At 45.1% G+C, this 57,671-nt stretch carries 49 protein-coding genes (1 of these 49 only partly in view); 16 read left to right on the top strand and 33 right to left on the bottom strand.

What is annotated here, in order from left to right; all coding sequences use genetic code 11:
* Nucleotides 1-954: the 3' portion of a hypothetical protein gene (locus tag JGK22_RS11225; protein WP_293196276.1), read on the top strand. The gene continues 189 nt to the left of window position 1, outside the view; 954 of the gene's 1,143 nt are visible here — the last part of the coding sequence; its start codon lies beyond the left edge, outside the window; it ends in the stop codon at nt 952-954.
* Between the two features lie 258 nt (nt 955-1,212).
* Here the strand turns inward: JGK22_RS11225 and JGK22_RS11230 are convergent, their stop codons facing one another.
* A complete protein-coding gene (locus tag JGK22_RS11230) occupies nt 1,213-2,394 on the bottom strand; it encodes an aspartate aminotransferase (protein WP_293183762.1) in 1,182 nt (393 codons plus the stop codon).
* Between the two features lie 233 nt (nt 2,395-2,627).
* On the bottom strand, nt 2,628-3,773 hold the full coding sequence (locus JGK22_RS11235; protein ID WP_293196278.1) for an iron-containing alcohol dehydrogenase family protein: 1,146 nt from the start codon (nt 3,771-3,773) through the stop codon (nt 2,628-2,630).
* Nucleotides 3,774-3,965: 192 nt separating this feature from the next.
* Here JGK22_RS11235 and JGK22_RS11240 point away from each other — a divergent pair, with 192 nt between their 5' ends.
* The 4 genes from JGK22_RS11240 to JGK22_RS11255 all read left to right on the top strand — a co-directional run bounded on the left by JGK22_RS11240 (nt 3,966) and on the right by JGK22_RS11255 (nt 6,700).
* On the top strand, nt 3,966-4,301 hold the full coding sequence (locus JGK22_RS11240) for a DUF4437 domain-containing protein (protein WP_293183678.1): 336 nt from the start codon (nt 3,966-3,968) through the stop codon (nt 4,299-4,301).
* A gap of 99 nt (nt 4,302-4,400) precedes the next feature.
* Nucleotides 4,401-5,168 (top strand): SGNH/GDSL hydrolase family protein, encoded by a 768-nt coding sequence (locus tag JGK22_RS11245; RefSeq protein ID WP_293312879.1) that lies wholly within the window; start codon nt 4,401-4,403, stop codon nt 5,166-5,168.
* Between the two features lie 64 nt (nt 5,169-5,232).
* On the top strand, nt 5,233-5,841 hold the full coding sequence (locus JGK22_RS11250) for a hypothetical protein (protein ID WP_293183682.1): 609 nt from the start codon (nt 5,233-5,235) through the stop codon (nt 5,839-5,841).
* 142 nt (nt 5,842-5,983) lie between these two features.
* Nucleotides 5,984-6,700 carry a hypothetical protein gene (locus JGK22_RS11255; protein WP_293223975.1) on the top strand — a complete coding sequence of 239 codons (717 nt, stop codon included), beginning with the start codon at nt 5,984-5,986 and terminating at the stop codon, nt 6,698-6,700.
* A gap of 281 nt (nt 6,701-6,981) precedes the next feature.
* Here the strand turns inward: JGK22_RS11255 and JGK22_RS11260 are convergent, their stop codons facing one another.
* The 8 genes from JGK22_RS11260 to JGK22_RS11295 form a co-directional block, all read right to left on the bottom strand.
* On the bottom strand, nt 6,982-7,311 hold the full coding sequence (locus JGK22_RS11260) for a type II toxin-antitoxin system PemK/MazF family toxin (protein WP_293183686.1): 330 nt from the start codon (nt 7,309-7,311) through the stop codon (nt 6,982-6,984).
* Nucleotides 7,298-7,705, bottom strand: coding sequence for a DUF2281 domain-containing protein (locus tag JGK22_RS11265; protein WP_293183688.1), 408 nt, complete (start codon nt 7,703-7,705; stop codon nt 7,298-7,300). The genes JGK22_RS11260 and JGK22_RS11265 overlap by 14 nt, the downstream gene beginning before the upstream one ends.
* Nucleotides 7,706-7,887: 182 nt before the next feature.
* Nucleotides 7,888-8,172, bottom strand: coding sequence for a type II toxin-antitoxin system mRNA interferase toxin, RelE/StbE family (locus JGK22_RS11270; RefSeq protein WP_293183690.1), 285 nt, complete (start codon nt 8,170-8,172; stop codon nt 7,888-7,890).
* On the bottom strand, nt 8,169-8,393 hold the full coding sequence (locus JGK22_RS11275; protein ID WP_293183692.1) for a hypothetical protein: 225 nt from the start codon (nt 8,391-8,393) through the stop codon (nt 8,169-8,171). Before JGK22_RS11275 ends, JGK22_RS11270 begins: the two co-directional genes overlap by 4 nt.
* Before the next feature lie 133 nt (nt 8,394-8,526).
* The gene (locus JGK22_RS11280) at nt 8,527-10,215 is read right to left on the bottom strand and encodes a DNA repair helicase XPB (RefSeq protein ID WP_293223977.1); all 1,689 of its coding nucleotides are present in this window, start codon (nt 10,213-10,215) and stop codon (nt 8,527-8,529) included.
* Between the two features lie 437 nt (nt 10,216-10,652).
* On the bottom strand, nt 10,653-12,533 hold the full coding sequence (locus JGK22_RS11285; protein ID WP_293312881.1) for a hypothetical protein: 1,881 nt from the start codon (nt 12,531-12,533) through the stop codon (nt 10,653-10,655).
* Nucleotides 12,534-13,302: 769 nt separating this feature from the next.
* The gene (locus JGK22_RS11290; protein ID WP_293183698.1) at nt 13,303-13,752 is read right to left on the bottom strand and encodes a hypothetical protein; all 450 of its coding nucleotides are present in this window, start codon (nt 13,750-13,752) and stop codon (nt 13,303-13,305) included.
* A 6-nt stretch (nt 13,753-13,758) separates the two neighbouring features.
* Nucleotides 13,759-13,956 carry a hypothetical protein gene (locus tag JGK22_RS11295; RefSeq protein WP_293183700.1) on the bottom strand — a complete coding sequence of 66 codons (198 nt, stop codon included), beginning with the start codon at nt 13,954-13,956 and terminating at the stop codon, nt 13,759-13,761.
* A gap of 187 nt (nt 13,957-14,143) precedes the next feature.
* Between JGK22_RS11295 and JGK22_RS11300 the strand changes: the two genes are divergently transcribed.
* On the top strand, nt 14,144-15,595 hold the full coding sequence (locus JGK22_RS11300; RefSeq protein ID WP_293312883.1) for an aspartate ammonia-lyase: 1,452 nt from the start codon (nt 14,144-14,146) through the stop codon (nt 15,593-15,595).
* A gap of 176 nt (nt 15,596-15,771) precedes the next feature.
* Nucleotides 15,772-16,098, top strand: coding sequence for a hypothetical protein (locus tag JGK22_RS11305; RefSeq protein ID WP_293206940.1), 327 nt, complete (start codon nt 15,772-15,774; stop codon nt 16,096-16,098).
* On the opposite strand, the gene JGK22_RS11310 is transcribed toward JGK22_RS11305, so the two are convergent.
* Nucleotides 16,091-16,261, bottom strand: a complete 171-nt coding sequence (locus JGK22_RS11310) for a hypothetical protein (RefSeq protein WP_293206942.1) — start codon at nt 16,259-16,261, stop codon at nt 16,091-16,093. The genes JGK22_RS11305 and JGK22_RS11310 overlap by 8 nt on opposite strands.
* Nucleotides 16,262-16,399: 138 nt before the next feature.
* Here JGK22_RS11310 and JGK22_RS11315 point away from each other — a divergent pair, with 138 nt between their 5' ends.
* Nucleotides 16,400-17,368: a DUF362 domain-containing protein gene (locus JGK22_RS11315; RefSeq protein WP_293217067.1), complete on the top strand. Its 969-nt coding sequence runs from the start codon at nt 16,400-16,402 to the stop codon at nt 17,366-17,368.
* A 394-nt stretch (nt 17,369-17,762) separates the two neighbouring features.
* The gene (locus JGK22_RS11320) at nt 17,763-18,701 is read left to right on the top strand and encodes a class I SAM-dependent methyltransferase (protein WP_293191965.1); all 939 of its coding nucleotides are present in this window, start codon (nt 17,763-17,765) and stop codon (nt 18,699-18,701) included.
* A 603-nt stretch (nt 18,702-19,304) separates the two neighbouring features.
* On the opposite strand, the gene JGK22_RS11325 is transcribed toward JGK22_RS11320, so the two are convergent.
* Nucleotides 19,305-20,771, bottom strand: a complete 1,467-nt coding sequence (locus JGK22_RS11325; protein WP_293223983.1) for an Ig-like domain-containing protein — start codon at nt 20,769-20,771, stop codon at nt 19,305-19,307.
* A gap of 142 nt (nt 20,772-20,913) precedes the next feature.
* On the opposite strand from JGK22_RS11325, the gene JGK22_RS11330 reads away from it, so the two are divergent.
* Complete coding sequence (locus tag JGK22_RS11330) at nt 20,914-21,189, top strand: hypothetical protein (protein ID WP_293183709.1); 276 nt, start codon at nt 20,914-20,916, stop codon at nt 21,187-21,189.
* Nucleotides 21,190-21,389: 200 nt separating this feature from the next.
* On the opposite strand, the gene JGK22_RS11335 is transcribed toward JGK22_RS11330, so the two are convergent.
* From JGK22_RS11335 to JGK22_RS11345, 3 genes are all read right to left on the bottom strand, one after another.
* Complete coding sequence (locus JGK22_RS11335) at nt 21,390-22,196, bottom strand: WecB/TagA/CpsF family glycosyltransferase (protein WP_293183711.1); 807 nt, start codon at nt 22,194-22,196, stop codon at nt 21,390-21,392.
* A gap of 110 nt (nt 22,197-22,306) precedes the next feature.
* On the bottom strand, nt 22,307-23,389 hold the full coding sequence (locus JGK22_RS11340; protein WP_293183713.1) for an NAD-dependent epimerase/dehydratase family protein: 1,083 nt from the start codon (nt 23,387-23,389) through the stop codon (nt 22,307-22,309).
* A 58-nt stretch (nt 23,390-23,447) separates the two neighbouring features.
* Nucleotides 23,448-24,689, bottom strand: a complete 1,242-nt coding sequence (locus JGK22_RS11345; protein ID WP_293312885.1) for a glycosyltransferase — start codon at nt 24,687-24,689, stop codon at nt 23,448-23,450.
* Between the two features lie 48 nt (nt 24,690-24,737).
* Here JGK22_RS11345 and JGK22_RS11350 point away from each other — a divergent pair, with 48 nt between their 5' ends.
* Nucleotides 24,738-24,875 carry a hypothetical protein gene (locus tag JGK22_RS11350; protein ID WP_293293067.1) on the top strand — a complete coding sequence of 46 codons (138 nt, stop codon included), beginning with the start codon at nt 24,738-24,740 and terminating at the stop codon, nt 24,873-24,875.
* A gap of 73 nt (nt 24,876-24,948) precedes the next feature.
* Here the strand turns inward: JGK22_RS11350 and JGK22_RS11355 are convergent, their stop codons facing one another.
* The 8 genes from JGK22_RS11355 to JGK22_RS11390 all read right to left on the bottom strand — a co-directional run bounded on the left by JGK22_RS11355 (nt 24,949) and on the right by JGK22_RS11390 (nt 34,846).
* Nucleotides 24,949-26,115 carry a glycosyltransferase family 4 protein gene (locus JGK22_RS11355; protein ID WP_293223985.1) on the bottom strand — a complete coding sequence of 389 codons (1,167 nt, stop codon included), beginning with the start codon at nt 26,113-26,115 and terminating at the stop codon, nt 24,949-24,951.
* Between the two features lies 1 nt (nt 26,116).
* Nucleotides 26,117-26,998, bottom strand: coding sequence for a glycosyltransferase family 2 protein (locus tag JGK22_RS11360; protein WP_325315236.1), 882 nt, complete (start codon nt 26,996-26,998; stop codon nt 26,117-26,119).
* A 315-nt stretch (nt 26,999-27,313) separates the two neighbouring features.
* The gene (locus tag JGK22_RS11365) at nt 27,314-28,564 is read right to left on the bottom strand and encodes a glycosyltransferase family 4 protein (RefSeq protein WP_293211959.1); all 1,251 of its coding nucleotides are present in this window, start codon (nt 28,562-28,564) and stop codon (nt 27,314-27,316) included.
* A gap of 150 nt (nt 28,565-28,714) precedes the next feature.
* Nucleotides 28,715-29,641, bottom strand: a complete 927-nt coding sequence (locus JGK22_RS11370) for a glycosyltransferase family 2 protein (RefSeq protein WP_293191971.1) — start codon at nt 29,639-29,641, stop codon at nt 28,715-28,717.
* Nucleotides 29,642-29,659: 18 nt separating this feature from the next.
* Entirely contained in the window at nt 29,660-30,721 is a 1,062-nt protein-coding gene (locus JGK22_RS11375) for a hypothetical protein (protein ID WP_293183721.1), read from the bottom strand.
* Nucleotides 30,722-30,759: 38 nt separating this feature from the next.
* Nucleotides 30,760-31,977 (bottom strand): hypothetical protein, encoded by a 1,218-nt coding sequence (locus JGK22_RS11380; RefSeq protein ID WP_293191973.1) that lies wholly within the window; start codon nt 31,975-31,977, stop codon nt 30,760-30,762.
* On the bottom strand, nt 31,974-33,308 hold the full coding sequence (locus tag JGK22_RS11385) for a flippase (RefSeq protein WP_293183723.1): 1,335 nt from the start codon (nt 33,306-33,308) through the stop codon (nt 31,974-31,976). Before JGK22_RS11385 ends, JGK22_RS11380 begins: the two co-directional genes overlap by 4 nt.
* A 140-nt stretch (nt 33,309-33,448) precedes the next feature.
* Nucleotides 33,449-34,846 (bottom strand): O-antigen ligase family protein, encoded by a 1,398-nt coding sequence (locus tag JGK22_RS11390; protein ID WP_293183726.1) that lies wholly within the window; start codon nt 34,844-34,846, stop codon nt 33,449-33,451.
* Nucleotides 34,847-35,158: 312 nt separating this feature from the next.
* Here JGK22_RS11390 and JGK22_RS11395 point away from each other — a divergent pair, with 312 nt between their 5' ends.
* From JGK22_RS11395 to JGK22_RS11405, 3 genes are all read left to right on the top strand, one after another.
* Nucleotides 35,159-36,637 carry a polysaccharide biosynthesis/export family protein gene (locus JGK22_RS11395; protein ID WP_293191975.1) on the top strand — a complete coding sequence of 493 codons (1,479 nt, stop codon included), beginning with the start codon at nt 35,159-35,161 and terminating at the stop codon, nt 36,635-36,637.
* Between the two features lie 136 nt (nt 36,638-36,773).
* Nucleotides 36,774-39,119, top strand: coding sequence for a tyrosine-protein kinase family protein (locus tag JGK22_RS11400; protein ID WP_293183731.1), 2,346 nt, complete (start codon nt 36,774-36,776; stop codon nt 39,117-39,119).
* Between the two features lie 320 nt (nt 39,120-39,439).
* Complete coding sequence (locus JGK22_RS11405) at nt 39,440-39,805, top strand: response regulator (protein WP_039886668.1); 366 nt, start codon at nt 39,440-39,442, stop codon at nt 39,803-39,805.
* 63 nt (nt 39,806-39,868) lie between these two features.
* Here JGK22_RS11405 and JGK22_RS11410 read toward each other — a convergent pair whose 3' ends face one another.
* On the bottom strand, nt 39,869-40,366 hold the full coding sequence (locus tag JGK22_RS11410) for a hypothetical protein (protein ID WP_293183733.1): 498 nt from the start codon (nt 40,364-40,366) through the stop codon (nt 39,869-39,871).
* A gap of 193 nt (nt 40,367-40,559) precedes the next feature.
* Here JGK22_RS11410 and JGK22_RS11415 point away from each other — a divergent pair, with 193 nt between their 5' ends.
* Nucleotides 40,560-40,721: a hypothetical protein gene (locus tag JGK22_RS11415; protein ID WP_293312887.1), complete on the top strand. Its 162-nt coding sequence runs from the start codon at nt 40,560-40,562 to the stop codon at nt 40,719-40,721.
* Here JGK22_RS11415 and JGK22_RS11420 read toward each other — a convergent pair.
* From JGK22_RS11420 to purE, 9 genes are all read right to left on the bottom strand, one after another.
* Nucleotides 40,696-43,611 carry a PAS domain-containing protein gene (locus tag JGK22_RS11420; RefSeq protein ID WP_293312889.1) on the bottom strand — a complete coding sequence of 972 codons (2,916 nt, stop codon included), beginning with the start codon at nt 43,609-43,611 and terminating at the stop codon, nt 40,696-40,698. The two genes, JGK22_RS11415 and JGK22_RS11420, sit on opposite strands and share 26 nt — an antisense overlap.
* A gap of 742 nt (nt 43,612-44,353) precedes the next feature.
* Complete coding sequence (locus tag JGK22_RS11425; protein ID WP_293183740.1) at nt 44,354-44,815, bottom strand: response regulator; 462 nt, start codon at nt 44,813-44,815, stop codon at nt 44,354-44,356.
* Nucleotides 44,812-46,758 (bottom strand): CHASE3 domain-containing protein, encoded by a 1,947-nt coding sequence (locus JGK22_RS11430; protein ID WP_293191981.1) that lies wholly within the window; start codon nt 46,756-46,758, stop codon nt 44,812-44,814. Before JGK22_RS11430 ends, JGK22_RS11425 begins: the two co-directional genes overlap by 4 nt.
* A 225-nt stretch (nt 46,759-46,983) precedes the next feature.
* Nucleotides 46,984-48,060, bottom strand: coding sequence for an RNA-guided endonuclease TnpB family protein (locus JGK22_RS11435; RefSeq protein WP_293312891.1), 1,077 nt, complete (start codon nt 48,058-48,060; stop codon nt 46,984-46,986).
* Between the two features lie 791 nt (nt 48,061-48,851).
* The gene (locus JGK22_RS11440; RefSeq protein WP_293312893.1) at nt 48,852-50,057 is read right to left on the bottom strand and encodes a 4-hydroxy-3-methylbut-2-enyl diphosphate reductase; all 1,206 of its coding nucleotides are present in this window, start codon (nt 50,055-50,057) and stop codon (nt 48,852-48,854) included.
* Nucleotides 50,058-50,472: 415 nt separating this feature from the next.
* Nucleotides 50,473-51,918: an ammonium transporter gene (locus JGK22_RS11445; RefSeq protein ID WP_293206959.1), complete on the bottom strand. Its 1,446-nt coding sequence runs from the start codon at nt 51,916-51,918 to the stop codon at nt 50,473-50,475.
* A gap of 427 nt (nt 51,919-52,345) precedes the next feature.
* Entirely contained in the window at nt 52,346-53,266 is a 921-nt protein-coding gene (locus JGK22_RS11450) for an SGNH/GDSL hydrolase family protein (protein WP_293183752.1), read from the bottom strand.
* 526 nt (nt 53,267-53,792) lie between these two features.
* Nucleotides 53,793-55,406 carry an ammonium transporter gene (locus JGK22_RS11455; RefSeq protein ID WP_293206961.1) on the bottom strand — a complete coding sequence of 538 codons (1,614 nt, stop codon included), beginning with the start codon at nt 55,404-55,406 and terminating at the stop codon, nt 53,793-53,795.
* A gap of 74 nt (nt 55,407-55,480) precedes the next feature.
* Nucleotides 55,481-56,002 carry a 5-(carboxyamino)imidazole ribonucleotide mutase gene (gene purE, locus JGK22_RS11460; RefSeq protein ID WP_293144866.1) on the bottom strand — a complete coding sequence of 174 codons (522 nt, stop codon included), beginning with the start codon at nt 56,000-56,002 and terminating at the stop codon, nt 55,481-55,483.
* Nucleotides 56,003-56,359: 357 nt separating this feature from the next.
* Between purE and nagA the strand changes: the two genes are divergently transcribed.
* Nucleotides 56,360-57,589 carry an N-acetylglucosamine-6-phosphate deacetylase gene (nagA, locus tag JGK22_RS11465; protein ID WP_293206962.1) on the top strand — a complete coding sequence of 410 codons (1,230 nt, stop codon included), beginning with the start codon at nt 56,360-56,362 and terminating at the stop codon, nt 57,587-57,589.
* Nucleotides 57,590-57,671: the final 82 nt, after the last annotated feature.

Here is a 57,671-nt window from a genome sequence, read left to right on the forward strand (position 1 = left end):
GAGGAAACTGCCGTCCAGTGGTCGCTGGATCACTTGTTTCTCGACCAAAATGCAGTTCCTACTTTGGTGGATGTCAGGCGCACTCCTAATGCTGCACTCCGGCAAAAAGTTTTAGGTCAGTCGATCGACTATGCTGCTAATGCGTTGGTTTACTGGCCAATAGATTCAATTATTGCTCTGTTTGAAGCCAATTGTCGCGATCGGGGTCGCGATCCCGAACAGATTTTTGAAGAGTTTCTCGGTGCGGATGCTAATGAAGACCTATTTTGGCAGAAAGTTAAAACTAATTTGCAAGCCGGTAAAATTCGCTTAGTATTTGTAGCAGACGAGATTTCCGCTGAAATGCGCCGAGTTGTGGAATTTCTCAACGAACAAATGGACCCGCTTGAAGTTTTGGCCCTGGAAATTAAGCAATATGTAAGTGAAGATGGTTTGAAAACCTTGGTTCCCAGAGTTATCGGTCAGACAGCCGAAGCACAGCATAAAAAATCCAACGCAATGCGCGAAAGAAGGCGCTGGGATGAATCGTCATTTTTTGCGGAAATCAAAGCTAGACAAGGCGCGGACGAGGCGCAAATGGCAAGAGCTATCTACCTTTGGGCAAAAAGTCAAGAACCCGAAATTCAAATCCATTGGGGAACGGGGGACACCTACGGCGGTTTCGCCGCCGGGTTGCATCACAGAGGCAGAAAACCATATCAGTTATTCACTGTAGATATTGCTGGCAGAATGGAGATTTCTGCTGACAATTACGGTTCCCAACCGCCATTTAATGCAGAAAAAAATTGGCTGGAATTGAGAAATAAGCTAAGTTCGATCGGTCTTTCGCTACCTACAGAACCGGGCGAGAGAAGGTCGCCGAGTCTGGCTTTATCTACTTTGGAAGACGAATTTGCCCTCCAGCAAGTTATGGAAACGTTCAACTGGGCGATCGAGCAAATTAAAACGTTATAGTCATTGGGAATTGGGAATTGGGAATTGGGAATTGGGCATTGGGAATTGGGAATTGGGCATTTAAATTAGACATCTCCAATAATTCTTGTGGAACAAGCATCCTGCCTGTTCAAAACTGGCTTTTCTGGAGATGTCTATTGCATATTCAGGGCAGGCGGGACACCCCACAAGATTTTGAGTCTTTTTTGATATACAATTTAAATGCAGAGCAGCTTATCACCAACAACTAACCAATAACCAATAACCAGTAACCAGTAATTAATAGCGAATGTTTGCTTGTTTCAAACGGCGCAAAGCTTCTCCCAGTCGATCGCAATCTGCAATCAAACTAACCCTCACATATCCTTCACCACCAGGCCCAAAAGCATTACCAGGAGTCACAACAACACCCGTTTGCTGCAAAACATTCAGGGCAAAATCTGTCGAACTCATGCCCTGAGTGCAAGGAACCCAAAGATACATTGCAGCCAGAGGTTTAGGAATATTCCACCCCAATTCTGCCAATCCTGCAACCATAAAATCGCGGCGAGTGCGGTAGCGTTCCTGCACTTCGTGCAAGTAACTATCTGGTAATTGCAACGCTGTTTCTGCTGCTGCTTGCAAGGCAGAAAATATGCCGTAATCTAAGTTAGTTTTTAAAGTTCGCAAACCTTGAATGATCCGGCTGTTTCCAACTACAAAACCGACTCGCCAGCCGGCCATATTGTAGGTTTTTGACATGGTGTGAAATTCAACTCCGATTTCTTTGCCGCCGGGAATTTCTAATAAACTTGTCGGTTGATAGCCGTCAAAGGCTAATTCCGCATAACACAAATCGTGAACCAACAAAATTTGATGTTTGTGTGCGAAAGCAACAATATCTTTATAAAATTCGCGGGGGGCCGTTGCTCCGGTCGGATTGCTGGGATAATTAAAGTAGAGTATTTTGGCTTGTTCGGCTACGCTGTCGGGAATGGAACCTAAGTCAATTACCCAGTCATTCTCTGGTTTGAGGATGATGTTGTGAACTTTGGCACCGGCGATGATTGGGCCGCGAAATAATACGGGATAAGCGGGACTCGGTACTAATACTAAGTCGCCGGGATTGATATAGGCGATCGCAAAATGCGCTAAACCTTCTTTAGAACCCAATAAAGGTAATGCTTCCCCTTCTGGATCGAGTTCAACATTGTAGCGGCGGCTGTACCATTTGGTAATTGTACGGCGAAAACTGGCAGTTCCTTCAAAGGGCGGATAGCCGTGATTTGCAGGATTTTGGATAGCTGCGATGGCGGCTTCTACTACCGGTTGCGGAGTCGCACCGTCGGGGTTTCCCATTCCTAAGTCTATTAAATCTAGTCCTTGTTCGCGGGCGCGGGCTTTGAGTTCGTCGAGACGGGCAAATACGTAGGGCGGTAGTTTTTGCAACCTGTCAGCAGGGCTAATCCAATCCAAAGTCATTTTTTGTGTATCAGTTATTAGTTGTTTTTCGGGTTCGTAGTAAGGACTGAAGTCCTTTCTCACACAGTTTTTTAAGGACTAAAGTCCTTACTCCAAACTGTTTTAATTATTAATTTTTAATTGTCTCACAAGTTGTGCGGTAGAAAACATCGGATTTTGCCTGGTTAGTAGTAAGGATTTCAGTGCTTTCTAGGGCAACCTTTCAAGGACTAAAGTCCTTACTACAAACTTTTTTAATTCTTGATTTTCAATTCTCCCACAGGTGCGGTGGTAGAAACCATCGCTGCCATTAATTGTTCGGGAACAACTTTAAATGGCAGTCTGTGGATGTCCGAATTGGGATGGCAGGCTATTTCGGCGGCGCGCTGCAATTGTGTGAGGCTAACGTCTCCGAGTCCTAAGTTGTCTAAAGTTTGAGGCAATCCAATCTCGGCGTAGAATTTTAGCAGTTGCTGTCTGGCGGTTGCTGCTAGTTGATTGTTTTGCAGAATTTCTTCTAGCCGCAGTTGCACTAATATGCCGTAGGCAACTTTTTCGCCGTGCAATGTGCCGTGACTTGCTAATAGATGAGTTAGGCCGTTGTGGACGGCGTGGGCGGCGACGGTGCGACACCCGGCCCCGCCAATTCCGCCGATTACTCCTGCTAGCAATACGGTGGCGTCTGTGACTTCTTGCCAGGTTTCGCTACCTGGTTCTTTGAGGGCGGCGGCTGCTTTTTGGAACAGGATATCGCGCAGGATTCTAGCTTGTTGGACGGCAGAAATTATCAGAGTTTGTTCTGAGTGTCCGCTGCTGACTGATGCTTCGTACCATTTGGCGATCGCATCTCCAATTCCTGCTACTAATGTCCGCTGCGGTGCAGTTTGAATTAAGCCGTAGTCGAGGACTAGCAAATCGGGACATCTGGCTAATGTGACATCGTATTGGAACGCACCTTGTTCGGAATAAATGTTAGAAAGTGCTGTCCAAGCGGCGCAGGTGGCTGCTGATGTGGGGATGGTGACGATCGCCATTTGGCACTGATGGGCGAGAAGTTTGGCTGCATCCAAGGCTTTGCCGCCGCCGACGCCGATGATGAAGTCGGCTTTGTGGGTTTGGACGGCTGCGCGGAGGGTTTCGAGGCTGGTTTCGCTGCAATCCTTGCCGTAGGCTGTTTGCGCGGATTGTAGCTGTTGTTGTTCGAGGATTGGTTGCAGGTAGGGTTGGGCGGCGGCGAGGGAGTTGCTACCGCCGACTATTAGGGGCCGCTTTCCGAAACGGGCGATCGCATTTCCGGCTTGTGATAGAGCGTTTTGACCGCGCAATACACAGGCGGGAGCAATTGTCAAGGAATAAATTGCAGTAGGGGTGGCGGTTTTGGTGCTTTGGGTTTGAGTCATCGAACCAGTGGATGAGTGACGGGAAGGTAGACGCTTTGCAGGATTGCTGGATTTTATAGGATAACTCTAACTCGTGTTGGGCAACATGGTAACTTTTGTAAAGTTTTTATTAAGTATTGTGGTTGGGCATGGGCTGGAGGGTTGTAAGGGCGATCGGTATAATGAATGTACAGCACGGCGAGAATAAAACCTATGACTCAAAGTTTTCAAGACTTATCCACACAACAATTCGCTGATTTATCGGTGTTTCCTGGGACAAGTTGGGTGGTATTAGCTGAGCCTGTGCCGCAAGGATCGATTCATCGCTTGAAGATGAAGCAAGGTACAATTATTCCAGTTCATACTCATCCGGCTGATGAGTATGTATTCGTCGTTTCGGGTAGTCTTAAAACGGGCGATCGGGTGTGTGAAGCGGGATGCTTTTGGACAACCCCAAAAGGAACAAGACAAGGAGCGCATGAAGCGTTAACCGATGTAGAGTTAATCACTATTCGGCTGGGAGCAATGGGAGAATTTGAAGGAACATAACTTAGGATGAATGGATAGCTATGCAGCTAAATATCGCTAGTATATCGATATTGAGTTCTCCTAAGATATGACATTAAATTGCAGCGCAATTCCAAAAACATGGCAGTGAGCAAACCTACTATTCTGTCGATCGCTCTTTTATTAGTGCTAGGAAGTTCAATTTTCCTAAATATTCTGCTTTTGGGTCGAGCCAAACAGTATTATCGCGAACTCAATCAAACTCGCTTAGATCCTCTGGGATTGACCAACCATCCTATCAATGCCCAGCCAGTTACTAATACCAAGCAAACCCGTGTGGTTTTCTTTGGTGACTCCAGGGCCGCCAGTTGGACATCGCCCAATCTCGGTGAATATGAGTTTATTAACCGGGGAATTGCTTCTCAAACCTCTGTTCAGGCGATCGAGAGATTTGCCTATCATGTGAGTTCCTTAAAACCCAAAATCGTAATTATCCAAGTTGGTGTCAACGATCTGAAAACCATTCCCTTGTTTCCTGAAAGCAGAAATGCGATCGTTGCCAATTGTCAAGCAAATATTAAACGAATTGTCGAAGAATCTAAGAATCTAGGTGCAGTAGTAATCGTGACTACTATTTTCCCAGTCGGAGAAGTGCCACTAGAACGCAAGCCTTTTTGGTCTGATGATATAAGTCGGGCAATTAAAGAAGTCAATACTTACATCGCTACATTAGCTGGAGATAAAATTATAGTGTTTGATACATTCCCTATTATTGGCGATAGTCAGGGCATGATATTGCCGAAATATAGAAGCGATGAACTACACTTGAACGCAGAGGGATATGAAATTCTCAATCAGAATCTTTCGCAACTGCTCAACACAATGGAACAGAAGAAAGTACAGAAATAGAAAACGTATAAAATTTTATTTTTGACACATAAACAATATATTAGTTAATGAGAGCCACAAAAATATGCCATACAGTCAATTCACAACCATCAGCAAGGTTAAAGAAGCCTTCAATTTAACCACAGTAGAAGGAATCAGATTTCTCCCTAAAATTGCCCCCATCCAACCCAGTATTAGTCTGGCGGCAACTCTGGAAGAAACCTTGCCACTTGCTGTAGCTACAGGCAGCGAAAAAGCCAGATCGGAGCTAATTATTAGCCCTGTGCTTGTAGAGGTTCGCCGCATTGTCAACCGTCAAATTAGTCTGTTCTCTGGGGAAGATTTCAACGTAGACGAATCTCTGGGATTGAATGGACGCTGCGACTTTTTGATCAGTTGTTCCACAGAACAATTAGCAATTGAAGCACCCGCCATTATTATTGTAGAGGCAAAACAGGCAGATTTAAAAACAGGAATTGGTCAGTGTGTTGCAGAAATGGTGGCGGCACAGAAATTTAATGAAGCTAAACAAAAACCTTTACCTACCCTCTATGGTTGTGTTACTAATGGTCTCCAATGGCAATTTCTTCAGCTTATTGGAAACGAAGTAACCATCGACCTGAATATTTACTCCTTACCGCCAGTAGAGCAAATTTTGGGTTTTTTAGTTTGGATGGTAAGGTTTGAGAATTGAGATTTTTGACGGATAAATCAAATAGAGTTTTCAACTTGTGCAGAACTTTTTGCGAATCCTGCCAAAAAACAGTAAATACTGTTTACGAATTGCTCAATTATTTTGACTTAGGCTATTAGTTGCATTTAAACTTATTATCAAAATGGGAAAGAAGAAATCTCTTAATGCGAAACGGCTCAAAAGAAATCAGGTTCAGGAATTAATAGAATCTGAGGGAAGACTGCATGAGGAGTTTACAAAATTCTTTGAGGAGACATATAGCACTGGATACAAGAATCAGCCTCAAATTTATGAGTTATCAAATGATAGATTTCTATTTGTTTTCGATCCAAAAGGATTTTTAAATCCTGGTACAGGATATATTTACTCTAAAGAAGATTTTCTGCGAATGATGCGATGGACACAGAAGGTGAGGGATGACTATGCTAATAATCGTGGTAATTCTGTAAGTCATTGGATATATTTTTCAAAAAACAAAGCACAGCTCGTTAACAAGGTTGATGAATTGATTAATGAGTTAACAATTTATTTAGATATTTTGGATGAGGAGTTGGATTATTCATACAAAAGTTTAGACATTGTATCTAGCAAGGCTGAAAGTTATGGATTTGAAAAACTTCAAGCTGATTTATACGATAATCTAGTTGCCTATGTAGGAGAGGTTATACGACGCAGAGTAAAAGGTGATTGGGTTATTAGAGAAGATTATCCAGGTTGTGAATACCCTACTATTCAAGTGAATAATGGCGTACTCATGCCTATTAATGTGGTGTGGCAAGAGCTAGGTAGGCTTGAATCAATAAATCTACGGCAAGAAGCTGCTAATGAAATAAGACGATTTTCACTCAGATATCGGTAGATGTCAAATTTTACTAGATTTAGATATGTTGCGCTGCTTAACATTTATTTGATGTCTTTTGCGGCGCTGTTTTAATTAAGCCGTAGTCGAGTATCAATAAATCGGGACATCTGGCTAATGTGACATCGTAAGTGACTGGAAGGTTGACGCTTTGCAGGATTGCTGGATTTTAGAGGATAACTCTAACTCGTGTTGGGCAACATGGTAACTTTTGTAAAGTTTTTATTAAGTATTGTGGTTGGGCCTGGGTTGAGGGAGTTGTAAGGGCGATCGCTTTATCATTAAAATTGAGGCTTAACATACAAATCCCAAACTCGTTTCACTACTTCTGCATCTGCTTGAGAAATTTGTCCGATTTTCGCCAGCAACAAAGACTTTTCCAAACAATCTAATCTAGATAAACGCACTGTTGAAGCAATACGCAAACCGCTGGCTTGCCAATCATTAAGAAATACATCAGTTTGGCTGCGGGGTTTTGCAGAGGTGACGGCTGCTGCTACCACATCCTCGCCATCCAACCACAATAAAAGTATGGGACGTTTTTTAGAGCCTGCGCCACCTGTAAAGGGAATATTTGCTACCCAAAAATCACCCGATTCAATAGTCATCATAAAGTCCTTCGTCTTCGGGTGCGTAGCTGTTCAAAAAAGCCTCGTGGCTGCGAGTAATAGCTGAGTCAATTAAAGATTCTTCGCCATCAAGTACCGAAAACTCCGTTAATTCAGGATAAGTCAAAAAATCTTCGGCTGTAGCTGCTATATATGGTGCTAGTATTTTATGGCGTTCTGCGATCGGCAACCTAGCAATTTCTGTAAGTGAGAGCTTGAGAGTAGGTGCGGTTGTTGGCGAATTGTTAGACTCAGAACTTTCGCTGGATAACTGCTTTTTCTGTGACGCTTTTTGCACGAGGAATTGTACAAAGTCGAGGACTTCTTCTTGTTTCTCAGTTGGCAACTGTCGCAGATTCTCTAACACGGCTTGCTCAAAATTGATTGTTTCTGACATTTCAATTACCTTCCTTAAGCGTTGATCGGTTTATTTATCACGCAGCCAAGTTTTGTAGTTCCATGTTTGCAAATCACGCCGATCACAATTTCGATCGCTAAAATCCTATCCCATCAGCAGTTATATACAGTCATCCAGCATTTCATAATCATCCAAGCAATTAGAGGCTGTATTCATAAAACTTAGTAAACATCATCATGAGAGCCAAGAGTCAGCAGTAAAATCTCTGCTTCATCTGTATCTGAATTATGAACAAATTTAAACACAATTCGATTGCTATAGTCAATGGAACAAGACCATCTATCCGATAAATCTCCTTTGAGTTTATGAGTCCGTAAAGTAGGAGCAAATGGCTCTTCAGCAAGTTGTTGTAATGTTTGCTCAACTAAAGAGCGCAATTGCGGATTTTGGCGAACTAAACGCTTGAGCGCACGAGTAAAGGCTGAACTCCAAATTAAAGTTTTCACTCATCTAACTCCGCCATCAAGTCGGCAACTGTACCTCGACGCACATTGCCTATTTCATAATCTTTTTCTGACTCGGCAACTGCTTTCAATAGTTCATCGCGATGCTGTTGCTTAAGACGGTTTTGAATGATATCGATCAGCATATTCTGCTCTTCAGGCGAGAGAGCTTCTACGGTATCTATTGCTTTTTGAAAAATAGAAGTCTTTTCAGCTTGAGTCATGTTTAGGTTAAGGTTGCAATCAGTCTATTATAGCTTAACTTAATCGATGGGTGCATCTCAATTTGGGAAGGGCTTCGCCCCTACGAGTATATTTGCAAAAATGAGATGCACCCGGTCTATCCTGCCAAGCCAACTAACCATCGCCTTGAACCTCAATAGTATAACTGTAGCCCTGTTCAGTCAGAAACAGTTGGCGGTGTCGCGCAAAATCTTCCTCGCAAGTTTGTAGCGACACTAATGTATAAAAACTCGCAGTATGTCCGTCAGATTTAGGCCGGAGAATCCGTCCGAGGCGCTGCGCTTCTTCTTGGCGAGAACCATATTTACCTGATACTTGAATTAACACATCGGCATCGGGTAAATCGACGGCAAAATTGCCCACGCGAGATAGAATTAATCCGGGAATCTCTTTGTGACGGAATGCTTCGTATAACCGATCGCGCTCAACCTGTTTTGTCTTCCCCGTAATCAGCGGCAAATCGGTAACTCGGGCGATCGCATCCAACTGTTCGAGATACTCACCAATAATTAAAATACGGTGTCCCGCTTCCTTTTGCAACAAATTTTGCACCACATCCAACTTACCCGGATTTTCCGCAGCAATCCGAAACTGACTGCGGCGCGGCGCTAGGGCATATTCCATTTTTTCGACCTCATTTTGGGCGACGCGGATTTCGGTACAATTAGCTGTAGCAATAAATCCCTGTCCTTCCAATTCCCGCCAAGGTACGTCATAGCGCTTCGGGCCAATTAGCGTGAAAACATCGCCTTCTTTCCCGTCTTCGCGAATCAATGTCGCAGTCAAACCTAAGCGGCGTCGCGCTTGTAAGTCGGCGGTAATCCGAAATATCGGTGCGGGTAATAGATGAACTTCATCATAGATAATCAGTCCCCAGGATTGCGCGTTAAATAACTCGAAGTGGGGGAATTCATCATCTTTAGTCGATCGATAACTGAGCATTTGGTAAGTCGAGAGAGTTACAGAAGCCGTTTTTTTGCTGTTGCTGCTGTACTCGGCGATCGCATCTTCAGTTAAACTCGTCTTGTCCAATATTTCCCTGCGCCACTGGTGCACCGAAGTCAAACTGCTGGTGAGAATCAGTGTCTTTTGCTGCACCAAACTCATCGCAATCATCCCCACAATCGTCTTACCAGCCCCGCATGGTAGGACGATCGTCCCACTGCCACCTCTAACCTCTCCGCCTTGATAGAATGCCTCTACGGCTTCCTTTTGATAGGCGCGCAAATTGAAGGGTAAGTCGCCTCCTAAAGTGCGATCGCGCAACGCAATCGCCAACTCGGCACCCTCGATATATCCAGCCAAATCTTCCGCCGGATAACCTACTGCTAGCAAAGCTTGTTTGAGTACACCCCGATTCCCCGCATCGACTTGAAAGCAAAGATCCGAAATCCGCTTACCTAACAGCGGTTTTACGCGATCGTCCCGCACTAACAACTCCGTCAGCGGGCGATCGACAATCCGCAGTTGTAAATTGGGATTTTCCGCATCAATCCTTTCAATTACCGTCAATCCGTAGCGCGTACCGAGTAGTTCAATTTCCTGCGCTACCGATTCGGGAATATCATATTTAGCATACTTTCGCAGCGCTGCGATCATCAATTCAACTAACATTCCCGCCGCCCTGGCATTCCACACACTCAAGGGCGTGATCCGATAGGTGTGGATGTGTTCGGGACTTTTGATTAATTCGGCAAAAGGTGCGATCGCTTCTCGTGCTAATTTCGCTGTAGGGGCGTGAACTTCTAGTAAAATTGAGCGATCGCTCTGCACGATTAAAGCATTCTCAGCAACATAACTCATAATTCACAGTTGACAGTTGATAGTTGACAGTTGACAGTTGGCAGTTGGCAGTTGACAGTTGGCAGTTGACAGTTGGCAGTTGACAGTTGATAGTTGATAGTTGACAGTTGGCAGTTGACAGTTGATAGTTGATAGTTGATAGAAGGAAAAAATCCCTTCGAGTTCGATCAGGGTAAAAAGAGGGGAGAAGGAAGAAGGAAGAGAAATGTTTGGTTGATTTGTTCCAGTCTATGTCAAAGGTGCGTCGCGATCGAGATTGTATATCTTTTTTAGGGATTTATCGCCAGCGACGCACCCTACAAATACTCTTGTGGGGGAGACAGGATGCTTCTCAAAGTCCCCCTTTTTAAGGGGGATTTAGGGGGATCTTGCCTCGGCTATAAACGAAAGATACAAAGGTTTTCGCGCGATTGTTGATACTCATAATATCAGGTGTATTATTTATCCGACTGGGGTAAGACATAACCCATTTGTCGCAGGGCGGTGCGAAATTTCGTTTCCTGGCCCAATGGAACCGCTACAGTGCGATCGCCCGCCAACTGACAGAACTTTTTAGTACGGGAATCATTGGCAATCAGCAATGCTATATGGGCGGTAGTACATTCGATCAACCTGACACTACCTATATCTTGCACGCTATTCGATCGCTCTGTAACATCCGTCAGAAATTGTTGCACAGTTTGCGGCAGCGGTTCAATACTCCGGGCGTCCAAAAACTCTGTAAACTCGGCTAATGGATATCCGTTTTCAATGGCTACAAAGATTTTTGGGCGATCGAGACGCCACACCACATCCGAAACTTTCTTAGTATAGATATCCAGGACGATCGCATCAGATGTCTCGACACCATCTCCCGCCGCAATAATTTCTAGATTCGGCAATACCCGCAGCGTTTGACGAACCTCAATTGCTGGCGGAATATACTTATCCGTCAAATCCAAACAATAAGCCCCCAAAGCCGTCAAGCGAAAATATACTAAGCCATCATAACGACTGAGAAATTCCAGATTGTCCGTTCCCCAAAGATAGTCATAATCGGATGGTATGAGTAACGGATCGACATATGCAACATCAATGATTCCCAAAGTAGCAGCATACTCAAACAAAAAACAGCGCATATATCGTTCTTCCAGAATCGGCCAACTGTCGCCACCCAATTCTGATAAGTTTCCATACCCAGCTTCACCAATATACAGATAGTACGGTTCCTCCGTCACCTCAAATCTATGGCCCGTTGCGACTAGATATCTACTAAAATCATGAAACATAATCCACTTACCCACAGGACATTCTACGAGCACAGAGACGATCGCATCTCTCCGCCAAGTGACATCCGTAATGCCACCTGCACCCCTCCCAGTTTGTCCTTTGATCGCATCAATGCGGCGAAATTCATCAAAGACTTTTGTCTTTAACCAGCGTTTCCATGCTGTCTGTAAACCTTTGGCGGGTGATTCTTGTAAAGCTTTCTGTCCCGCTTTTGTCAAAACTAGCTTTTTGCCCGATCGTTCCGCGAACTTGCTCCCTTGCGCTATCATTATCCAAGCAAAGGGCTTGATGCTACCGATTTCAGCGAATACTTCATCATCGTAGTCGCTATCCTTGGCTAGGCTAATTTGACGCTGTTCCTCATTATAAAAATCACCGCCTTGCAATATAGAGGCGATCGCCTTTACACTTCCAGCAGTAGGTAAAGCAGTTTTCTCGCTAACCGCAACTTTACCCGACTGAATCAGACGCAAAACGGCTGCAAAATCCTTTGTAGCTGCCAACTGTGTTTCACAAGAAGCCAAGGGAATATCGTATTCTTCTGTCTCCTTTTCTCCTGTACTATAGTTATATCTTTGAACGCTGAGTTTAACCTGATTTTGTAATGTTTCACCAACATTATCTAACGTGGCTTCTTTGGGTTCTGGAACAAATTTCAGCAATTCTTCTTCTAAATCGTAGGGTATCTGCCTGCCATAAATAAACAAGCATAGCAGTGATGGTTCTCTGTTAGTTCCATAGCGATCGCTTGTTCCAAAATTTGCTGGTTCTCCGTATTTTGCGCTAAATATCTCAGGAAAATAAATACCATCCTCCCCATGTATAACTTCAGCTACAGCCGCTTTTTGAAGGTCGTCTAATTTCGCCCACACCTTCCGAAGGTTCTCTCCCAGCAATTGCGATCTAATGCCATCAACCAGATCTGCTTTACGGGTTAATTTACGAGGATCTGGTAATAATGCTTTGAGCTTTTTTAAATCGTCAACAATTATTCCTTCGAGTGCCTGTTGGAGGCTAACAAGGTTATTTATGGTTTGGTAACGCGACATAATATTTGACAATGCGCCCGCTTCAAAATTGTTTTTGCAACCCAAATATAACAACTTTACGGGATGCAAAGCTTGAACTTTTGTTACAAAATCCAGAAATTTGGTTAAACAGTTACGGTACGATGAACCGGAACGGTGTATAGATTATTTGTTTTAAATTTTAATGGAATATTTACCACCCTAAAATTACCCGGTTCAACAGTAGTCGGGTGCGTCGCCATTAACAATCCCTCAAAAAAAATGGACAATCTCAAAGCGACGCACCTTAGACTTCTTGCAAAAGTCCTTTTAATCAAATTTTCGGACGGACTCTGGGCACCATCCCACAAGTCAATCGATTTTAGATTTTAGATTTTAGATTTTAGAGGCGACCCCACGGATAAATTTGGGGGAAGAGAGGATTTTAGATTTTCGATTTGGGATTGATTCCACGGATAAATCACGTGGCGGGTACCATCAAGAAATTCGCTTGTCAGGATTTAATACCAATTTTCAGGCATTTATACAACATTAGCTGTAGGGTGCGTCGCCATTAACAATCCCTCAAAAAAATGGACAATCTCAAAGCGACGCACCTTATAAACTGAGCCTCTTATCAGCAAAACGAACAATTATATTGTATGGTTTGTTTCGTCCACCCAATGTGTAACGTGCGTCGCCATGAGATATGGCGTGAAATTTAGGGATTGTTCTCGTGCGACACACCCTACGACTAACTGAAACCATTGCCGACAAAGGAGTTTTTATGTAATTAATTTTGTGTGGTTACTTACTCGATCGAAACTGACATACTGTAACTTGCACCTCCTCTTTCTGTGCCGATAGCTATTTGATAGTCTCCTGTTTGGCTCAATTCTCCAGACCAGTTTTTTGATTCTTTAACTATTGTCTTTGTATTTGGGTCTATGATGTTAAAAACAGCATTTTTTTCAAGGGATTGGATCTCGATCTTCATCTTTTGCCCTTTTTTAGCTTTAATCAAATAAGTATTAACAGTGCCGCGCGCTACTCCTCCTTTGATTTCCGCTGAATTAGTACCTTTTTTGAACTGGATTCGCTGCTGAACCTTAGCCATTAAAACGGCAGGTTTTTCGGAAGTTGCTGGGGAGGAAACCATGCTGGATATGGCTTTTACTGAAGCTGGAAAAATCAGGGATGCACTTAAGCCGATCGTCAAAATATTGAGCGGGAATTTGAAACTTTTTGCTGGTGTTCTCATGGGAGTTTAACAGTAAGAGTGAAATTTGTTTACTTGTAGGATTATAGCTGACTGGGGCTGTGTGCGTGCGATCGCCCTTACCGCCAACTTGATTGGAGAGGGAACCCCGAGATGTGAGATAATTCTAGGCGATCGCAACTTACCAGAAAGAATTGGTTGAAAGTCGTAACCCCGATCGGGAGAAATAAAAATCAGACTATTCATTACTCCAATCCTCTTCCTTCTAGGTAGAGGTCGCTCTCAAACTGTCAACTGTCAACTGTCAACTGTCAACTGTCAACTGTTGAAGCATTACTGCACAGTCGCCAGCGGGTGCGGTACAGTAAAAACACCCGCAGCGTGGTGTTACCCAAAAAATTGTACACTTCCTAATTATCACAAACCAGACGATATGACTCAACAGCCAACCATCACCTACCGCACCGAAAGCGACTCGATGGGAGACAAACAAATCCCATCTACTGTTTACTACGGCATCCAAACTCTGCGCGCCGTTGAAAATTTTCCAATTAGCGGTATCAAGCCTTTATCAACTTACGTCGATGCTTGCGTTTTAATTAAAAAAGCTGCCGCCATAGCTAACGGTAAACTAGGCTGCATTCCTGAAGATATCAGCACAGCACTGATTAAAGCTGCTGATGAAGTTTTAGCAGGAAATTTGCGCGATCAATTTGTCGTTGATGTCTACCAAGCAGGCGCCGGAACTTCTCACCACATGAATGTCAATGAAGTTCTTTCCAATCGCGCTTTGGAAATTATGGGCGATGAAAAAGGTAACTACAAGCGCGTTAGTCCCAACGATCACGTAAACTACGGTCAATCAACCAATGATGTGATTCCAACTGCAATTCGGATTGGCGGATTGTTGGCTTTGGAAAAAACTTTGTTCCCGGCTTTGTCGCAGGCGATCGCATCCCTGGACAAAAAAGCCGTAGAATTCCACAATATCGTCAAATCCGGCCGCACTCACCTGCAAGATGCCGTCCCGGTGCGACTCGGCGAAACCTTCGCCGCTTGGGCACAGATTCTTAGAGAGCACAGTGCCAGAATTGCCACTGCTTCCGGAGATTTAACATCCTTGGGATTGGGCGGAAGCGCCGCGGGAACTGGCTTAAATACTCACCCAGAATACTGCGAAAAAGTCGCTCAAATTCTTTCGGAGTTAATCGGAAAACCTCTGAAACCAGCACCACATTTAATGGCAGCAATGCAGAGTATGGCGCCGTTTGTCAATGTCTCCGGCGCCATCCGAAATCTCGCTCAGGATTGCGTTAAAATGTCCCACGACTTGCGTTTGATGGACTCGGGGCCAAAAACAGGTTTCAAGGAAATTCAACTGCCTCCCGTGCAACCTGGTTCGTCCATTATGCCTGGGAAATACAATCCGGTGATGGCAGAAATGACATCGATGGTTTGTTTTCAAGTCATGGGTTACGATAGCGCGATCGCCCTAGCAGCCCAAGCAGGACAATTAGAATTGAACGTAATGATGCCCCTGATCGCCTACAATCTAATTCACAGCATCGAAATTTTGGGCAACACCATCAGCGCCCTAACAACCAAATGCCTCGACAAAATTGAAGCCAATGGCGATCGATGTCTCGCCTACGCAGAAGGCAGTCTCGCCCTCGTTACCGCCCTCAATACTCACATCGGCTATCTCAACGCCGCCGCCGTCGCCAAAGAATCTCTCGAAACCGGCAAATCTTTGCGGCAAATTGTGCTGGAACGCGGTTTAATGAATGCAGAAGACTTGGCAACAGTTCTCGATTTGGAGAAAATGAGTGCGATGCCAGAAAACCGGGCGGTTGAAACCGCGTCTATCAAAACAAAACCCTTCTAGTGCGGGTTGAAGGCCGGGCGGTTAAAATTAAAGTATTTTCTTTACACCACGCAGGTGGACTTCGTTTGTGTAGACGCGGTTTCAACCGTACGTCCTATCTAACGCCTAGGTTTCTTTAGACGCGGTTTCAACCGCCATCTTAATCTTTTCAACTCTAAAGTTTGGGAGCAATATTTATGCGCGCAGGTTCCTTTGGCAAAGTAACTCAAGATAAAGAGAACACCACTCAAGTGACATTTCATTATGTGGAAGGTCACACGGAAACCTTTACTATTCCGATGCCCGCACTAGAATTTCAAGAGGAAGTGCTGAATTTGTTAAATCAACCTTGGTTGACTTTTCATCTAGTCGATCAAACGGTTTTTATCTGCACGGCCCGATTGGTGAAAGTGGAAGTTAAACCTGCTATCCCGGAACTTCAAGGTCAAGGAATTTTCCCTAACTCCCTGCGAGTTAGTACCATGCAGCGGGCTGCTTCTGGCAGATTACCGATGTCTACTTAAACTTGGTTGATGGTAATGGGTAATTGGTAATGGGTAATTGGTAATTGGTAATTGGTAATTGGTAATTGGTAATTGGTAATTGGTAATCACGAAGTGTAAAAATACTAATAATCCATTTCTCCTGCCAATTCCCGATCGCCAAATCCCAAATCCCAATTCCCAATTCCCGATTCCCAGAAACAATTAGTTTAAAGCCTCTCCCCGATCGGGAGAAATTAAAATAACACGATTCATTACTCCAATCCTCTTCCTTCTTTTATCAACTGTCAACTGTCAACTGTCAACTGTCAACTGAATGATTATGTCTTCTGTTAGTTTAATTCGGGCCAATTCATACGATCGCCAAAAGCTACAAAAATCTTTAGAGAACCTGCTCGCACCCTTGGGCGGAATCTCAGCTTTTGTCAAATCGGGCGATCGTGTTTTACTCAAACCCAACCTCCTCACAGGTGCTCGCCCTACCAAAGAATGCGTCACCCGCCCAGAATTAGTTTACTGCGTGGCGAAAATGGTCATCGAAGCAGGTGGTAAACCGTTTTTAGGAGACAGTCCGGCTTTTGGTAGCGCCATAGGTGTCGCCAAAGCCAACGGTTATTTGCCACTGTTGGCAGAACTAAATTTGCCCGTAGTAGAGTTTCAAGGAAAACGTTACAAAACAGTCAGCCAAGATTTCAATCATCTCCGACTTTGCAAAGAAGCAATGGAAGCGGATGTGGTGATTAATCTGCCCAAACTCAAATCTCACGTTCAATTAACCGTCACAATGGGCGTCAAAAACTTGTTCGGCTGCGTGCCCGGGAAAATGAAGGCTTGGTGGCACATGGAAGCCGGCAAAGATAGCGCCAGATTCGGTCAAATGCTGGTAGAAACGGCCCGGACAATTAACCCAAATTTGACGATTTTGGATGGCATTATCGGTCACGAAGGTAACGGGCCCAGCGGCGGCGAACCTAAGTTTTTAGGAATTTTGGGCGCCTCCAGTGATGTGTTTGCTTTGGATCGAACTTTAGTGGAAATTATTAATGTCGATCCAGCAATGGTTCCGACTGTAGCTGCGGCGATGAGATTGGGACTGTGCTCGAATTTGGAGGAACTCGATTTTCCACTGTTGCGCCCGGAAACTCTCAAGGTTTTCGATTGGAAATTGCCGGAAAATATGATGCCGATCGACTTTGGGATGCCTCGGGTGATTAAGTCAGTGTTCAAGCACCTTTATATCCGCTTTATCAAAGAAAATAAGGGAACAAGTGTGTTTTTATCGAACAAGTGACAAAGCAAGTTACAATAATTTCGACATTTTTGGGCAGTGGCCCAAACCCTCATTCTACCGTTTAAATTTGAGCTGTCGAGAAAGCCCAAACCCTATCCCAGCCTGATTTCTGACTAAAACCTGTCCTGAGTATTGAAATTCAATGAGTTATCTTCAATAAGATGCTAAGCTAACAACCATGCCGGAGAAATCTGTTTCTGAATCCTCATAATTTTAGGGTAATCATCTACTGTGTATCAGAACACACAATTTTCAACTGCGATAACTGATTTCATGATGTAAACTGCGACTCCGGTGGTTATCAGTACATCAAGTCTGTAAAATAAGGAGAACTCCAATGCAAACTCAGAAGCCCTTAAGTCCTACTGTAGTTTCCCTTATATCGGGACAGAGTATGAAACCCTGGTTATTCATCCCGGGTGATTGGCGAAGACCTGCAAATAAAGAGTCATTTCAATTGTACTGGTGTCAAAAATCACAACTTGGATGCCTCCATCCTCTACCAGAACTAGACCAAATTGAGAGCTTCTACGACATCGACGATTACTATACTCACCATGCAGAATTTACCGACTCAGAAGCACCCTCTTCTATTTCCTTCTTCGATAAATTGCGAACCCATCTAGCTTGGCGTTTCGATAAGGGAGTAGATGTCACCACTCAATGGTGGAAACAGCAGTTCGGGACTTCTTCTTACTCGATACTAGAAATCGGTTGCGCCAATGGCAAACTGCTGGAAGACTTCAAATTGGATGGTCACAAAGTCTGGGGAGTAGAACCAGATAGACAAGCTTTGCGTTTCGCCGAGGAACGAAATCTTGATGTATATTATGGCACTGCTGAATCTTTGCCCCCGGAAATCACGTCGAGAAAATACGACATGATTATTATGAACCACGTACTGGAACATACCATAAATCCTGTACTGGCACTCCGCAATACCATGGAGTTGCTCGTGGACGGCGGCAAATTGGTGATGGAAGTACCAAATAACTCGTGTAGGGCGCTAAAAGAATCAGGGATTGCATGGCTCCATCTAGATGTGCCAAGGCATTTTTATTTCTTCACACCGGACAGTTTGCGCGCTATCTGCCAACAGGTGGGATTTGAGGTGATTTCTACCGAGTTTAATGGCTACTATCGCCTATTTACTAACGGTTGGATCGATGATGAAAGAAAAATTTTGAATGCGCTCGATTCAAGGCAATCTCCTGGGATGGTAAAGCCCAAAGCAAACAGTAAACTCCAAGCTTGGAAGTTACTACTGAAAACATTTCTGGCTCCCGACGAGAAAAAATACGATTCAGTCAGAATTGTTGTACAAAAGTCATAGTAAGAGCGAAGGAAGGGAAATAAGGCTTTGAGAATTTCTTATTACCTTGAGAATTTCAGAAGCGAGGCTTCCCATTACCTAAGACAGAACTTACGCATGACGGACGGGTGCATCTAACTTGGGCAATTACGTCTTTTTTGCCTTAGTGCTACTTTCCCCACATAGCAAAGCTTCTATAAAGCTATCGCAAGCGATGTGGCACTATTCAAGCAAACTGAGATGCTACCCTGACTCACCAGCTCTGCATACGGTGTGAAAGTAGGAACAATCCCGAGCAGGAATCGCCCCTATCTCTAGGCCTCTTGCGTAAGTCCTTTGACAGTTGACAGTTGATAGTTGATAGTTCAATACGGTTCACTTAAGAATTCTTATACTCGGAGATCCCCCTAAATCCCCCCTTAAGAAGGGGGACTTTAAGAGCTTTCTTTCCCCCCTTTTTAAGGGGGGTTAGGGGGGATCGGTCTTAAGTAAACAGTATTGGTTGATAGTTGACAGCTACCTCTACCTAGAAGGAAGAGGATTCGATTAATGAATTGTTTTCTTTTAATTTATCCCGATCGCGCTTCCGGCTTTAAACCCATTCTTTTTGGTAAAAGATTTTGTTTAGGGCAGCCAGCGGGGGCGGAATCCTTTTAAAGGCAAGTCTTCGGGTGATGGAGAATTATTAGTAGATGCCGGTGCGTTTTTTAAGTTTAAAAGTATGAGAGTTGAAGAGGCGATCGCATTTCCGCCATCTGTTCTCAAATCTCCTGCGACTGGTTCCGATTTCTTGACAACTAGCCGATCTAACAGCAATTCTAACCCATCGGGCGACAAGCTCATTTTTGTCTCCACTTGGTCGGGCAAAACTAACAGCGGTTTTACTGCAAATGTCTGCAAATTAATTGCTTCTAGGGTGAGTTGCTCGGAAAAATCTTTTCCGGGCTGGCGCCTGGTTAACAAGCAGTAAAGCTGAGGATTTCTGGGATCAAACTGACAGTTGAGGAATTCTCCGGCGGTGCGGATCAATTCTTTTTGCAATCCCTGGTTGGTTACTAAAAAGATTGACTGCGTAAAATCGCTATTGTACTTGAGCATTGCCGATTCTCTGCCGTCGGGAGTGAAGCTGAACACTCTCCGAAAAGATGGTATGAACTCTAAAGGTTTGACGTTTGGTGTGAGGGATAAAATGGCGATCCCGTCTGCTTGGGGATTGGCTAAAGTTGCGCTGTCTGGGGCGATCGCAAATTCTCCAGCGGGATGACTTAACAACCGCTGCGGCACCGCCGAAGTGGACGATCGCACTACCCACAAACCAATGTCCTCTGCATTGCCCCTCTTTGCCCGCTGAATCGCGATCGTCTTGCCGTCAGCAGACAGATCGAATTTGAGATTTTCATAGTCTTGATTGCCTAAAATCTGCTGAATGCTGCCAGGTTTTTGAGCCGGATCGGAACTTCTGCCTGTAGTGACGGCATACAAGGATTGTTCGTACAAACCAGGCTGATATTTTGACCATTCGCTAGCAGAAAATAAAATGCGATCGCCCACTGGGTAAATTTTATAATCTTTAATTACTAAATTTTCAGGAGTGAGGATGATTTTTTGTTTGCGGGTGAGATTGTAAAGAATTAACCGCCCTTTTTCTGAGGCTTCTGTGCCAGTGTAAACAAAAGCGCGATCGGGCGTGCTAAATTGACTGACAAACGGTGCGATCGCATTTCCTTGTTTGTCAGAACCTAGTTTTTCCCGCGCTTGTTGCAATGAAATTGTATAAGTGCGATCGTACTGGGGAGGCGCGATCAAAGTATATACTAGCCGTCGCCCCGACCAACTAATTTTTCCCGGCAAAGGTGGCTCGACGTGCAGGTTTGCTTCAACGCTTGCACGATCCATCTGGCGGCTGAAAGTCAGGACAAAAGCCGTATCTCTCGCCCCTACTTGTTTGTTTTCCCAGCTAAAATCGCGCACTTTCGGTAAAGATCGATCGCCCAGAGCAAGCAAAAACCCGATCGCGAAACTCAGCAATACCATCAATGATACAGCCGTGCGGTCGATCGGCTCTAATTTTTTTAATTTTCCCACAAACATACAATAGCCTGAATTTAGACTAGACTAATTGCCAAACTTGTTTCAATACAAACAAGCAATCTCAAATAAAAAGTTAAATTTTATGCGATGGCTCAAATCAGTCTGTTAAACTAATGTCTTTCCCCTCTACAGGAAAGTTATCGTGAACAAAAACCTACTAACTTTGCTCGGCTGCTCCGGTTCTGTAGCCTTAACGATCTTAGCGGTAAATCCCGCTAATGCTAGCACCCGAATTTCCCCAAATCCCAGCATTGAGCGCAATGGCGAAATATCAGCCAATCCAGACATAAATCAAGACGAAACCCAATCCTCGCTGCCAGAAATCAACTCTGACAAAATAGGAGACCTCGCCCTCATAACTTCAGGCTGCAACTGTGCTGGCTGTCGAGTTCAAGTCCCCCAAACGATCGAACAATGACGGCTGCTAGTTCCTCAGCAATCTAAATAGCAAGTTACAAAGCAAGCAAAACAAAAATCACAGAAAACAACCCATTAATTCTCGATTTAAATAGTCACAAGTTTAAAGTTGCCAGTTAAAATAATTATTTATTATTTCTACTTTCGGCTTGTGGCTTTTTATTAGTCAAAACTGACTATTTACAACACAATAGATAAAATTCAACCATACAATACTTCTTCCACAGGCGGCGTGGCGTCTTTGGGGTCGAACTCTTTTAATTTGAAAGCTTGCAGCAAAAACAGCCAGATATAAAGCGGATTTAACAAAACATACCGCTTCCAGAGGCGTCGGGGTTCCTTCATGAACCTAAACAGCCATTCCAAACCCATCTTACCTAAAATCTCAGGAGATTTAGCCAAATTTCCCGCATGAAAATCGTAGGCTGCACCTACAGCAATCAGTGGCATTGATATGTCATCCCGGTATTCGTAAGCCCAGACTTCTTGTCGCGGACAGCCCAAACCTACAAAAGTAATGGCTGCACCGCTGTTGCGAATTTGCAGCGCAATTTCCTTTTTCTCTTCCGGCGAAACGTGCCTAAATTTAGAAGGCTGAGTTCCAGCAATAATTAACTTGGGATAAAGTTGGCAGAGATTGCGAGACAAAGCCTCCAGTACAGAAGCTTTAGAGCCGTACAAATAGATAGATAATCCTTCTTCGGCCGCACGTTCGCAGATTTCTAACATCGCATTCGGCCCGCAAACTCGATCGGGCAATCCCGTATTGTAGAGCAAATTTAACGCCCACCTTACCGGTTGTCCATCCGGCAATACTAAGTCAATGTGATTGAGCCGATAGCGGTGAGTGCTGTCAAGAACCCCTGTCATTACCCCGTGCACCGCTAGAGCCGAAACTGAAAGTGGTTTTCCGGCCTTGGCTGCCGCAATAATTTTGCTGACAGCCGCTTCATAATTCAGGGCATTTACTAATATGCCTAGTACATTCTTTTTCCCGAGATCGATCATAGAACACCTCTGTAAGCCAACAGCCGTTACAGTCATAAATCTCCTGTAGGATTTGTTTAACGTTGTATTCAATCTTTACCAAAAATGCCAGCCCATTATTTTTGTCCCGCTCAATTCTGCGCCCCTTCTTTCAGCCAGCGCTCGCGGTTACAGTCATAAATCTCCTGTAGGATTTGTTTGACGTTATATTTCATTTTCCAGTCAGGATAGTGGCTGGAAAATTTTGAGTTGTCGCTAATCCACCAAATGTGATCGCCAATGCGATTCCCTTCTGCATATGTCCAATTAAATTTGCGTTCAGCAATTGCCTCACACATCTGGATGGCTTCTAACATCGAACAATTGCTATATCTGCCTCCTCCTGTATTATAAACCTGGGCGCTTCTGGGAGCTTTATAAAATTCATAAAAAGCAGAAATTAAATCAGCACTGTGAATGTTGTCGCGGACTTGCTTGCCTTTGTACCCAAACACGGTGTAGGGAGTTCCTGTCACGGCGCACTTCATCAAGTAGGCGAGAAATCCGTGTAATTGAGCTCCCGAATGATTGGGCCCAGTCAGACAGCCACCCCTAAAACAAGCCGTATTCATATTAAAATAACGACCGTATTCTTGAACTAAAATATCAGCGGACACCTTAGACGCACCAAACAAACTGTGCAGGCACTGATCGATTGACATATCTTCCCGAATCCCACCTTCGTAAGTGTGACCTGGTTCAATTTCCCACCTGTGTTCTAATTCAATTAAAGGTAATTTGTTGGGCGTATCGCCGTATACTTTGTTGGTAGAAGTAAAAATGAAAACGGCTTTGGGACAGTACAAGCGAGTTACTTCTAAAAGATTGAGAGTACCGTTAGCGTTGACGGTAAAATCTATTTTAGGAGCGCGGGCAGCCCAATCGTGGCTGGGTTGGGCTGCTGTGTGAATTACTAACTCGATCGACTCGCCATACCGCTGAAAGATATTGGTAATCGCTTCATAGTCGCGAATGTCCACATCTAAATGGTAATACTTTGTTCCCAGTGATTTTTCGAGTTGTTGGCGGTTCCAATTAGTAGAACCATCAGCACCAAAAAAGAACTGACGCATATTGTTGTCGATGCCAACGATGTCGAAACCTTGTTTGGCAAAGAATTTACAAGCCTCGGATCCAATTAAACCCGCCGCTCCAGTAATAATTGCAACGCTCACGTTTCACCGCCTAAAAAATATAGTTTTCTTTGTTTTGTGCGATCGCACAAATCAGAAGTTATCCTGATTTGCCTTGGAATACATCTTCGCACAATTCGGCGCACAATTCGGCAAAAAATTTACCTTTTATGTTCCAGTCATATATTTCCCTGACGCGCTTTTGACCGGCTCGACCCAAGCGATCTCGCAATTCACGATCGTGCGCTAAACACACTATAGCTTCTGCTAGACCTTTCGTCGAATTTTCGGGCTCGCTAGCCTTGACTTTAATGCCAGTTTGGGCCGTTACTTGAGTCGCAGGCCCACCTAAATCCAAACAAATCGTAGGACGCCCAATCCCCATGATTTCAGTACATACAAAACCTCCCGAGTCGTGCAAACTCGGATGGAGGAGAACATGAGACTCGCCCATTTTTGAAAGAGTTTCAGTACGCGATAAAGCTCCCCAAAAATATACTTTATTTGCCAGTCCCAATTCTGTTACCAAAGCTTCTAAACGCTTCCTTTCCGGGCCGTCTCCCACAATCCAGTATTCCGATTCTTCCACGTTTGCCTCCGCAAATGCACGGAGTCCCAAGTGCACTCCTTTCCAGTGTAATAGACGACCCACACTAATAAATCTAATTGGTCGATCGGGCGGGGTTGGAAATTTTTCTAGTTCCTCAATTTCCTGCTGGGACAAACCGACTTGCGAGAAAATTTTCACATTTTTTGCTTTGAGAAATCGCAGTCGGGCTGCTGTTTCTTCGGTAGTTGCTAGCGCGATCGCACTGCGACGCGCCGTCAGCCCCACAAACGGATCGCGTTCTCCTACGCTTTGAGCCAATGCTCGCAGTGTTTCATAAATTCTGCCCCGGCGGCTAAAATCTTGCCAAAAAGGCTTTGGTGCTGCTTCTGCACCCCCGACAGGCCCCCAAATAAAAGGATGCGGCAACAGCGCCAGGAAACTTGGTGACCAATGTTTGACATAAGTTACGTGGTGTACTATGTCAAAACCGATTTCGCGATCGAGCTTTCGAGCGATAAAATAAGCCCAGATTTGCCACAGATAGTAGTGAAGTTGCAGCAATCCTTGTTTTCCTTTCCAATCTTCGCTCCACCCAAACGGATCGAAATAAACAAAGTGCAGGTTGGGCACTGGATTGCGTTCTAGTTCTGCTTCAATGTACGATCGACAAAACGTCCGAGTAAATACCCAACTTTCGTGATGTTTAGCAGATTGGATAACAGTATTCCATCCCACTCCCTCTTCAGATCCTAGATTTGGTTCGCAAGCAAAGGCAGATAATAAAACTTTCATAGGTAATTGGGAATAGGGAATAGGGAATAGGGAATAGGGAATAGGGCATTGGGAATTGGGAATTGGGAATTGGGAATTGGGAATTGGGAATTGGGAATTGGGAATTGGGAATTGGGAATTGGGAATTGGGAATTGGGAATTGTTGTAGATAGAATCAGGAAGTTATTGGTAATAAATAACCAATAACCAATAACTAACAACTAACAACTAACAACTAACAACTGTCAACTGTCAACTGTCAACTGTCAACTGTCAACCGTCAACCGTCAACTGACTTCATCAAAAAAGATGTAACTTCGACATAAGCTTTAGCTGCTGTTTCAGGAGATTTTTGAGAAATTAGCTGTCGCGAACACTCTCCCATCGATTCAATCAAATTAGGATTGTCTATGAGAATCTGCATTTTTTCTGCCAACTCCTTGGCATTGTTAGGGTCAAAAATATAACCGTTTTCCCCAGACGCAATTAACTCACAGGAAGCTGCACCGTTAGAACACAATACCGGTTTCCCAAACACCATTGCTTCCGGTACAACCATACCCCAGACATCCTCAAAAGTAGGAAAAACAAAAATATCAGCAAGCTGAAAATAAGCTCCCAAACTTCCGTAGTCAACCCATCCCACCCAGTTTACTTGCTCGGGGAAATCTTGCTCTTTAATAAAAGCTTCCAACTCCTCTCGCTGGTCGCCCTTGCCAACAATTAGTAAAGTATAATCAGAATATCCTTGCTTTTTGAGAAGGGCACAAGCTTCTAACAGCGTCTTAATTCCTTTTCTAGCTGTGATCCGTCCCACATATAAAAAAACTGGGTGTTTGAGATCTAAATTTAGTGGCTTGGTTGTGACCAAAGGTTTCAGCAGCGTTTCCGCATCGGGAACTAAATAAGTTCTCGTAAAAACTTGCTCTTGGGGTGCATGGAGAACTTCCACCAAATATCTTTTTCCAGCTTGGCTGTTAGAAACAAAAGCATCGGCAAACTTAGCTAAAATGCGTCTGGCGAATGTCCGAAAACTCGAATCTCGAAAATCTGTGTTTGGCGAACTCCCGTCATAAATAATTGCAACTCGCCATTGACAAAGCGGTTTGAGGAGAATTACCAAGACAGTCCACAAAGAAAAAGCTTGAGGAAAAACTACTTGTGGCCTAAATTTGAGCAAGTGACCGATGATTCTAGGCGACACTGCGATGAAACCGCGATCGTATCCTGTTTCGATCTTTTCTGTCTCGACAAATTTAGTCTCCCCTACCAATTTAATTGCTGATGCTCCCGGTAGCGTCGGATCGAACCCAGACCAAACGCGACCAGTATAAAACACAGTATTTTTATATACTTTTGTAAATTCTCTTAATACAGGCTGCCAATATGCGCCCAATTCTACTTCTGGAACCAGCCAAGCGACGCGCAAATCATCTCTATCGACCATGCTATTCACCTTCAGTTTTGTTTTTATTGAATCCCAGCTTGCTTAAAACTGAAAACCAAACTAACCTTCTGTAAGGTAGCAACCAATATACTGGCCAGAATAAACCACCGTGACGGCGAGCAAAAACTTTCCACTCTTCCCAGGGTTGAAGGGTAGCATCTTTAAAAGCTAAACCCTTGGGTTGGTTCATTTTTTCCAAGCCTTCACTCATATTGGCAGCCGCTATTGTTGTTGATTGCGGATTGGGAGAACAGGTTCCTTGATAGCCTGGAGCTATCCAAACTGTACAGCCTTTTTGTCGGGCACGCAGACCGTATTCCCAATCTGATAGATAATGAATAAAGGCTGGATCGAGATTGCCAACCAGTTCAACCACGCTGCGGGGAATTAACACGCAGTTACCATTCATGCTGTCACAAGGCTGAGGTGCTTTTGTTGGCTGAAGGAAGCGAAATTTAAAGGGAAGTAATGGGGTAATCTTGACTATACCGCCGTATGTAAAATCACCGGTTTCTGGATCGCGAGTAGAGCCGGCAACGATCGCCTTTTTTTCTCCTTTTTTGATTAGCTCGCTACTGGTGGCGAGCAAGTCGTTGAAAGCTTCTGGTTCGAGTACGGTGTCGTCGTTGAGCCAGACATAGTAGTCTGGATCGTCTTTCATAGCTTCGCTGAAAGCAACCCGCATTCCTCCATTCCAAAATAAGTTACCATCTCCCGAAAAAATCTTGACGTGAGGGTATGTTTGCTGTATTACTTCTGCTGTGCCATCAGTGCTACCATCATCTACCAGATAAGCATTGAGTGCAATTTCCTTTGTTAATTTTTGCTTAAACAGCGACTCTAGAGTGGCCAAAGTCTTTAACTTGCGGTTATGGCAAGTCATCAGGACTGCTATACTTATCTGCTCCATCTATATCAAATATTGGGCTGTTTGTGCAAAATTGGTATAAAACTGTCCTCGGGCGATCGACAATGCCGATCGCAGGCGAGTCCTATTCAATTAATAACTTAATCTGTCACAAGTATCAAGATATTTAGTCGATCGTTTATTTTTTGATTGGCCAGCTTTGCCCAGCCTCTAATTGCCTGACGGTGTAATTGTAACAATCAACACGTCGGCTGTCCGAAAATATACTAATAAACACCCAAAAATCGGCATTATAAATACCCTACAAGTTTTACATTTAATCAGTTTTACTTACTTAGGAGCTTGGCAAACTTCTTGATAAAGATTTTGATACTCGCGAGCTTGCACTTCTAAGGTAAACTTGGCTTCAACTTTCTCTCGTGCTAGGCGACAAAGCTTTTGATGCCGCTCACCATCTTCTAGCACCCAAGCAATCCCTCGCGCTAAATCCTCGGTATCATAGGGTTGGGCTAAATAGCCATTGTACTGGCGATCGACAATATCTTTTAGTCCCGTCACATCAAAAGCCACCACAGGCGTACCGCAAGCCATGGCTTCCGATGCCGTCTGCCCAAAAGCTTCGTACCGCGAAGGTACAACCATCACATCCGCCGCTGCATAAACCTGTGACAAAGTAGTATCATCCAACCTGCCTAAATAATGAGTTTTGAAACCAACATCGATCGGGCTTTCAGGCTCAGAACACCCAAAAACCAACAGTTCAATCTTATCTTGCCAACCCGACTGACTGAGGCTTTGCAAAGCCGGAACCAGCAACGGAAACCCCTTCCAGCGATCGCCCGTACCCTGCATCGCCCCAAACAAGACCAACTGTTTATCTTGAGGCAAATTCAAACTATCCCTCACCTGCGGGCGGTTCAGCGGCTTGTAGAGTTCAGCATCAAGGCCATTCGCAATGACTTTAACTGGATAATTTTTCAACAAAGAACTAGATTTCGCGCATTCAGCCAACCAATGACTCGGAGTTACCAAAGTCAGATTCAAATTTTGCCAAGCCTCAGCTTTCCGCTGCCAAATCCAACGAGAAATATCAGCATCCTTAGTGCTGTGCAGTTGCGGACAAGCACCGCAAGCATCAAGATAGCGATCGCAATTTTCACTGTAGTGACATCCACCCGTAAACGCCCACATATCGTGCAGCGTCCAAACCACCGGTTTATTAAACTTAGCCAGAGTTTCAATCTGCATATAACCTTCACAAACCCAGTGCAAATTGATCGCATCAGGGTTAATTTTGGCAACTTCCGATGCCAGAGAATCAGGAACCCATTGCGGCGAAAAAATTACCTGACCTAGTTTGGGATAAACTTTTAACGGCAATCTATTTAATTTTCCTCGGAGACTCTTAAACTTTTCTCCTAACCTTGTCGGCATCAACCGCACAGTTTCATCATCACTAAACTTATAACCAGCCAAAATTTCGGAATTCACCCCGATACTTTGCAAGCCCTTGTGCAGCCGATAAGTCGCCCTCGCAGCACCACCTTTAGTATCGTAATTACTCACCAGCAAAACTTTCATCCAAACATCCTCATTATCAAATCCCTTCTCCTCTTCTCTTTCTCTGCGCCCTCTGCGCCCTCTGTGGTTAAATCCTTAAAAATCCCAAACCAAAGACCCAAATCCCCGACTCATTCAAAAAGTAGGATATCTAAAAAACAGCATTTTTACTTACATTTTCAATAATCCTTTAATTTTGCGCTGGACTTTCTTGACCAATTTCGGATCGTAATCATATAAACTCTCTTGAGTGAAGCGATCCGCTTGCGCGTCCCGAATCACAAACGGAGGATGTTTTAGAGGAAAGGCGATCGGTTCAACAGACATATTGTTGTAGGGACTATTGATATCATCCGTGTGAGTCCCCCCCGTTCCGTGTCCGATATTTGCAGCTAAATTGACATTAGACAAAATATTCAAACCATTTTGAATAAAACTCGCAAATGTCCACTGAAAATCCCATGTATCAATAGCTTTGTCGTAACACAACTGACAAGTTTTAGTCCAGATTTTGGCAGCATGAGCATCTTCCAATACATCCATCAAAAAATTTCCATCTCGAACCGACGGCCACAGCTTCATATCTAGATCGTAGTGTCGCCAAGCTCGCCTCCAACTCGCCCAACTCCAGCAATGAGTGTAGCGAGAAAAGTAGTAGCTAAAATCAGTTCGCTGCTTGCCAAACTGCACGTTTTGACCAGATATCGACATAATTCTTTCGTCGTATCGGTAGCGTTCCAACAACTCTTCGGCAAAGTAGAAAAAGCTACTATCAGGCAAACAATCATCCTCAATAATAATCGCCTCTTCCACCGTATCAAACACCCAATCTAACCCGCTAGAAACTCGCTGGCGACAACCCAAATTAGTCTCAGCATAATTCTGCAAAACTTCGCATTCCCAATCCACCTGCTCAATAATCGCGCGAGCCGCAGCGCATTGCGCGTCTTCTCCCGGTTTGTCCGGCCGCGGCCCGTCAGCAACTACTAACAATTTTGACGGCTTGACTTTGCGAATTTCTGCGAATACTCTCTGAGTTTCTTCGGGACGTTTGAAAATAATAAAAGCGACGGGGGTTTTTAACGGTCGATCGAACATTTACACAACTCCACTATGCTAATTGCTGACAACACTTTTGACTTTCGACAATCTCCTTTTGATACCAGAAATTCTATTGTCAAAAACATCCAAGACAGTCTTAGAAATATTCCGTTGTGGTATGCCAACATAACCCGCAACATATTTAGTAAACTGCTCTCCTAAAGGCAAATTCCAAAAATCTGATTGGGGATTAGAAACTTGTGCAAAAATTCGCTTAATTCCGTATCCTTTTTCGGCTGGCAAATGCCATATATCCATTTTTAAATCAGCCTCAGTTGCCGTATGAATGATCGGCGATGTCCACACTCGATTAAAATAAGCATTGCCGCTGCTGCGAGCATATCCCAGCTTGTTGTAAATGTAGGTGAGCATCTGCTCTTCTGTATTTAATTTTGTCTTTCCTTCGGCAAATCTTTGCAAGCAAGTCTCCCAGATCGAGTCTACTTCGTCGGACAATATTTTAATGTGTTTGCCACTTCCTACGATAAATTCTGCACCAAAATACTTGGGAGGCTCATCTACTTTATAGCCTAATTCCTCATAAATTTTCTGCATTTCTCGCCTGGTTAAACCACTGATTTTTTTGTCTTCAGGCTCGTACAAATCGTAGGTAGCCAAACCTTGTTTTTCAATATCGGCAATTATGCGATCGGCGGAGTTTACCCACACGCAGTCAGAGTCTAAAGCTATACAGCGATCGTTTAACGCTGAATGATTTTTCAAATATTGAATAATGTCAAACTTAAAAAAGGTACTTCTGAAGGCGGGGTAGTATTCCATTGGTGGCTGATAGGTAAATGGAATCTGGACAACTTTAACTCCAATTTTGTCGAAAAACTCAACGGTGTTAAAGCTTTCAATATTTGGAATGCGATCGGCATTCGTAAATAAGATATGCTGAGCTTCCGGGTTATTTCTAACGCTGGAAGCAAAATATACCACCGCACATCGCCAGTAAACTGATTGAAATTTTTCCGAAGAAGATTTAGCATCCGATCCTTGGGGATATTTACTTTCCTGGCCTTCTTCATCGCAGCACATTCCAGTAACTATGTAAACAGAACCGCTGTCATTCATCGTGTCTATCTCCTGTTATATTTACAGTTTGGAGTAAATTAAAGCCGTGAAGCGAAGCTATCCCTAAGGGAATCGCCCGTCATGTGAAAATAGAAATCCAAGCGCTTGATAATCATTTCAGAACCAATATGCGCTAAGTTTTTTAAGCTAGTCGCCAGCGGCAGATATCGATAGCGAAACGAAGACAGTCTGGGGTCTGTTTCTTGATATAAAATATCTTGAGCAAAGTTGCCCCACCTTTCATCGATCATATCGATCGTCATACCAGCGTGTCCCGAAGGCAGCAACATATTGGAACCGTGAATCCCAATTACCAAGCGACTCTCTGAATAAACCTGACACATTTGCCTCTCAGTTTTTTCATCGAACTTATCCACTCTGAAATCTTCTACCCACTCTGGAAAGCTAGTGTTTTTGCCTAAACCTACAACTGCAAACTTAGCTTGCGGCAGCAACTTTCGCATTTTCGCAAACAACCTCTGCACTTTCCAATTTTGAATACTTAAAGGAATTTGTAGCAAGTTAATTTTTCGGAAAATTTTGACAAGCAAATGCCGGCACCACAGCCGATCTTCCCGCCAAACAAAAGTAATTTTGTATTCTTCCTTATCAAAATCGTGTTTGGCAACCCCCGTAAATTTACTAATGTCAAATTGACTGGGGTGAGAATAGGCTTCACTGATGTAAACTTCCTGGAAACGTTCTAACTGTTTGCTGACAAAATTGCCAAAACTGGGATAGTAACACTGACCGTTTTTCAGCGATATAGGTACTGTCCAGACTTCAGCAACTCCTTCGGGAACCATCCACCTCATAAATTTTTGGACAATGACAATCAAACCAAATTCTGGGTGAGATTCTAAATGTCTCTGTGCGTTGAGCAACTTTAAAAGGCTGTGTCCGTACAGATAATCGATGCAGTTTAATACGATCGCCCGATCGCAAGATTTAAAGATTTCTTGAGTAATTTCTAGGTGTTCGTTTTGAGGATTTTGCAGAGATTTGAGCAAGGGTTTTGCTAAAAATTCTTCCGCATATTTGTCATCACTAAAAGTTGTTCCTTCAGCTAAGTTAATGCTGTAAGCAGTTTTAGCCGCGTGGCCAATTCTCAACTCGTCAATGATTTCGCCACCTCCTGGAGACTCAGACACAACACAGATGCGGGAACCTTGCCACAATACTTTGACAGGTTTGAGTATTTGCCCAGAAGAGGGACAGTGCGATCGGTGTTCGAGCTTGGGTTTAATTTCAATCATTTGATCAATCCTATCAGCCTGGATGCAGCCTTGTATAAATTCAGCGAATTCAGAATTAAATTACCAAAAGGTCTCAGTTCTTTAATCAAAAAGTTGACTAAAATAATTACATAGAAATAAGTAATTAAAGTTGCCGCAGTTGCTCCAAAAGCTCCATATTTAGGAATTAGTAGAGAGTTCAATACTATATTAAAAAATGAGCCAATAAATGTCAAGTAAAGACCGTATCGCAGTTGACCTTCTAAGGCAAAATAGGTATTTCTAGCGATGCCGAAGTTACTGCCAAATTGAGCCCAAACGTAGATTGACAATACCCTGGCTGACTCTGTATATTGAGCGCCGTAGAGAGTTTGGACTATGAAAGGAGCTAGCAGAGAGATTGGTAATGCCACTCCCAACCACAAAAATAACATGGCATCTGAGTAAATCTGAAAGTTTTTTAAGTATTCGCCATAATTTTTTTCTCTTAACTGTGCGAGTTTCGGGAAAATAGAAGAAGCGATGATCACAGGCAAAAAATCACATATTTCTGATAATTTGACTGCAACTGCATAATATCCTAACTCAGTTTTATTTATAGAGCCGAGCATGATTTGATCGATTTTGGAATAAATAAAAACCGCCAAGCCTGAAAGCACCAGCGGCCAACTTTCGTGAAGCAGTTCTTTACCTCGCTGCCAACTGACTCGCCACAGCTTTAAATCATTTCCCTTGTTTTGATAGACAATTGCGATCGCCAATCCGGCTAATGCTACCTCTCCCAACCTGATCCAAGCAAAAGCAATCAGTGGTGCTTTGAGTTGAATTAATCCGATTCTGAGTCCTGCAACCAGTAATGATACGCAATTTTTAGCGACAACTGTATACTTAGATTGAACTTGAGATTGAAACCAAAAATTTATTGTTTCAAAGGACTGAAAAATCGTGCCGGCGGCGATAATCCCTACCAGCCAACGAGTTAAGCTGTCATTGGGATTCTGTATTGAAATCACTGTGACAGTGAGCAGTAAAGTGATGATTCCGCCTGCTAATTGTATGGCAAAAGCAGTCCCTAGAGTCTCTTCTTTGCAGTCGGGATTGCGAGCAATGTCTCGCACTACCAGAGTACCCAATCCCATTGTTGCCACCGAGGAAAACAGCGAAACAAAGGCGATCGCATAATTGATTAAGCCAAATTGTTCCGGGCCCAGATATCGTGCTACCCACACTCCCACCAGCAGACCCAGACTCATCTGCAAAATTTGGTCAGTCAACAGCCAAGCCAGGTTGCCGAGTACCTGGCGGAGGCCGGGGCCGAGCTTTTGACTGACCGCATTTAGCTTATCTAACATCAGAAAGTTTTCAGTCCTTGTCAGAAATAAATATACTTTTCGAGCGTTCGGGAATTAATCAAAAACCAGGCTCATTAATATAGTATATCATAGTTCGAGCAATTTTCAACTTCTGCAAGTTAATCATGATTCAATCTGGATCAAGATGGCGCCACCAAATCGCCTCCGGAAATACGCCGGTTGCTGGATGGAGATTTGCCACTATCGATACTGAGTCTAACTGTTATTAACACGTAGGCAAGCCAGACATCCCCAATATCACATAGAGAACCTTCAGTTAGGTTGTTCAAAATAATAAAAACTAAGTAAATAATCGGTATCCCCGCTTGAGATAGCGGGCTGCGGCTCAGTTGCCGGACGGCGAAAATCAGATTTGTCAACACAGAAATTAAGATTAGAACCAGTCCTGGATAGCCGAAAGAGAGTAAGACTGCTATGGAACCATTATGAGCAGTTTTAGGTTGAAATCCACTCGTAGTATATATATAATAAGCTGGGGTCTCCTTGCCTATTAATGCTTGTTGAAAAAATCCCTCAAATCCATAGCCAAACCAAGGACGCTGGTTGGCTGCCGCGATTAATTGCGGCCAGAACTCCGTGCGTCCTGTCAAAGTCAAATCTTTTCCTAAACCTCCGACAACAATGGATTCCAAATTGTCGATTATATAAATGCTACCTATGATACCGAAGATCGTAAAGCCGACAATACAAGTAAAGGCCCATTGAAACTTTAACTTGCTCAAAAAGCTTAAGGATGATACTACAACTATGAGCATCAAACTATTAACTAGAGAACCCCCAGAGCTAGTAGTTCTAACCAAATAAAAGGAAAAAAACATGAATGCCAGAGCTATCCAGCGTTCTTTCTGAGTTTTAGCACCTTGGGAATAGTGCAGGTACCAAAGTGCTGTACTTACTACCATGATGCTGCCCAGAGAATTTTTGTGACTGGTAATTCCTGACAATTCCCGTGTCACATTCGGGTAGCGCAAAAAACTAACTATACCCACCGAGGTATAGCCCCATCGCACTAAGGCTGATAGTTCGTGCCACTCATATCGCGCACCTATATAAAAACCCACAACCGTAAAACCTGTAAATGCTATCCCCGCTTTCAGCGTAATATCAGGAACTAGCGACCACAGTGTCGATGTTATTGGTAGCCAACAATATAGCGAAAAAGCCGGATTTCTCAGCACCACAAATAACAATCCTTCGACAAGTTTGTGTTTACAAAAATTAATAAATTTCCCACATAAAATAAAAACTATCCAGGGATAAAATACATAAGGAAGCTGCTTAATTACTCCACCCTCAGGGTCAGTGATATTGATAAAGTGCATATAATTAAAAGGAGGTACATTAACATGAGGAGACATGAAAATGTACAGAACTGCAAACCACTTTTCTAAAGTAATACCAATTTGTTTTTTGCTGGCAATCTGAAATATCAACAGAGTGATCGCCAAGCCACTGACACCCAATATCATCAGCAACAAATTATTGCTGAGAATTAGTTCTTTAATCATTCTCGCCATAAATATCTACCCTCTCTGAGAAAAATACCAATTTAGCAGCGGGCTAATTCCACCAAAATAACAATAAACCGAGGTATTTGTCGCCGGCGATCTTTCTATATAAGCTGCTGCTGGTCTAAAGTGTTGGTTGGTTGGGTATGAGGAGAGGGGTTGGGGAATGCCGAGGTTTTTTTATTCTGCCTTCTAGATAATTGCCGGGAGGGGGAGGGGAAGAAAATTTGATGATTTTTTTCTTTGTATCTGCGATCGACATTGCTTTTCAACGATCGGCGATTAAACTGGTGAATGATCCTCAAATAAAATAAGTAGTCTGTGGCTAACACTGATTTTTCCAAACAAGTAAACCCGCCAGTCTTGAGTTTGATGTTGTGGACGATCGCCTGCGCGAGTATTTCCCTCGGGTTCCCGCTTGGTGCAACAGCGCAACTACCATTGCGTCCTGGCGCAGTCACAACACCTGTCGGCGTTAGAAGATCGCCCCAAAGCTACAAACTCGGCGGTGGCGATCGCATCCAAGTAGAAATACTCGAAGTACCAGAGCTCACCCGTGGCTACGAAGTCCTCTCAGACGGTTCCGTCAACCTCCCGCTGATCGGTCTGATCTCGATCCGCGGCCGTACCTTAGCGGAAGCCACCACCATCATCCGCAACGCCTACCGCCGCATCCTCAAAGATCCGATAGTTACAGTCAGCCTCGTCGCCGCCCGCCCCCTCAACGTCGGCGTCATCGGAGAAGTAACTAGGCCCGGAAACTTCACGATCGCCCTCACTCCAGGCCCGGGGGTCGCGCCCAGCGTGCAGTACCCAACCGTCACCCAAGCCCTCAGACTCGCAGAAGGCGTCACTGGCGTCGCTGACATCCGCAACATCCGCGTCCGCCGTCCCCAACCCGACGGCCCCGACCAAGTGCTCAACGTTAACCTATGGAAATTCTTGCAAGAAGGAGACATCTCTCAAGATATCATTTTGCAAGACAGAGACACGATTGTGATCCCTACCGTCGCGAACTTCAACCAAGCAGAGGCGCGCCAATTTGCGATCGCCAACTTCTCGCCGCCGCCGGAAAAACCTCGATCGATCTCCATCGTCGGCCAAGTAACCCGCCCGGGGGCTTACGTAGTCATCGGCGGCAACACCAATAGCGACCTCAGCCGAGAAGGATTCCCCACCGTCATCCGCGCCATTCAGCTTGCAGGCGGAATTACCTCCGAAGCCGACATCCGCCAAATTCAAGTGCGCCGCGTCACCAGAAGAGGCGAACAAATCATTCCAGTCAACCTGTGGCAATTCCTAGAGTCCGGCGACGGCGCCCAAGATACCATCCTCCAGCAGGGAGACACCATCATCGTTCCCAAAGCAACTATCGTCAACCCCGCAGAAGCTGGCGTGCTGGCTAGCACTAACTTTGCTCCTTCCGGCATTAACGTTTATGTAGTAGGAGAAGTCAGAACATCTCTCGATCCGTTGAGGCTGCCACCTAATGCCACCCTCAATCAAGCTTTAGTTTCCAGAGGATTTTTTGGCTACGAGAATACGAGAGCTAGAAGGAATAAAATTGAGCTAGTCCGCCTCAATCAGGACGGTACTGCTACTAAACGGACGATCGAAGTCGATTTAACTCAAGGCATTAACGAAGAAGTCAATCCTCAACTTCGGAACAACGACATGATTATCGTATCCCGCAGCGGTATCGTCAACTTCATAGACCGCATGAACGCTGTAGTCGGGCCTGTCGGGCCAGCTACCGGAGTGTTAAATTTTATAAACGTTCTCCGAAGTTTATTCAGGTAAGAACGTTGCTGGTGAGGTGGATAATTCCTGCGAAAGGCTAGAATAAATTAAACAATAGAATTTCTGGCGTCGCGGCGTGGCAGCTTCAAAAATATCAACATCAAAAATATAAACCTCAAGAATACCCAGGCTGAATATGGATAGCAGACAAGATTACCAACCCTTCACACCCAAATCTAATGGCAAACTGCCCGACTTCTCGGCTCAGAACTACAGAGATAGGTTCGTCGAGGAGACAGAGGAAGAAAAGCTAGACTTGTCGTGGCTGTTAGGAGTCCTGCGCCGCCGTATCCTGGTGATGGCAGCAGCCACAATTGCTTTGAGCGCCCTCGCAGGAACAGGGATCGTCACCGCTTCTAAACGGATAACGCTGGAGTATGAAGGCTCATTTTCTCTGTTAGTAGAACCAGCAACCGCTGAAGGTTTGCTATCCAAACAATTAGACAATACCGTCGCTGCCGACTTAGCAAAAATTAATATAGAAGGAATTAGTTTAGTAGATTACGAAACCCAAATTAGGATTTTACGCAGCCCCAAAATGATGCAGCCAGTGCTTCAAGATTTGCGAGCTTGGAATCCCAACCTAACCTACAGCGAACTGATGACAAAACTGTCGATCAGCCGCGTCAGCTACGGAAGAGATGGCAAACAGCAAGGTACAAAAATCTTAGAAGTTCGCTACAAAGATTCAGAACCAAATAAAATTTACGGCGTATTGGATAAGGTTTCTAAAGCTTATCTAGAATATAGCTTGCAGCAGCGGTTGACGGGCATCAATCAAGGTATTAAATTTATAGACATGGAGATGCCCAAGCTCCGAGAAAGAGTCGAAGTTTTGCAACTGCAAGTCCAAAGACTGCGCCAGAATAGCAACTTGTTTGAGCCGCAGCTAGAGGGAAAATCTCTGTCAGAACAAGTTCAAAGCATTCGGGGACAGCAAGTAGGACTCCAGGTACAGTTAAAAGGGATGCGGAATCTCTACCAAAGCTATCAAAATTTACTGGATAAAAATAACCCCATTGGCGTATTGATGACCCAAGGACAAGCTTACGGCGGACTGTTATCTCAAATCCAGAAAATAGACTCAGACTTGTCCCTGAAATTAGCTCAGTATAGAGATGACAGTTTGCCTGTTTTAGCACTGCGAAAAAGTCGGGAAGAACTGATTTTAACGGCGACTCAACAAGCAAAAGAAGTGGTGATGGGAAATTTGTCAAGCCAAATCAAAGAAGTTGAGGCGCGCGATCGCGAAATGACTGCTTTGCAAAAGGCTCTCTACCAAAAAATTAGAAATTTTTCAGTAACAACGAGACAATACGACAATTTAGTGCGGGAACAACAAGTTGTTACTAAGAGTTTGTCGGACTTTTTGGCAAAACGGGAAGCCTTGCGGATTGATGCAGCTCAACAGCAAATACCTTGGGTGCTGATCAATCCTCCGGAAATTCCGCTAGACAAATTCAATAGGCCGATCCCAGCTACAATCAAACAAACCAAAAGACAGTTAGCGTTGGCACTAATTTTAAGCAGTCTGCTGGGCATAGCAGTCGGCTTGCTCGTAGAGGTGCTAAATACTGTTTTCCACACTCCAGAAGCACTGAGAATCGCCACAAAATTGCCGGTGATCGGGGTGATTCCGTTTAGCAAAAAAGTCAGGCGCAGACAGCCAGCGAGGCCGAGGAAACTAACTTCGGCTCGCTCGTCGTCGAAGTCGCAAGTGCAAGTTCTCGAATCCCTCGACACTGAACCTACTCCTCCGACGCTCATCGGGGGTCAAAGTATTTTTAGGGAGTTGGACTATCAATTTTTAGAAGCATTTCGATCGCTCTACACCAATATTCACTTGCTCAGTGCAGGTACGGCAATTCGATCGCTTTTAGTGAGCTCGGCCGTGGCTGGAGACGGCAAATCTACAGTAGCTTTGCACCTGGCCGCGATCGCAGCAGCAGTCGGACAGCGAGTATTGTTAGTAGATGCAGATTTGCGCTGCCCGCAACTGCATACTAAGCTAGGACTGCCAAACGTGCGCGGGCTCGCCGATGCCATTTCTACAGATCTCAGCCTCAACGACGCGATTCAGCGAGCTTTGAATCAAGACAATTTGTTCGTACTTACCGCAGGACAAATTCCGCCCGATCCGATCAAGCTGCTTTCTTCCAAAAAAATGCAGTATTTGATGGAGCAGTTTCAAGCATTTTTTGACTTAGTGATTTATGACACCCCACCGCTAGCCGGCTTGGCAGACGCCCACTTGATAGCAGCTCACACCGACGCTACGATTATGGTCGTGCAAATTGCCAAAACAGACCGAGCGCAAGTTCGCAAAGTTTTAGAAGAATTAAAAATTTCTGGAGCTTCGGTTTTGGGAATCGTGGCTAACGGCTGCAAAAACGATCCTAACAGCTACCGGCAGCGCTCGGTCGGTTTAGACACCCTCTACGACCAAAAACTATCGGCTTTAGGTACAAAAAATCAAAATTAGACAAATTTCGCTCCAAGCGGCGCCGTGCCGCCCTCCTCTACCCGAAATGCACAACCAACCTGCACAATCATTTTTTGACAAACGTACCATTTGAGAAAGAAAATGATAGACTAACGGACATAGCCTCGTGTGTCAACCGAGATTACGCGGATATTTGGTTCGCAGTAATTCTTTAAAAAATGATTGGGAAATCAGCAAAAGTGGGTAAACTACATCTAGCAGAGCGCAATCTCAATCAGGAAAAGACACCTTTGAAGGTGAACGTTAATGCAAACGTTAATGTGAACGTTTCAACCCAGAAACTTGGTAGGGATTATTCTATGAGTACAGTTATGGTTGTTGATGATAGCGTCACTCTGCGGGAGATGATCGCCGACTTGCTCAAAGGTAGAGGACTCAATGTCACGGTAGCTAGTGATGGCGTAGAAGCTCTAGAGCAAATCAAAGCCAACCGCCCGGATTTAGTCGTTCTGGATATCGTGATGCCCCGGATGAATGGCTATGAAGTCTGTCGCCGGCTCAAGAGCGACCCCAAAACTCAGAATTTGCCCGTGGTAATGTGTTCGAGCAAAAGCGAAGAGTTCGATCGCTATTGGGGAATGAAACAAGGAGCCGACGCTTACATCGCCAAGCCGTTTCACCCTCAGGAATTGGTGGGCACGATTAAGCAACTGCTGCGCGGTTGAAGTAGAGGAAGAGGGACAGAAAAAATGTCTTGAGTGGTTCCAATTTCTGATCCCGCAGCCTCTCTAAACTACTCGATTGACAATAGTCCAAACATCCCCGTCCGATCGCACGTAGGGTACAGAAATACTCTTAAAACCCGTAATAAAAGGCTTGTAATAAACCTGCCAGTAGCTGGGACTAATTTGGTCGGCAATGGCTTTAAGTTCCTTCACTTCTCCCGACAATTGGGCCGCCAGTTCGTTAATCCGTTCCGCGTGTCCGCGAGCGAGCTCTCTTCCCTCTTCAACTTGCTGCTCCATCGGACTGATTCTTTGCAAGTTTACCGATAGCTGCTGTTTCTGATTCAGTTGAGCAGACAGAGCTGCGATCGCATCATCTATTCCCTTGACTTCTGCCGACACTTGTGCTGTTTCCCTCGCGTGACGGCGGTAAGCATCAGCGATGGCTTGGGGCGAATCCCCCGCTGGGGCGATCGCGCCAGTGCTAAGCTGTTGGCGTTCGCGGCGCAAAGCCTCAATCTGAGAGCAAATTGCCTCTATGTCTGTCTGAAGTTTGTCCACCAAATTACCGTAGTTTTTGGATATCTTAGCATATTAACACAAGCTAATAAAGGTCTTATATAGCCGAGTCTCAGCAACAGTGCGGTGGTATCGGGCATAGGGCATAGGGCACGCAGGCATACCTCACTTTTTTAAGAACCGCTATAAGAGAGATGAATAATTCCGATGAAGAGCGGATTTGATATTACACATAATGGAGAAACCTGTTTCAAAGTGGCGCATAATTCGCAATTACCAATTACCAATTCCCAATTACCAATTACCAATTACCAATTACCAATTACCAATTACCAATTACCAATTACCAATTACCAATTACCAATTACCAATTACCAATTACCAATTATCAAACTGACTACAGCCTCCACCAAGACATCGGGCTGTACGGGTTTAGTCAGATGCCGATCGTAACTAGCTTTCAAAGCCCGATCGCGGTCTTCATCTCTAGCATAGGCCGTCAGGGCGATCGCCCGAAACTTCCTGCCGCTTTGGGTTGCCAGAGAACGCAGCCTTAACAGCAGCGAATAGCCGTCTTCCTCAGGCATTCCGATATCGCTGACCAAAACATCCGGCACAAACTCCGAAGCCACCTCAAACGCCTCAGCAGCACAGGATGCAGCCCTGACAGCCGCCCCGGAATCGCTCAAGACAAACATCATAAATTCCCGCGAATCCACCTCGTCATCAACCACCAAAACCTTGACTCCCTGTAAATTACCACCGCCAGCCAACACCGACGCTTCCTCAGGGGCGATCGAATTTACCGGAATCGAAGGGAGGCGGAAAGTAAAAGTCGAACCCATATCCAGTCCCGGACTCTGGGCCCAAACCCTGCCGCCGTGGAGTTCCACCAACTGCCGGACGATCGCCAGACCCAGCCCCAAACCGCTATAATTGCGAGTAATCGTAGCATCCGCTTGCCGGAAAGACTCAAACACGTAAGGCAAAAAATTCGCAGCAATCCCAATTCCGGTGTCGGTAACAGTTAGCTCAACCTCCGAATCAAATCGCTGCAACCGGATTTCTACTCGCCCGCCACGCGGCGTAAACTTAATCGCATTCGTCAACAAATTCCAAATTATCTGCTGCAAGCGGCCGGGGTCTCCCGATACCAAAAATCTCGGATTTAACGGAGATTCGCGATCGCCATAAACCTCTTTGAGCGGGCAAAATTCAGCAGTATCCAAGCCCAAATCTAGAATTGCCAACTCCACGTCGATCGACTTAGCATCGGCCGCCAACCGCACCGTATTTACCGCTCCTTCCACCATCGAAATCAAATTTACTGGACAAGGATTTAAAGTCAATTTGCCGCGAATAATTCTCGAAATATCCAGCAAATCCTCAATCAATTGAGTTTGCAATTTAGCATTGCGCTCGATCGTTTCCAACGCCCGTGCGGTAGCTGCCGGACTGAAACTGCGATTTCGTAGCAATTGCGCCCAGCCCAAAATCGCGTTTAAGGGCGATCGCAACTCGTGAGAAAGAGTTGCTAAAAACTCATCTTTCATGCGATTTGCCTGCTGAGATTCCTCATAAAGCCGCGCGTTTTCGATGCTCGCCGAAACTGCCTGAGCCAACTGCATTAAAATACTTTCGTCATCTTCCCCAAACTCCCCCTCATACTTGTCCGACAACTGAATCAATCCCATATTTCTGCCATCGCGAGCCGTCAGCGGTACCGCCAGCCAGCCCCGCATCGGCGGGTGCTTGTCGGCAGCCTTGCCGAACTTCCGCCACGCCTGGTGAGCCTCTAACTCGCTTTGAGTCATCCGCATCGCCTGTTGGTGCCGGCAAACTTCCTGATAAATGCCCGTACCGTCTGGCTCTTCGCAGTAATCTTGCCACTGGGCGTATTTTTCGGATAGGGAAAACTTGCTAATTCCAACATCCCAGTGGGCGGAAGGGCTGAGGTTGACGGCTGCTTGGTGGACTTCCAGAATTTGGCGGGCGCTATCTGCTGCTAACTGAACGATGTCTGCTACCGAAAGCATGGAGTGGAGCGCAACTGAGGCGGAGGTTAACTTTTGCAGGCGGTGCAGATACGATCGCTCGCGCGCCAAAGCCTGGGAGCGATCGTATTCTAACTGTTTGCGAGCGGTAATGTCGATCGCTACGCCGAACAGTCGCACTGGTTTACCGGATGCGTCAAAAACCACCCGCCCTTTGTCGTGAAGCCAAATCACCGAACCGTCGGGGCGCTCTTGGCGGTGTTCCGAGTCGTAAAATCCCGAGCCGCTGAGTGCCGCATCCAAATCTGCCAAAAAGCTGTCGCGGTCATCTCGATGCACCGCATTCTTTTTTTCCTCAAAAGTACCAACTGCGCTGTCCGGGTGCAAACCTATCTCTGTTTGGGCATTGGAAAAACGGCGGATTTCAGCGGAAACAACATCCCAACTAAAAGCAACCGTGTTAGCTGCTTCCAGGGCAAAGCGCAAATTTTCCTCGTTTTCCTGTATTCTGGCTTCGGATAACTTGCGATCGGTAATATCCCAAACCACGCCGATCGATCGCACCGATTTACCAGTACCATCATCAAAAAACTTGCCCCTAGCCGCGATCCAGTGCAAGCTGCCATCGGGCCAAATCACTCTAAATTCGTGCTGGTATTCTATCTTGTTATCTAAAGAAAAGGCGATCGCGCGAGCAATAGAATCGCGATCGTCCGGGTGAATAAAGGCAAAAAATGCTTCATAAGTTCCCAAAAAACTGCCTTTTTCCAACCCGAATAACAGTTCGTGTCCCTCCGACCAAACCACCTCGCCAGTTAATATATTCCAATCCCAAGTTCCCATTTGCGAGGCGCAGATAGCTACCCTCAGCCTTTCCTCAGAAATTGCCAACTGCGCCGAAGTTTTTGCGTAATTCTCGCGCAACTGCTGTTTTTCCAAACTTTCGCGCACGGCAGACGCCAGCCGATTGAAGTGTCGCCCTTTGAACACATAATCGCTCAAACCCGCTTTCATCGCTTCGACTGCCACTTGTTCGCTGCCGCTGTCGGTACACATAATTACCGGACAATTTGGGTACTGGCTTTGAACTTGTTTGAGAATAGTTAATCCGTCGCTCCAGCGCACTTGGTAATCGGTAATCACCATGTCAAAACCCCCGACGACCAGGATTTGTTCGAGACTTGGGGCATCTATCGCCGACTTAACTTCTAAATCGGGCAAAGTTTTTCTCAGTTCTCGCTCGATCATCAGGCGATCGTTCGGGTTGTCGTCGATCAACAGAATAGACAGCATGGTTTTTGGGCTTTTTGTATTGGCACAAACATTCTTGAATCTAAAAATATGTTATTGAGGAGTTCCGTTGTTTCAATATTTAGTGCTAATTAACTATCCTCGGATTTTTTTAATTGTATTTGCTTGTATTTTATTATATCTCACAGATTATGCTGTCGGTAGTTTTTTCCCAGTATTTGCTAACAGATACATAACCTAATTTCTTCTCTCGAACCTTGTGGGTATTATATTAGTCAATGCCTTGCTTCAACAGTTGACACTTGACACTTGACAGTTGACTTTTGAGGGCAACCTCTACCCTTAAGTCCGAGGATTGGAGTAATGAATAGTCTAATTTTAATTTCTCCGTCAAAGGCGGGCGGGCTTTCAACCAATTCTTTCTGGTAAAAATCCCAGCCTTACGATTTTCGAGGTTGATTAGCCTCCCGTCAATCTTGGATTCATCGCACAGGAACAGATGATACAGGACTCGCCACCTCAAGACCAACTTCTACCAGTTTTGATTTGATTATATTTGAGATTAAAGAATTGGGAATGACTGATGACCACCCAAAAATGGATACAAGCCCACGACAGCAGAAGTGGAGATTACAAAATCTTAGACCAAAGTTCAAACTCCCAGATTCACGGCGCTACAAGTAAATCTCAAACTTGTACAGCCAAGTCGAAGTATCTCAAATCTCTCATTACGAGGAAAAGTCTGACAACGAGGAAATAAACCCTAAAAATTGGGATAACGCTACTATAAACCAGAAAATTCTATAGGTTCCGGCAGTTCGGTCTGGTTGAGCCAATACTCGCCAAAACTCTGCATCATGTCCGATAAAGAAGCAAACCCGACAGGTTTAACCAAATAAGAATTAACGCCTAGATCGTAAGCTTGATTGACATCTAATGTTTGCCTCGAAGATGTAAGAACAATCACAGGTAAACGTTTGAGTTGCGGCTGCTGTTTGAGCCAACTCAGAACCTCGTGACCCGATCGCCTGGGCAACTTCAAATCTAGTAAAATTATCGCAGGTAAAGGATAGCGCTCGCGATCGCTGTATTCTCCATCACCATTTAAATAAAAAACCGCTGCATCTCCATCTCGGACAATTTGCAGCGAAGTATTAGTAAAAATCTGATTGCGAAACGCCCGCTGCATCAACAGAATATCAACGGGGCTATCTTCCACCAGCAAAATCGTCTGCCTTTGCCTCATCCTTTCCTCAGCTCTATCCAAAATCGACTGCCGTGTCCTAATTGCGATTCCACCCCAACTTGACCGCCCATGCGATCGACTGCTTTTTGTACAATAGCTAATCCTATACCAGTTCCGGGGTATGACTCGATACCGTGAAGCCGTTCAAAAACGCGAAAAATCCGTTTTTGATGTTCTGGAGCAATACCGATGCCGTTGTCTGCTACCCAAAGACGGATGATGCGATCGCCTTCGTTGGCTTCGCTAACAGGCAATTGGCCAGTGCTAATCAATAACTGCGAATGCTCCCACTTTCCCACTTTCCCCCTTTTCCATTCTCCCGCAGTCTGTCTGTCTGTCTCTCCCTCTGGAGGCAGTTGAATTTCCTCAGCCCATATTTGCACTTGCGGCGATGCGCCTGCCACAAATTTTAGAGCATTGGCGAGCAGATTTGTGATGACTTGAACTAAGGTAACGCGATGGGCAATTACCGGCAATAAGGGCGATCGCACGCTGATGCGAGCACCGTTGGATTTAGCATCGGCTTGTACCATAGCAATTGCCTCAGCGACAGCAGATTCTAACTCTACAACTTGCAGCGATAAATCAGTGCGGCTCAGGTGGCTGTATGCTAGCAAATCTTGGATCAAATCTTCTAATTGTTGCCCAGAATTTACAATTTGCTGGGCATATTCTTGACCGAGTTCGTCAAGGATTTCGCCGTAATCTTCTAACAAAGCTTCAGCCAATCCCTGCATTCCCCGCAAGGGCGCGCGCAAATCGTGGGCGACGGTATAGGTGAAAGCTTCTAATTCTTCGTTAGCTCCTTGCAGTTCATTGGTGCGGAGTTCGACTCGCTGTTCTAACGTAGCGTTGAGCATCCGAATTTCCGCTTCTGCTTGTTTGCGTGCAGTGATGTCAATGGCGGTACTAATTACTAAACTTCTGCCGTCGGAAAGCTTGCCTAAAGGTGCCGAATAAAAGTCCCAAATTCGTTTTTCACCGCTGGCTGTGGTAATTATATATTCACCTTCAGAAAGGCGCGAGTTTAATTTGTGCAGCCAATTGATATTTGCTGGCACTACCGATTTGCGGCTGCCGTAAGCTTTTTCTGTCCAATCTTCAATTGTAGGAATTTCTGAGGATTTGTAGCCTGAGAATTCTGTCCAAGCGGAGTTAATTTGCAAAACTTCTCCGTTTTCAGCGTGCAGCATAATTGGCAGCGGGGCGTTAACAATGGCGCGGCGGAAACGTTCTTCGGTTAATTGCAGGGAATTGCGATCGCGTTCTAGCTCTTCTAGCAGTTGATTTTGTTTGATTTGGGCATTGTCGCGCAAAATGCGATCGCGCTTTACCAAATATAAAATTAACACCAGCAACAGCCAATCTACCACAGTAGCAACGGTAAAAGTGATGATTGTCAAATTAGCACTGGCTTGAGATTCTTGGGCGCGCTGCTGCAATATCACATTTTCCTCGGCAGTCATGGTGGCTACCTGCTGCCGAATCCCCTCCATGATTTGCTGTCCGCGATCGGTTTTTACCACCCGCAGGGCTGCTGCTAAGTTTTGTTTGCGCCGCAGATTGATGGTTTCTTGAAGTTCGGCTAATTTAGAGTCGATCGCACTTTTCAAGTCGCGAAGGCGCTCTTGCTGCCGATTGTTGTCGGCTGTTAGTTCCTGCAATCCGACTAATTGTGTGTTAACGTTGGCGATCGCAGTGTAATAAGGTTCTAAATACCGTTCTTCTCCCGTCAGCAAATAACCGCGCTGCCCCGTTTCAGCATCTTTTAAGGTAGAAAGCGTGGCTTCGAGTTCACTTAAAACTCCGTGAGTGTGGCTCACCGAGCGCTCGTTTTCCACTAACTTGAGAGTATTGCGGTAGGAAGTTGCCGCATTAAAAATTAGCAGTCCCAAGGCGATGCCGATGCCTGCGGTGATTTGGCGAGTCAGCGATTTGTTCATGAAATAGTCGGCGCGCGAGTGCTGCTTTTTTTGTTATACCTCGCTCCGGGCGATGAATTTTTTGCTCGGGCAGACACGGCGGCCAAAGCAGATAAATTTAAGGCTCAAATTTGCGATCGATCTTGTTTTTAGTTTAGTGTCGCTGCTACACAAATACTAGACAAGTCTAGACATTTGCTTCTTACTTCGTCGGGAGCATGGGAGCGGTTATCCCTCCGTAAGCTTTCACGGTTTAGCCAACCGTGATAAATTGATGGCTGCGTTTAAATCCCTGTCCATCGAATGACCGCAACTTCCACAGTTATAAACCCTTTCTTTGAGTGGCATATCTTGAATATGCCCGCAACTCGAACAGGTTTTGCTCGACGGGAACCAGCGGTCAGCAACGACAATTTCACAGCCAAACTTTTTCGCTTTGTATTCTAGCTGGCGTTTAAATTCATGAAATCCGCAATCAGCTATTACCTGTGCTAGCTTTTGATTCTTTAGCATCCCTCCAATATTCAAGTCTTCTACTACTATCGTTGCGTGGTTTTTGCATAAGTAAGTAGTGACTTGATGTAGAGTATTCTTTCTGAGGTTTGCTATTTTTGCATGGTGTTTTGCCAGTTGGATTTTGGCTTTGTATCTATTGCTGGAACCTTTCACCTTTCTAGCAAGAACTCTTGATAATCTCTTCAGCTTTATAAAATGCGCTTTGTAGTGCTTTGGGTTCGGGAATACTACGCCAGTTGAAAGTGTAGCCAACTCTTTTACTCCCAAATCAACTCCTACAATTTCATGAGTTTTGACTGTGGGTTCATGATTCTGTTCGTAAGCAAATGCGATAAACCAACTGTCGGCAGTGCGTGAAATGGTGATTGACTTGCAAGTTGTGTGAGGTAGTCCTTCGTGGGTTTTTACCCAGCCGATTGTCGGCAACTTTATAGACGTACCACCCACAGGGATAGGCTTACCGCCCGCGTCAATAGTGAAAGAGTCGTGATGCCCCTTCTTTTTGAATCTGGGAAATCCACCTTTTTTTGAGAAAAATTTAGAGAACGAATCCCCAAGATTGTCAAAGGCGTATTGAGTTATTTTCTGGCAGATTCCCGTCTCTTTGATCCATGTAAATTCAGGTTTTACATGATTGTTGAAGAATTTCTTGAGTAGGTATTTATTGGGCTTTAATCCATCTTGATAAAGGCTATTCCAAGTAGCTAGTCCCCAATTATAAGTAAACCTCGCTATGCCAGCGTGTTTGCTCATAACCGTTGCCTGGTTCTTGTTTAGCTTTAACTTTGTCTTGATGGACAGAAGCATTGTTTGGCCTCAACACTCGATTTATTTGTTTAATTTTGCCACATCTTGTAGGGGTTTGTCAACAGCATTTTTTAGTTTTATTTGATTTCCTTGGAGTAATTTTGCAGACCGTATAATCGACAGGAAAAACAGTGAATTATTTCAAGTATTCTAGCAATTCATGTTGAGGAGACGGCGAGTCTTTTTACTGACAATCCAAGCTTTTTTGCGAATTCATGTGGTTTAAACAAAATGGTATACCGTAGATTTGTCCACAAGTGTACCACTCTGTCTATTTATTTGCTACCTAGGTACTAGCTCCTCTTCGCATCCTCCTTAAGTAAGAGAGGCCAAATATACAATCTCTCGCTCTCTCGCTAAGCTTAATTAGTCATTTTCTGTGGCATCACTTTTGCTGCTTTGACTATTTCAAATCGCGGCGCAAAAAAAGGAGTTTTTACCTATTGATTTCGGTTGATTTATGGGGTATATTTTAGATAATGGAAGTGGTGACTTCAATTTAAAAATTTTCACTATTCCCATTATTAAATAATACCTTGTCAAGCAGCCCGCGTCAAGCTTTTTACCCGAAAAAAAAGGCGATTTTTTCATGATTTGTGAAAAAAATAACTTTGGGACGCAGGGGAGAAATTGCTAGGGAAACTAACCGCAGATAAACGCAGATTAACACAGATAATTTTCAGCATCGAGATGGAATGAAGAGCAATTGGAGTCTACAGTCTGTTTGCGAGGGAGACGATCGCACTGCACGCCGAAAAAGATGATTCCGAGTGCAGTGGCGAAGCAGAGAATTAGGGAATAACAGCGGCTTTCATCGCCAAAATGCGATCGATCGCATCCTCAACAACCTTATCAGGAGTCGAAGCACCCGAAGTCACGCCGACGACAATATTACCTTCAGGCAGCCAATTTTCAGTTACGACCAAATCCCCGCCCAAAGGCTTGTGTTCGATGCGATTTCCCGGTAAAATGCGCTCCGCAGAATCAATGTGATAAGAAGGAAGAGTTTTGTCGATCGCAATTTCCTGCAAGTGAGTAGTATTAGAAGAATTAAAACCCCCAATCACCAACATCAAATCCAACTTTTCCTCAACCAAAATCAACATAGCATCTTGCCGTTCCTGAGTCGCATCGCAGATAGTATTAAAACTCAGAAAATGTTCGTTAAGATTGGACGGCCCAAACTTCCGCATCATCGTCTTTTCAAACAACTTGCCAATATTCTCAGTCTCAGTTTTGAGCATAGTAGTTTGGTTAGCAATCCCGACACTTACCAAATCCACATCCGGGTCAAAACCAGCAGAACAAGCCTTGCTAAACTTAGCAAGAAACTCAGCACGATCGCCTCCGTGCAAGATATAATTGCTGACATATTCAGCTTCCTGCAAATTCAGCACAATCAAATACTTATCAGCAAAAGAACTCGTTGCCACAGTTTCTTCGTGCTTGTACTGACCGTGAATAATCGAAGTATAATCCCTTTTCTTGTGTTTTTCAACAGTATTCCAAACCTTAGAAACCCAAGGACAAGTAGTATCAACAATCTTGCAACCCCTATCGTTCAGCAACTGCATTTCTTGCACGCTCGCCCCAAAAGCAGGTAAGATTACCACATCGCCACTATCCACCACAGAAAAATCTTTCTGCCCCTTTTCCACAGCAATAAAACCAACTTCCATATCGCGCAAATGCTGGTTCACAGAAGGATTGTGAATAATCTCATTAGTAATCCAAATCCGTTCCGAGGGGAAGTGCTGGCGAGTCTCGTAAGCAATAGCCACAGCGCGTTCCACTCCCCAGCAAAAGCCAAAAGCCTCAGCCAGCCGGATGGTGACGGCGCCGCGTTGCAGCCTGTAATTGTTGTCGCGAATTTGCTGGATCAGGCTGCTTTGATAAGCTGTCTCCATTACGCCAGCTACCTCAGCTTCGTGTCCGAAACCCTTGCGGTGGTAGTTTTCAGACTGTTGGAGCGATCGTTTAAAAGCTTTAGTATCCATGCGGTACTGAGTTCAAATCTAGGTTAATTACCTTTGATTTTAGAAGGCCTGGGTGCGATCGGGATTATACGATTTTAGATTTTAGATTTTAGATTTTAGATTGGAATGAACTACTGCATAAGGGTTAGGATCGCAAATTAAATAATTTACACAACGAAAGTGGGATGGGCGGGGGAGCCCGTCCTTTAGAGACGGGCTCCCCCGCCCATCCCACAAAAACCATCAAATTATAAGTTATTTAATTCTCATTCCTTAGTGGCTTGTATAAAGTTACATTCTCTTTTGAAACTGGTATTATTTAATTCAGTAACGAACAGAGGCGCGACTTTCATGGGTTCGTTCAAAATAAAACAAAAAAAAGCGTAGAGACGCACATAACTGCATCTCTACGCGATGATCGAACTTACCCTGAAAATCAGCCCACCTTTTTCGGCGCGAAAGGAGAACCAGATTCAAAGGAACTGAAACCGCCGGCAAAATCCTCACCGTAAGCTTCTTCCCCGTGTTGGCCGATATCCAAACCTTGGTCTTCAGCAGATGAGGCGACTCGCAGTTCCATAAACTGCGCGAGAATTTTTAGGATGACAAAAGTACCGGCAGCCGCAAACACGTAAGTAGCTACAACGCCTACAAACTGTGTCACAATTAGCCCCGGATTTCCGGCAAACAGCCCGTCATTTCCGGCTGCGTTAACGGCTTTAGTCGCAAACACGCCTGTCAGAAGCGCGCCTACAGTTCCGCCGACGCCGTGAACCGGGAAGGTGTCCAAAGAGTCGTCAAATCCCAGCTTAGCTCGCAAGCTAACGGCGAAGAAGCAGCAAACGGAAGTTATCGATCCGATTAACAGGGCCCCCACTGGCAGTACGTATCCCGCCGCTGGTGTGATTCCCACCAATCCTGCTAGGAAACCACTGGCAATTCCGACTGCTGTCGGTTTGCCTCTGAGCACCCATTCGATGATTGTCCAAGTTAAACCGCCGGCTGCGGTTGAAATCATTGTGGTGACAAAAGCCACTGTTGCTAAGGAACCCGATCCTAAAGCGCTACCGCCGTTGAAGCCAAACCAGCCGAACCACAGGAGCCCAATTCCCAGCAAGACGTAGGGTACGTTGTGGGGGGTGTGGGGCTTGTTTAAGTGGTCTTTGCGGGGCCCGATTACCCAAGCTGCGACAACCGCAGATACGCCGGAACTGATGTGTACGACTGTGCCGCCTGCAAAGTCTAATGCTCCCATCGCCCCCAGCCAGCCTCTACCCCAAACCCAGTGGGCTAGAGGAGAGTAGATGAAGGTTGACCACAGCAGCACGAACCAGAAGTAGGTTTTGAATGTTACCCGTTCGACGATCGCCCCGGAAATCAATGCTGGAGTGATGATGGCGAACATCATCTGGTAAACCATGAATACTTGGTGCGGTATTGTCGGTGCGTAGCCGATCGGATCTGGTTTGTCGGCTGCGACGTTGTTCAAGAACATCCAGTCGAAGCCGCCGATGAAGGTTTCAAATCCTTTCCCAAAGCCTTCGGAAACTGGAGTGGAAACGTCAAAGGCCAAACTGTAACCCCACAGCGTCCATGTGACGCCGATCAGTCCCATCATGACTAAGCTCATCATCATGGTGTTGAGGACGTTGCGCGATCGCACCAGCCCTCCGTAGAAAAACGCTAGTCCGGGTGTCATTAGCAACACCAGTGCTGAGGAGATTAACATCCAGGCTGTATCGCCGGTGTCGATCGGATTTGCCGCCACCGCAGCAGCCGCCGCCGCAGGGGGAGCAGCATCTTGAGCTAAGGCATTGTTCATCAGCGGCCAACTTAACAGCCACAGTGCGAGGATGCCGATCGTGAAACTTTTTTTGAGCACGTTATTTTTACCTTTTAATACTCAGCAATTCGCAGGGAAGACCGAGCCGATTTTAGATGTGAGGATTTTAGATGCAATAGTTAATTTGGTTTTAAGTCCCTGTTTTAGCGGAACGAATCTTTAATAGATAATTCCCCAATCCTCAAGCCCCGACTTCGTATAGTCGGACTCATCTAAATTTGTCAACTCTCAATCCCATACTCTCTGCCTTTTGGATTGCACCATTTGTACAAACTGTTATTCTGTATCATTGTATACTAAAAGCTCAACTATTATATTTTCTTAATCTATCCGCAGGTACTTGACATTACCCCTGACTTCGGAGTAAGCCGTGTTGGAAGGGGGAGAATGGGGGAGAATATGACTTCATCCTTCTAACTACTGACAACTGCCAACTGACAACTGCCAACTGACAACAGTCAACTGATTAATTTTTCAACTGCATTTGACTGAACATTTGCAAGGCCGATCGCCAAACCAGATAACCTCGCTCGTTAAGGTGTAAGCCGTCTGTACTGAGTTGGGTTGGTAAATTGCCGTCAGCATCCGCAAACAACGGCTGCAAATCCAGATAGGAAACATTTTCGGAACTAGCAATTTCTTTCAGTCGCCGATTGATTGCGCGAATCCGACTGTTGGGAATCGCTAATAGTCGATCGCGATTTTCCCAGGTAGACTGTTCCCCGCTGTGGGGCAAAATCGACTGCACCACCACTTGTGCTTTCGGGTGCGCCCACCGCAAATCGCGGATAATCTGTCGCTGGTTGTTCAAAATCCCTTCGTCGCTGGCCCCCCGCAATAAATCGTTAATCCCGATCATCACAAACACCGTATCGGGCAGAGTGCGATCGAACAACTGCAATCGCTTCAGCAAACCTACGGAAGTCTCGCCGGAAATCCCTTGATTCAGCCAAATGCGATCGGGCGGTAACAGCTTCGTCGGAAACCACATACTCAAAGAATCTCCAGCCAAAACACTCAGTTTTGGGGGACGATTTGCCGCGGCAGCCTCAGCTTCCCGGCCCAACTGCGTCACCCACTGCTGGTAAGACCATTTGTGTCGAGGCCCTGCAAGGGGCAAGTCTGCCACTACTTTTGTAGAGTTTGTCGCCGTCGTCGAAGAGCGAATTAGTTCTTCAGTGCTTTCCGGCGTTAGTGCAGCACTAGCAGGGGAACTTTCTGTTAAGTTGTTTCCCCTACCGATTAGTTGAGCGACTGTGACAATTAGTACCGCGTTGGTAAGCAGAGATAGCAAAGCCCAAACCGGAACAGTTTTCGATCGGCTAACTTCCATCCCCAAGAGGGATTTATGAGTTCTACTTCTGCTAACTACTCCAAACTTCTCCATAAACTCAAGCGATTTGCAGGCACCATACTGAAATAATTGGCACTGATTGCTGCATCAAATTTTACCGTTCAATTTTCGCCTCAATTCTTGTAAGAATCAAGCAGTGTGCTGTGTTGGGCGTGACGGCGATGCAGAACTTTGCTTTTTGGCACTACTTTACCATAAAAAATCTGACTGCCAAGCTTTCTGGCGCAGAAATCAGGCGATTTTAGATTTTAGATTTTAGATTTAGGAATTCCGAATGACTTACTGTATCAGGATTTAGAGCTTTTCTAAAGTAGCTTTTTTTAAAGCTGAGCCGCACGCAAAAACCCAGTTTGTTAACGTAATTGCGAGATTTTAGCAAGGAATGCCAGAACGATCGACCTGGTTTAAAAGACTCAAGAGTGCGTCTGCGACTGTATCTGCGGGCGGGGGATTTCAGATTGTGGTTTTTCACAATTAAGCCCTAGATGGACGTACAAATCGCTCATCTAGGGCCAGAAAGCTGAAGAAAGTCGATCGTCCCACGCTTGAGAGTTTTGCTCTAAAGTTTGGTAGTTCTGTCCGCACCCCCCCCAGAATAACCGCCGTAGCTGCTTTCTGTTCTGTTGCCAGAGCTAGTTTCCTTCACAAACCCGGTGTAAGCTTCCATCCCATGTTCGCCGATATCCAAACCTTCAGCTTCCTCAACAGCAGAAACGCGGATACCCAACAAAGCTTTGAGTGCCAACCAAAAAATCGTACTCAGCAGCACGGTCATTCCGCCTACAGAGATAATACCGATCAACTGCGGTATTAGTTGATCGAAACCTCCGCCTACAAACAATCCCGCTTTCGGCCCAGCGGTATAAATTCCCGTTGTGGGCCCGTCAGCAAATAAGCCAACTGCCAGAGTTCCCCAGGTGCCACAGACTAAGTGAACGGAAGTTGCTCCTACAGGGTCGTCAATTTTTAAGTTGTCGAAGAATGTTACTGCAAAAACTACCATGATGCCGGCGATCGTGCCGATAATGGCAGAGTTGGGTATGTTAACCCAAGCGCAGCTCGCTGTCACCCCGACTAAGCCAGCGAGGATGCCGTTGATAATCATCGACAAGTCTGGTTTTCCGAGGTAAAGCCAAGCTGTAATTGTGGCAGCAACTCCCCCGAAAGCACCGGCGGTGTTGGTGGTGAGCGCAATGTGGGCGATCGCATTTGGATCGACAGCCATTGTCGAACCGGGATTGAACCCGAACCAACCGAACCACAGAATCAAACAGCCGAGGGTGGCAATGCTCATATTGTGTCCCGGCATCGCCACAGTGTCGCCGTCGCGGTACTTGCCGATCCGCGGCCCGAGAAATGCCGCTCCCATCAAAGCAGCCCAACCGCCTACGGAGTGAACCACTGCGGAACCTGCAAAATCGTAGAAACCTGCTGTTTGCAGCCAGCCGCCGCCCCAAATCCAGTGTCCGGTAATCGGGTAAGCAATTCCGACTAACAGCAAGCAGAAAATTAAAAATTCAAGGAATTTAATGCGCTCTGCAACTGCCCCAGAAACGATCGTAGCAGCAGTTCCCGCAAAAACTAATTGGAAAAAGAATTTAGCATTCAGGGGGACTCCCGTCCAGTTTAAGGATTTGAAAATGCCTTGATAAGCATCTCCCATAGCGGGGCTGTTGTCAGCCACGTTCAACAGGAAATATCCGCCGCTGCTGCCGATAAAACCGTTACCGTTGCTGAACATTAACGCAAAGCCGATCGCCCAATATGCGATCGTCGCAAGCGCAAACACAATCAGGTTTTTTGACAGTACGTTAACTGCATTTTTCTGGCGGCAGAAACCTGTTTCCAACATCCCAAAACCCGCGTTCATAAAGAACACTAGCATCCCAGCCACCATCACCCACATGGTATCCATGCCTACCTTGAGGCTGGCCAATTGCTCTTCGGTGGTTGGCGCAGCAGGAGGGGTTTGGGCTACTGCGGCATATCCCCAAATCAAGAAGATGACTGCTGCTATTGGTATACAGGCTTGCCAACTCGGACTGAGGCGGGCGATCGTCCTTTGTAATTTCTTGAACCTGCTGACTTTTGTCAAAAAGTTAGGGGCTGGCAAATTCAAAGACTCCCGCCTGACTTGTTTCGATTTTTTCTTTCCGACACTCATTTTCATCATTTTTACGCTTTTACAACTTATCAGCTCAGCTAGACCCCGAAAATTTCCCACAATTGTACTACAACACTTAGAGATTATTTGTTCATAGTGAGATATTTTTGATAGCCTAGCTCTTCTAGCTGAGTTTGTTTTTTCATTACAGATTCGGACAAAGTTTTCCGGTAATCCAGGATTCGCTCCAGCAATTGAGGCTGGGAAACTGCTAATATTTGAATTGCCAGCAAGCCAGCATTTTTAGCATTGCCGATCGCCACTGTTGCTACGGGTATACCGGCTGGCATTTGGACGATCGAGTACAGCGAATCTAGGCCTTGGAGGTGGCGGCTCGCTACTGGTACACCAATTACCGGCAATGGTGTTAAAGATGCTACCATACCCGGAAGGTGCGCCGCTCCCCCAGCACCTGCGATAATTACTTTCAAACCTCGTTGGTGCGCGGTTTGAGCATATTCCACCATCCGATCCGGGGTACGGTGGGCGGAGACAATTGCTACGGAGCAAGGTACGTGGAATTCTTCGCAAACTGCGATCGCTTCAGACATGGTAGGCAAATCCGAATCGCTGCCCATGATAATTCCAACTGTCGGTTGACTCATGCAATTTTCAGATGTGAGATTTCAGATTAATGGTAATTTTAAGTTATGGCGTTAACTAAAAGATCTCTTGCAAAAATACAACGCACCCCACCCCAACCCTCCCCGCGAGTTCGGGGAGGGGGTAAGATTATTCTTGTTTCCCCCCTTAATAAGGGGGGACTTGCGGGGGGTAAATTTGACGAGAGCAAGAGTTCTAAAATTTAGATATTTTGTAGCCAAACTGATGCTCGAAAGCAATTTGGTGACAAGCCAAGAGTGCAGAAAGCAAAAATCTCCACATCCTCATCAAGAGCCCGCAGATTTATCGAGGCGAGCAAATCTAAAATCTAAAATCTAAAATCTAAAATCTAAAATCGGATGACTGAAGCCACAACCCCAACTGCCGCCCCTACAGATATTCTCAATGCTCGCCTGCCCGGTTGCAAGGATTTGCAGATGCTTGCTGTTGACAACACGGGCATCATTCAAGAAGTTTGTTCGATGGACAAAGTATTTAAACGAATTGCTCCTCCCAATTTGCAAGTGATCGACGCTGCGGGTGATTGGGTTTCTCTGGGCGGTGTTGACTTGCAGATTAACGGAGCACTCGGTTTAGCTTTCCCAGATTTAGAAAGCAAGGATGTTAAAGTTTTACCTAAAATTTGTCAATTTTTATGGTATCAGGGAGTTGATGCTTTTTTGCCGACTTTGGTGACAACTTCTCTGGATAAGTTTAGGCGATCGCTCTCGACGATAGCTGATTATATGCGGACTGCAAAAACCGCTGCTCCTGCCACCAATAAATCCCAAAGTGCCGAAATAATCGGCGTTCACCTCGAAGGCCCTTTTCTCAACCCCCAGAAGCGAGGAGCTCACCCAGTTGAGTTTTTACTACCGCTAACAATAGAAAATGTCAAGTTAGTTCTAGGAGATTGTGCGGATATTGTCAAAATAATTACTTTAGCGCCGGAGTTAGACAGCACTGGTGAAGTCATTCCCTATTTGCAAAGTTTGGGAATTGCCGTCAGTCTGGGACACTCCCAAGCGACGGCAGAGCAAGCACAGCAAGCATTTGCCCAGGGAGCTTCAATGGTAACTCACGCTTTTAATGCGATGCCGAGTTTGCATCATCGAGAACCGGGTTTGTTAGGAGCGGCGATCGTTTATCCGGGCGTAAAATGCGGTTTAATTGCTGACGGCAAGCACGTTTCTCCGACAATGATTGATTTTTTGCTGCGTGCTGGCAGATACGACACAGGCGTTTTTTTGGTAAGCGATGCTTTGGCTCCTTTGGGTTTGCCTGACGGTGTTTATCCTTGGGATTCCCGACAAATGGAAGTCAGAAAAGGTACGGCGTGGGTAAGATTGGATTACCATTCGCCGCTGGAATCTGCTACTTTGGCAGGTACAACTCTGCCGCTGTTGGCGGGAGTGCAGAATTTGGTAAGCTGGGGGATTTGCGAGGTAGAAAGTGCGATCGCCCTGGCAACTGAATCTCCCAGAAAGGCGATCGGACTTTCGGGAATTATCGGCAAACCGGCAACTCAATTGTTGCGCTGGAATTTCAATGCAGCGACAAAAGAATTGACTTGGCATCGATTGTTTTAAGTCATTAGTTATTAGTTATTGGTTATTGGTTATTCGTTATTCGTTATTTGGTAATTCTCCCACTCTCCCACTCTCCCGCTCT

The organism is Microcoleus sp. PH2017_08_TRC_O_A (assembly GCF_020738665.1).
Taxonomy (GTDB): Bacteria; Cyanobacteriota; Cyanobacteriia; order Cyanobacteriales; family Microcoleaceae; genus Microcoleus.

Excerpts from the sequence above, each read along its gene's own strand:
- JGK22_RS11255 (WP_293223975.1), top strand. The coding sequence starts at position 5,984 with ATGGGAAAGAAGAAATCTCTTAATGCGAAACGGCTCAAAAGAAATCAG.
- JGK22_RS11240 (WP_293183678.1), top strand. The coding sequence starts at position 3,966 with ATGACTCAAAGTTTTCAAGACTTATCCACACAACAATTCGCTGATTTA.
- JGK22_RS11415 (WP_293312887.1), top strand. The coding sequence starts at position 40,560 with ATGGAGAAACCTGTTTCAAAGTGGCGCATAATTCGCAATTACCAATTA.
- JGK22_RS11440 (WP_293312893.1), bottom strand. The coding sequence starts at position 50,057 with ATGGATACTAAAGCTTTTAAACGATCGCTCCAACAGTCTGAAAACTAC.
- JGK22_RS11375 (WP_293183721.1), bottom strand. The coding sequence starts at position 30,721 with ATGAATGACAGCGGTTCTGTTTACATAGTTACTGGAATGTGCTGCGAT.
- JGK22_RS11430 (WP_293191981.1), bottom strand. The coding sequence starts at position 46,758 with ATGAACAAATCGCTGACTCGCCAAATCACCGCAGGCATCGGCATCGCC.
- JGK22_RS11280 (WP_293223977.1), bottom strand. The coding sequence starts at position 10,215 with ATGAGTTATGTTGCTGAGAATGCTTTAATCGTGCAGAGCGATCGCTCA.
- JGK22_RS11400 (WP_293183731.1), top strand. The coding sequence starts at position 36,774 with ATGGATAGCAGACAAGATTACCAACCCTTCACACCCAAATCTAATGGC.
- JGK22_RS11275 (WP_293183692.1), bottom strand. The coding sequence starts at position 8,393 with ATGACTCAAGCTGAAAAGACTTCTATTTTTCAAAAAGCAATAGATACC.
- JGK22_RS11345 (WP_293312885.1), bottom strand. The coding sequence starts at position 24,689 with ATGAAAGTTTTATTATCTGCCTTTGCTTGCGAACCAAATCTAGGATCT.
- JGK22_RS11235 (WP_293196278.1), bottom strand. The coding sequence starts at position 3,773 with ATGACTCAAACCCAAAGCACCAAAACCGCCACCCCTACTGCAATTTAT.
- JGK22_RS11365 (WP_293211959.1), bottom strand. The coding sequence starts at position 28,564 with ATGAAAGTTTTGCTGGTGAGTAATTACGATACTAAAGGTGGTGCTGCG.
- JGK22_RS11290 (WP_293183698.1), bottom strand. The coding sequence starts at position 13,752 with ATGAGAACACCAGCAAAAAGTTTCAAATTCCCGCTCAATATTTTGACG.
- JGK22_RS11260 (WP_293183686.1), bottom strand. The coding sequence starts at position 7,311 with ATGATGACTATTGAATCGGGTGATTTTTGGGTAGCAAATATTCCCTTT.
- JGK22_RS11450 (WP_293183752.1), bottom strand. The coding sequence starts at position 53,266 with ATGGAGAAGTTTGGAGTAGTTAGCAGAAGTAGAACTCATAAATCCCTC.
- JGK22_RS11305 (WP_293206940.1), top strand. The coding sequence starts at position 15,772 with ATGCGCGCAGGTTCCTTTGGCAAAGTAACTCAAGATAAAGAGAACACC.
- JGK22_RS11455 (WP_293206961.1), bottom strand. The coding sequence starts at position 55,406 with ATGATGAAAATGAGTGTCGGAAAGAAAAAATCGAAACAAGTCAGGCGG.
- JGK22_RS11335 (WP_293183711.1), bottom strand. The coding sequence starts at position 22,196 with ATGATCGATCTCGGGAAAAAGAATGTACTAGGCATATTAGTAAATGCC.
- JGK22_RS11385 (WP_293183723.1), bottom strand. The coding sequence starts at position 33,308 with ATGTTAGATAAGCTAAATGCGGTCAGTCAAAAGCTCGGCCCCGGCCTC.
- JGK22_RS11250 (WP_293183682.1), top strand. The coding sequence starts at position 5,233 with ATGCCATACAGTCAATTCACAACCATCAGCAAGGTTAAAGAAGCCTTC.
- JGK22_RS11390 (WP_293183726.1), bottom strand. The coding sequence starts at position 34,846 with ATGGCGAGAATGATTAAAGAACTAATTCTCAGCAATAATTTGTTGCTG.
- JGK22_RS11355 (WP_293223985.1), bottom strand. The coding sequence starts at position 26,115 with ATGGTCGATAGAGATGATTTGCGCGTCGCTTGGCTGGTTCCAGAAGTA.
- JGK22_RS11370 (WP_293191971.1), bottom strand. The coding sequence starts at position 29,641 with ATGTTCGATCGACCGTTAAAAACCCCCGTCGCTTTTATTATTTTCAAA.
- JGK22_RS11295 (WP_293183700.1), bottom strand. The coding sequence starts at position 13,956 with ATGAATAGTCTGATTTTTATTTCTCCCGATCGGGGTTACGACTTTCAA.
- JGK22_RS11425 (WP_293183740.1), bottom strand. The coding sequence starts at position 44,815 with ATGAGGCAAAGGCAGACGATTTTGCTGGTGGAAGATAGCCCCGTTGAT.
- JGK22_RS11405 (WP_039886668.1), top strand. The coding sequence starts at position 39,440 with ATGAGTACAGTTATGGTTGTTGATGATAGCGTCACTCTGCGGGAGATG.
- JGK22_RS11325 (WP_293223983.1), bottom strand. The coding sequence starts at position 20,771 with ATGTTTGTGGGAAAATTAAAAAAATTAGAGCCGATCGACCGCACGGCT.
- JGK22_RS11245 (WP_293312879.1), top strand. The coding sequence starts at position 4,401 with ATGGCAGTGAGCAAACCTACTATTCTGTCGATCGCTCTTTTATTAGTG.
- purE (WP_293144866.1), bottom strand. The coding sequence starts at position 56,002 with ATGAGTCAACCGACAGTTGGAATTATCATGGGCAGCGATTCGGATTTG.
- JGK22_RS11265 (WP_293183688.1), bottom strand. The coding sequence starts at position 7,705 with ATGTCAGAAACAATCAATTTTGAGCAAGCCGTGTTAGAGAATCTGCGA.
- JGK22_RS11380 (WP_293191973.1), bottom strand. The coding sequence starts at position 31,977 with ATGATTGAAATTAAACCCAAGCTCGAACACCGATCGCACTGTCCCTCT.
- JGK22_RS11320 (WP_293191965.1), top strand. The coding sequence starts at position 17,763 with ATGAAACCCTGGTTATTCATCCCGGGTGATTGGCGAAGACCTGCAAAT.
- JGK22_RS11420 (WP_293312889.1), bottom strand. The coding sequence starts at position 43,611 with ATGCTGTCTATTCTGTTGATCGACGACAACCCGAACGATCGCCTGATG.
- JGK22_RS11315 (WP_293217067.1), top strand. The coding sequence starts at position 16,400 with ATGTCTTCTGTTAGTTTAATTCGGGCCAATTCATACGATCGCCAAAAG.
- JGK22_RS11360 (WP_325315236.1), bottom strand. The coding sequence starts at position 26,998 with ATGACTTGCCATAACCGCAAGTTAAAGACTTTGGCCACTCTAGAGTCG.
- nagA (WP_293206962.1), top strand. The coding sequence starts at position 56,360 with ATGACTGAAGCCACAACCCCAACTGCCGCCCCTACAGATATTCTCAAT.
- JGK22_RS11285 (WP_293312881.1), bottom strand. The coding sequence starts at position 12,533 with ATGTCGCGTTACCAAACCATAAATAACCTTGTTAGCCTCCAACAGGCA.
- JGK22_RS11230 (WP_293183762.1), bottom strand. The coding sequence starts at position 2,394 with ATGACTTTGGATTGGATTAGCCCTGCTGACAGGTTGCAAAAACTACCG.
- JGK22_RS11435 (WP_293312891.1), bottom strand. The coding sequence starts at position 48,060 with ATGCTTCTGTCCATCAAGACAAAGTTAAAGCTAAACAAGAACCAGGCA.
- JGK22_RS11300 (WP_293312883.1), top strand. The coding sequence starts at position 14,144 with ATGACTCAACAGCCAACCATCACCTACCGCACCGAAAGCGACTCGATG.